Here is a 56148-nt window from a genome sequence, read left to right as displayed (position 1 = left end):
CGTATCGTTCATCATGACCGCCGGATTAACCGCCTGCATTTCGTCCTGAGTCAAGACCACGCGCAGACGTAAACAGGCTGGACCACCGCCGTTGGCCATGCTTTCACGCAGGTCAAACACGCGCAGTTCGTCAATCGGGTTATCCGCCTTCACCAGCTCGGTCAGGTAGCGCCATACGCCCTGATGATCCCGGGACTCCTGCGGCAGGACCAGCATCATGCTGCCGTCATCGCGGCTGAGCAGCTGGCTATTGAACAGATACGTTTCAACCGCGTCCTGCACGCTCACCGCCTCCGTTGGCACCTGGACGGGCGTGAAGCCGCGCACGCGCTCATGCAGCGTGGCGAGCAGCTTTTCCTGATGGGCAAACGCCTGCTCGTGGCAGAACAGTACCTGGCGGTTAGAAACGGCAATCACGTCGTTGTGGAACACGCCCTGGTCGATCACATGCGGGTTCTGCTGGGCAAAAATCACCTGGGAAGGATTCACCTGGTTCAGGCGGGCAACCGCCTGGCTGGCCGCCAGCGTCTGACGGGCAGGATAACGGGTTGGCGCGACGTGGCCCCCCTCTTCTCGCCCGTAAATAAACAGCTGCACACCCGGCTCGCCATAATCGCCCCCCAGGCGGTTATGGTTGGCCGCGCCTTCGTCGCCAAACATCGCCACCTGCGGCAGGGCCTGATGCACCGCGAAATGGGCGTCCTGGTTGAAAATAGCGCGCAGCACGCGCTCGGTGGTTTCCGCCTCGGTGGCGCGGTGAAACTTGTTATTCAGGTTCGCCACCGTCAGGTGGACTTTGCCATCCAGCGTATCGGCTGACGGCGCGACGGTGGCCGCGTTGGCGACCCACATCGAAGAGGCGGAGCTTGCCGCCGAGAGCAGGTGCGGCGTCTGCGTCCCCGCTTTTTCGACCACCTGCTCATCGGTGCCGCTAAAGCCGAGCTGACGCAGCACCGCCACGTTCGGACGCTCCTGCGGCGGGATCACCGCCTGCGGGAAACCGGCATCCGCCAGCGCTTTCATCTTAAGCAGCCCCTGCTTCGCCGCCAGCTTCGGGTTGGAAACCTGAAAACGGTGCTTCGTGGAGGCTTCATTACCAAAAGAGAGACCGGCGTAGTGGTGCGTCAGCCCCACCAGCCCGTCAAAGTTGACTTCACGCGCTTTCATGACGGTCCCCTCCGGTAAAGTCCAGCCCCGGATTAAGCGTTTCCGGCAGCGTCAGCGCCGGGGTTTCTAGGCTCGCCATCGGCCAGGCACAGTAATCAGCGGCATACCACGCGCTGGCGCGATGGTTCCCCGACGCGCCCACGCCGCCGAACGGCGCGGTGCTCGCGGCCCCGGTCAGCGGTTTATTCCAGTTCACAATCCCGGCGCGCGCTTCCAGCAGCAGTTGGTCAAACTTCTCGCGATGCGGCGAAATCAGCCCGCTCGACAGACCGTAGCGGGTGTTATTGGCCATTGCGATGGCGTCGTCAAAATCGTCATAGCGCCAGACGCACAGCAGCGGGCCAAAGACCTCTTCATCCGGCACGTTGCTCGCGCCACTCATCTCAACGATGCCCGGCGTCAGGAGCGAGGCACCCGGCTGAACCTGTTTCGGCTCGAGCAGGGTTTTCGCGCCGCGCGCGACGTGGTCCTGCCAGGCCTTCAGCACGTTCAGCGCGGCCTGCTCGGAAATCAGCCCGCCGATAAACGGCTGCGGATCGGCATCCCACGCGGCTGGCACCAGACGCGCGCTCACCTCAACCAGACGTTTGAGGAACGCATCCCCCTGCGCGCCCCGTTTCACCAGCAGGCGGCGGGCGCAGGTGCAACGCTGTCCGGCGGTAATAAAGGCGGACTGAATCGTCAGGTGCACCGCGGCGTCGATATCGTCAGGGTCTTCCACAATCAGCGGGTTGTTGCCGCCCATCTCGAGAGCAAGGATTTTTTCCGGCTGCCCCGCCAGCTGGCGATGCAGCTGATAGCCCGTCCCGGCGCTGCCGGTAAACAGCAGGCCGTCGATATCGCTCAGCGCGCTCAGCGCCTGGCCGGTTTCGCGTCCGCCCTGCACCAGGTTCAGCACGCCCGGCGGCAGGCCAGCCTGTTCCCACAGCTTAACCACCGCCTCGCCGGTTAATGGGGTGAGCTCGCTCGGCTTGAAAATCACGGTATTGCCTGCCAGCAGCGCGGGCACAATGTGGCCATTCGGCAGATGCCCCGGGAAGTTGTACGGACCAAACACCGCCAGCACGCCGTGCGGACGGTGGCGCAGCGTGGCCGCGCCGTCCGGCATCTCGGTGTGCTGTTCGCCGGTGCGGGTGTGGTACGCCTTCACCGAAATGGCGACTTTGTTGATCATCGCTGTCACTTCGGTTGCCGCTTCCCAGCGCGGTTTACTGGTTTCAGACGCGATGATGCGCGTCAGTTCGGCCTTATTTGCCTCCAGCAGCCCGGCAAACTTTTCAACAAGCGCCTGGCGCACGGCGAAAGGCTGTTTTGCCCACGCCGGGAACGCGCGGCGAGCGGCATGGCAGGCTTGTTCCACCTGCGCGGCGCTGGCGTCATTCCCCTTCCAGAGCACCTCTTTTCCTACCGGATTGGTCTTTACGCGCTGTTCGCCTTCGCCCGTGACCCAGTCACCGTTAATCCATAATGTCATGCTGTTTTCTCCTCAGGGCAGAGACGCACCAGGCGAACCCTATCGCCGGCGTTACATTTCAGGGCATCCAGTTCTGCAGCCGTCAGCACCAGACGTTCACATTTCGGGTTGGTCCGCACCAGCATCGCACGGAAGTTGGCGTAATTTTCGTTCGCCACCAGGCATGCCGGCCAGTCGCCCGGCGCGGGCTGGCCTTCAGAGACCTCAACCAGCCGGCTTTTACGGATAGCGCGCACGCGGTCGATATCGCACTCAAGCGTGGGCCCACCGTCAAAGATGTCGACATAGTTGCGGTAGCGGAACCCTTCTTTCTCCAGCACCGCGCGGGCAGGCGCGGTTTGCGGATGCACTTCACCGATCACCGCCTGCGCTTCCGGGCTGAGGAAATGGGTATAGATAGGATGCTTCGGCATCAGTTCGGCAATAAAGGCTTTCTGACCCGTGCCGCAGAGATAGTCCGCCCGGCTAAACTCCATCGAGAAGAAGCGCTCGCCCAGGCTCTCCCAGAACGGTGAATAGCCGGTGTCGTCGATCACGCCGCGCATCTCCGCAACCACCTTTTCGTTAAAGCGATCGCGGAAGGCGGCCATAAACATAAAGCGCGATTTGGAAAGCAGGTAGCCGTTGCCCTCCTTGCGCCACGCCGGGTCGAGGAACAGCGTGCAAAGCTCGCTGGCGCCCGTGTGGTCATTGCAGAGGAACAGCGTCGGCAGCGCGTTATAGACGTTCAGCTCTTTCGAGGCATGAACCATGGTGCCGACGCGGTAGTTGTACCACGGGTCGTTAAGCCCGACGGCCACTTCGATGGCGCAGATCCCGGCCACGGTCCCCGTGTCGGTGTCTTCCAGCACGAACACATACCCCTGTTCGCTTTTTGGCAACGTCCCCTGCCAGGTTTGAAGGGCGCGCTCAATGCGCGCCGACAGCGTTTTTTCATCGGCAGGAAGCGAGGTCAGCCCGCCTCCCGTCTTACCGGCAAGCTGCATGAGCCCGGCGAGATCGCCGCGCTCAACGGGACGGATGACCATCATGATGACACCCCGGATTTCACCTTTTCACACGCCAGCGCAAAGCGGTCCAGACCGGTTTGCACCTCTTCCTCGCTGACAATCAGCGCGGGAGCAAAACGCACGACGTTGGCACCGGCAATCAGCACCATCACACCCACTTTTGCCGCTTCCTGTGAAATAAGTTTAGCTTTTCCGGCAAACTCAGCGGTGAGCTCGCAGCCGATTAACAGCCCCAGGCCACGAATTTCTTTAAACAGGCCAACCTTGCCGTTGATGGCATTCAGGCGCTCAACAAACCAGTCGTGGCGCTGCTTAACGCCCTTCAGCACCTCAGGGGTATTAATGATGTCGAGCACCTGTCCGGCGACGGCGGTGGCCAGCGGGTTGCCGCCGTAGGTGGTGCCGTGGGTGCCGACGGTCATCACGCTGGCGAATTTATCGGTAGTCAGCGTTGCGCCAATCGGGAAGCCGCCGCCCAGCGCTTTGGCGGTCGACAGCACGTCCGGCGTGACGCCGTAGTGCATATAGGCATACAGCTCGCCGGTGCGGCCCACGCCGGTCTGCACTTCGTCGAAAATCAGCACCGCGTTATGACGATCGCACAGCTCGCGCAGCCCCTGCAGGAATTCCTTTTGCGCCGGAAGCACGCCACCCTCACCCTGCATCGGCTCGACGATCACCGTACAGGTGGTGTCGTTAATCAGCTCGCTGGCAGACTGCAGATCGTTATAAATACCGTGACGGATATCCGGCGGCAGCGGTGCGAAATCCTGCGAGTAGGAAGGCTGGCCACCCGCGCTAACGGTAAAGAGCGTCCGTCCGTGGAAGGCATTTTTAAACGCCACGATACCGCTCTTGTGGGTTCCAAACTTATCGTGCGCATATTTGCGCGCCAGCTTCAGCGCCGCTTCATTGGCTTCCGCCCCCGAGTTACAGAAAAAGACTTTTTCGGCAAACGTCGCGTCGATCAGTTTTTTGGCCAGGCGCAGCGCAGGCTCGTTGGTAAAGCCGTTGCCGGTATGCCAGAACTTCGCCGCCTGGTCATTGAGCGCCTGACGCAGCGCCGGGTGCGCATGCCCCAGCGCGTTCACCGCAATCCCACCGGCAAAGTCGATATACTCTTTACCCTGTTGATCCCACAGGCGCGAGCCTTCCCCACGAACCGGAATAAAAGCCGCCGGAGCGTAAACCGGCATCATCCATTCATCGAAATTTTCACGCGTAATTGACAGAGACATAGCGACCTCATCCGGTAAATAAAAGGTTATTTGAATGTTAAATAATTGAGTGTTTGCACTGTGAATGTAGATTGCAGCCTTCGTGCCAGCCAGCGATAAAAATGCATAAACGGGTTGAGAGAACAGAATATCAATAAGTTACAACATGGATTTATTCACTGTTAGTGCATAAAAAGTGAATATTTTTACGACAAGCGGCGCTTTGCCGCATGAAAATCAGAAAGAGTATGCACAGGCCAAATATAATTCTGGAATTGTGATCGCTCGCGAAATTTATCGGCCATTTACGCCCTGTTTGGGGGCGAAGCGCGTCAGAATGGTGCAAATATTGCACCACCGGCATTATCTGTTGCAGTTATTGGTCGAAGCCGGTAACAGTTGACGCAAATTCTGCTACCATCCTTGCACTATTCACCTTGCACTGGCAGCGACTATGAAATTTGTCTCTTTTAATATCAACGGCCTGCGTGCCCGCCCTCATCAGCTTGAAGCTATCGTTGAGCAACATCAGCCAGATGTGATCGGCCTGCAGGAGACAAAGGTTCACGACGACATGTTCCCCCTCGAAGAGGTGGCGAAACTCGGCTACAACGTCTTTTATCACGGCCAGAAAGGTCACTATGGCGTCGCGCTGCTGACCAAAGCGCCACCGGTTTCCGTGCGTCGCGGCTTCCCGGGCGACGGTGAAGAAGCACAGCGTCGCATTATCATGGCGGAAGTCCCTTCTGCGATCGGCAATATCACGGTCATCAACGGCTATTTCCCGCAGGGTGAGAGCCGTGACCATGAAACCAAATTCCCGGCTAAAGCGAAGTTTTATCAGGATCTGCAGGACTACCTGACCACCGAACTCAAAAAAGAGAATCCGGTGCTGATCATGGGCGACATGAATATCAGCCCGACGGATCTCGATATCGGTATTGGCGAAGAGAACCGCAAACGCTGGCTGCGCACCGGCAAATGCTCCTTCCTGCCGGAAGAGCGTGAGTGGATGGAGCGCCTGCTGGGCTGGGGCCTGGTGGATACCTTCCGCAATGCCAACCCGGAAACGCAGGATCGCTTCTCCTGGTTTGACTATCGCTCTAAAGGCTTTGACGACAACCGCGGCCTGCGTATCGATCTTCTGCTGGCCAGTTCCCCGCTGGCCGAGCGCTGCATCGAAACCGGGATCGACTACGACATCCGCAGCATGGAAAAACCGTCTGACCACGCGCCAGTGTGGGCTAAATTCAAGCTGTAATGACGCGTGAACCTTTCAAAAACACTCTTCCTGTGCGCCCTTCTGGGCGCCTTTATTCTGGCGTTTATCATGCTTCCGCCGGGAACCCTCTCCCTGGAAGGGATTAAAACGCACCAGCAGGCATTACTCTCCTATGTCGACCACGCGCCGCTGCGCAGCGCGCTGATCTTCTTTGCGGTCTATGTGGCGGTCTCCGCCCTCTCGATCCCCGGCGCGGCGATCCTGACCCTGCTGGGCGGGACGTTGTTTAGCCTGTGGGAAGGCACCGTGCTGGTCTCGTTTGCCTCCACGCTTGGGGCCACGCTGGCGATGCTCGCCAGCCGCTATCTTTTGCGCGACTGGGTGCAACGGCGGTTTGCCAGGCAGATGGGTACGGTGAATACCGGCATGGCGCGCGACGGCGCGAACTTTCTTTTTGCCCTGCGCCTGATGCCGCTGTTCCCGTTTTTCCTGGTGAATTTGCTGATGGGGCTGACCCGCATGGGAGTATTTCGCTACTGGTGGGTCAGCCAGCTCGCCATGCTGCCCGCCACGATTATCTTTCTGAACGCCGGGCGCGAGCTGGGAAAAGTGACCTCGCTGCGCGATATTTTGTCGCCGGGCATGCTATTCGCCTTTACACTACTGGGGTTATTGCCGCTGGTCACCCGCCGGCTGTTTTCCCGTTATCTCCCGTCTGCTAAAAAGTGAGGCATTATGCGCCGTGTGCGTTTTTGCGCGTTTCTGACCGGGCTGCTGCTGGCGGCCCCTCTGTATGCCGCCGACGGCTGGCAGGCTATTCAGCAACAGGCCAAAGGCCAGACCGTCTGGTTTAACGCCTGGGGCGGCGATCCGGCGGTCAACCGCTATCTGGAGTGGGTCAGCGGCGAGATGCAAACGCACTATGCCATTACCCTTAAAATTGTCCCGCTGGCGGATGCTGCCGACGCGGTAAAACGTATTCAGACCGAAGCCGCCGCGGGGCGTAAGACCAACGGCTCCGTCGACCTGCTGTGGGTTAACGGCGAGAACTTCCGCACGCTGAAAGAGGCAAACCTGCTGGAGACCGGATGGGCGCAGACGTTGCCCAACTGGCGCTATGTTGATACCCGCAAGCCCGTCACGGAGGATTTTGCTATTCCCACAGACGGCGCGGAATCGCCGTGGGGCGGCGCGCAGCTGACCTTTATCGCCCGCAAAGCCAGCATGCCGACGCCGCCTGTGGATCCTCAGGCGCTGCTGGCTTACGCGCAGCAGCATCCGGGCAAGATCAGCTATCCTCGCCCGCCCGATTTTACCGGCACGGCATTTCTTGAGCAGCTGCTGATGACGCTAACCGCTCACCCGGAGGCGCTGCAAAAGGCCCCCGATAGCACCTTTGCCGAGGTCACGGCCCCGCTCTGGGATTATCTGGACACGCTTCACCCGCTGCTGTGGCGCGAAGGGAAAGATTTTCCCCCTTCTCCTGCACGGATGGATGCCCTGCTTGCCAGCGGCAGCCTGAATCTGTCGCTGACCTTTAACCCGGCCCATGCGCAGCAGAAAGTGGCGAGCGGCGAACTGCCCGCCGACAGCTATAGCTTTGGTTTTCAGGGCGGGATGCTCGGCAACGTCCATTTTGTGGCGATTCCGGCCAACGCCAGCGCGAGCGCGGGGGCGAAAATGGTCGCCAATTTCCTGCTGTCGCCGCAGGCGCAGATCCGCAAAGCTGACCCGGCCATCTGGGGCGATCCGAGCGTGCTGGATGCGAAAACGCTGCCCGAAGAAGAAGCCAGACAGCTGCTGGCCCACACGACTCAGGGGCTGCCGAAGGTGCTTGCAGAGCCGCAGTCCGCCTGGGTGAACGCGCTGGAGCAGGAATGGCTGCGTCGTTACGGCACCCGCTGAGCGGGCTCGTCTGGCTGGCGATGGCGGTGATTTATCTGCCGATCCTGCCCGCCGGCACCATGCTGCTTGCCCCGGCGTTTTCGCTGACAAACTGGCAGCGGCTGCTGAACGATCCGCAGCTCCCGCAGGCGGCCGTCGCCACGCTGGTCTCAACGCTCATCGCCACGCTGGGGGCGTTGTTCATTGCTCTTCTCCTCGTCAGCCTTCTCTGGCCCGGGAAACGCTGGCGACGTCTCACAACCCGCCTGCCGTGGCTGCTGGCGATCCCCCATGTGGCGTTCGCCACCGGCGCGCTACTGCTGTTTGCCGAGGGCGGACTGTTTTATCAGGTCTGCACCGTCTGTTCGCCGCCGTTTGACCGCTACGGCGTCGGGCTGGGGCTGACGCTCGCGGTCAAAGAGAGCGCGTTTGTCCTGTGGGCGATTTATGCCGTACTGCCGGAAAAACGGCTCGCGCAGCAGAAGAACGTCCTGCATACGCTCGGCTACGGGCGATTTCAGACGCTGAGCTGGCTGATTCTGCCAGCTATCGCGCCCGTCCTCGGAGCAGTCATGCTGGCGGTGCTGGCATGGTCGCTGTCGGTCGTGGACGTGGCGATCGTTCTCGGGCCCGGCAACCCGCCTACCCTGGCCGTGCTGGCCTGGCAGTGGTTAAGCCAGGGCGACGCGCAGCAGCAGGCAAAAGGGACGCTGCTGTGCCTGCTTCTCCTTCTGCTGCTGGCCGCGCTTGCCGCCCTGGGATATGGCCTCTGGAAGGCATGGGTTCGCACGTTTGCGGATTTCACCGGAACGCGTCCCCGGTCTCAGCTCGCCCTGCCTGAGCGGGCACTGAGCGGGTTCCTGCCCGCGTGCGGCGTGCTGTGCGCCGCGGTACTGCTGATGCTGGCGCAACGGGATGACGTTGGCCCGGTGGGGAGAAGCCTCTCCTTCGGTCTGCTTTCAAGCCTGATCGGCCTGGTCGTCGGGTTACTCTGGCTGGAGTGGGGCCCGCAGCGCGGCGCGCTGTGGGTGTGGTTACCGCTCGCCCTTCCGGCCCTCCCGCTTGTTACCGGCCAGTATGCGATTGCGTTGCACCTGGGCGTCGACGGGCACTACGCCGCCGTGCTCTGGAGCCACCTCCTGTGGGTATTGCCGTGGATGCTGCTGGTGCTGCAACCCGCCTGGCGCCGGATCGATCCCCGGCTTATTCTCACCGCCAGAACCCTCGGCTGGCGACGGACAAAAATCTTTTTACTGCTGAAATGCCCGCTGCTGGTGCGCCCTGCGCTACTGGCCTTTGCCACCGGCTTTTCCGTCAGCATGGCGCAATACATGCCGACGCTGTGGCTGGGCGCGGGGCGTTTCGCCACGCTGACCACCGAAACCGTCGCGCTCAGCAGCGGGGGCAGCATCCCGATTCTCGCTAACCGGGCGCTGGGATTACTGCTGGTCACGGGCACGGTGTTTGGTCTTGCCGCCCTGCTATCCCGGCTCGTGGGCCGCTACCGACAAGGGTTACGTTAATGCTGAAGGTAAAAAATCTCACCATCGAACCGCTTTTCCGCGAGGTCAGTTTTTGCGTGCCCCGCGGGGAGATCGTCACCCTGATGGGGCCGTCCGGCAGCGGAAAGTCGACCCTTTTTGCCTGGATGGTCGGCGCGCTGTCAGACGATTTCCAGGCGCGGGGCGAACTGTGGCTCGACGCGCGTCGCTGCGACGCGCTTCCCGTGGAGTCCCGCGGGCTGGGTATTCTCTTTCAGGACGCGCTGCTGTTCGATCAGTTCAGCGTCGGGCAAAATTTGCTGCTGGCGCTGCCCGAGCGCATCGCCGGACGCGCGCGTCGGGAGGCGGTCACGCAGGCGCTGGATTCCGCCGGGCTGAGCGGCCATTACGCCAGCGATCCGGCCACCCTCTCCGGCGGGGAGCGTGCCCGGGTCAGCCTGCTGCGGGCCCTGCTCGCGGAGCCGCAGGCGCTGCTGCTGGATGAACCGTTCAGCCGCCTCGATAAAGCGTTACGGGCCACGTTTCGGGCATGGGTATTTGACGCCGTCCGCGCGCGCAATATTCCGGCGGTGCTGGTCACGCACGATGAGGACGATATTCCACCCGGCGGCGAGCTGATTGAGATTTCTCGCTGGAAATAATGTACTAACGCAATGTTTTCCGATTCGGGAGAGACGACAATGCCCCCCTCTTTTACTGACGTCAGGTTATTCGATGAAACGTGTTTCTCAACTGACCGCGCTGGCCCTGCTCTGCGGCCTCGCTTCTTTTTCCTCGCTGGCGGCTGATATGCCCAACGCCATCACGCTGTCTCAGCTTCAGGCACAGCACGGCACGCCTGTCGACACACGCGCCAGCGCCTTCTATAACGGCTGGCCGCAGACGCTTAGCGGCCCCTCCGGGCATGAACCCGCCGCGCTCAACCTTGCTGCCGCCTGGCTCAGCGCCATGAGCGACGAGCAGATTGCGCTGTGGGCAAAACAGCATCAGCTTACCCCTGCGACGACCATCGCCCTGTACGGCGACGAGAACGATAACCAGGCGGTGAAAGCCCGCCTGGAGAAAGCCGGGTACCGCCACGTTTCGCTGCTCAGCGATGCTCTGCAGACGCCCGAGCGCCTTCAGCGCCTGCCTCACTTTGAACAGCTGGTTTACCCGCAGTGGATCCACCGGCTCCAGCAGGGTAAACCCGTGGCTGCCGCACCGGCGGGCGACTGGAAAGTGATTGAGGCCGCCTGGGGTGCACCGAAGTTTTACCTGCTGAACCACATTCCCGGCGCGGGCTATATCGACACCAACGAGGTGGAAAGCGAACCGCTGTGGAATAAAGTCTCCGACGACAAGCTGAGAGCGATGCTGGCGAAGCACGGGATCCGTCACGATACTACCGTCATTTTGTATGGCCGCGACGTCTACGCCGCCGCGCGCGTGGCGCAGATTATGCTGTATGCGGGCGTGAAGGATGTGCGTATTCTCGACGGCGGCTGGAAGGCGTGGTCAGATGCAGGCCTGCCGGTTGAGCGCGGTACGCCCGGTAAAGTGACGCCCGCCCCCGATTTCGGCGCGCCGATCCCCGGTCAGCCGCAGCTGATGGTGGATATGGAACAGGCGCGCGGCATGCTGCACCGTCAGGATGCCTCTCTGGTCAGCATACGCTCGTGGCCGGAGTTCATCGGCGAAACCAGCGGCTACAGCTACATCAAGCCAAAAGGTGAAATTGCCGGTGCCCGCTGGGGTCACGCGGGCAGCGATGCCACCCACATGGAGGATTTCCATAACCCGGATGGCACCATGCGCAGCGCTGACGACATCGCCGCCAAGTGGAAGCGCTGGAATATTCTGCCGGAACAGCACGTCGCGTTTTACTGCGGCACCGGCTGGCGGGCGTCTGAAACCTTTATGTACGCCCGGGCGATGGGCTGGAAGAATATCGCCGTCTATGACGGCGGCTGGTACGAATGGAGTAGTCATCCGCAGAACCCGGTGACGACCGGTGAGCGCGGGCCTGAAAGCGCGCGCTAAGGGTTAAGTGACTTCAGCGTCACGTAGCCGCTCCAGATGCGCGTTGTGGTGGTCAGCCAGCACAGCGCGCCGAATACCCACGCGAAGAGCGTAAAGTGCGCAGGAAAAAGGCAGCACAGCACAAACAGCATGATGGTCTCCGTCCCTTCCGTTAACCCGCCGATGTAATAAAACGACTTGTGCGCATAGCCGGGGTTGTCGATGTCGTGCTTCGCGGCCAGGGCCGCAAACGCCAGAAAACTGCTGCCGGTCCCGATAAACGCGAACAGCAGCCAGGCGGCTGCCAGCGCATTTTCCGTCGGTGCTGCCAGCGCAAAGCCAAACGGCACCAGGGCGTAGAACAGAAAGTCGAGCGCGATATCGAGAAATCCCCCCGCATCGGTCAGGCCTCTGCGGCGCGCCAGCGCCCCGTCCAGACCGTCCAGCAGGCGGTTAAGCACGATGGCGACCAGCGCCGCCGGATACCAGCCAAGGACCAGAAACGGCAGCGCCAGCACGCCGATGGCAAACCCGGCCAGGGTTAATCCGTCGGGCGTGATGCCCGGCCTGTCCAGCACGGAGACCAGACGATTCAGAGCCGGTTTTATCCGCGGGTGAAGATGGCGATCAAGCATGGGGCATCTCGTTAAAGGTGGCGCATAGCCCCTGCGCCGGAATATCCAGCGCGGCGTTAAAGCGGGCAGAGAGATTCTGAAAGGCAATGAGCGCCGTCATCTCGGTGATGGCATCTTCCGTAAAGTGGCGCTTCAGCGCCGTTCTGATGGCCTCATCCGCCCGGGGCGGCGTGGCGGTCACCGCCTCGGCGTAGGCAAGCGCCGCGCGCTCCTGCTCCGTGAACAAGGCGGATTCCTGCCAGTCGCTCACGGCCTGCACCTTTTCCAGCGCACCGCAGCGCTCGGCCAGCCGCAGGCTGTTGGCATCAATACAGAAAGCGCAGTGGCAGAGCTGGGACACCCGCGTCATGAGCAGCGAACGCAGCACGGGTGACAGGCGCGCGTGACGACGCTCCAGAAAACCGACGAACAGCGCCACCAGCCAGAACAGACGCGGCATGCGCCCCCACCAGCGCGTGGGATTCAGCACGGCGCCAAAATGTTTTTTCTGCATCACGGCAATGGGTTTAAGGCTGGCGGGAAGGGATTCGATAGGGGCAACCCAGGCGGTAGTCTCTTTCACCTGATTCTCCTGATTACTGGACTCTGAGAAAGGGCACGATAATATGTCTTTTTTCGCTATCAATTATTGACGACCATGCTGAAAACACTCGATGTCGTTGCCGCCATCATCGAAAAAGACGACAAAATTTTACTGGCGCAGCGCCCTGCCCACGCCGACCAGCCGGGCATGTGGGAATTTGCAGGCGGCAAAGTCGAGGCGGGTGAAACCCAGCCCGAGGCGCTTATCCGCGAGCTGCGTGAAGAGTTAGGTATTGAAGCCCGCCCTGCGCAATACGTGGCAAGCCACCAGCGCGAAGTCTCGCAGCGCTTAATCAACCTGCACGCCTGGCACGTTCCTGCGTTTAGCGGTGCGCTCACGGCGCACTACCACAGCGCGCTGGCGTGGTGTACGCCTGAAGAGGCGTTTGGCTATACCTTAGCCCCCGCGGATATTCCCCTGCTGGAGGCGTTTATTGTTTTACGCGACGCCAGACCAGCGGGTTCGTGCTGATGGCGCGCTCGTCGCGCTGGCACTGCAGCAGCACGCCCTCCGCCTTCACGACGGCCCCTTCAGAATAGTTTTGATCCTGATAAATGCAGCACTGGTTACACGGCTGCGCACGCTGGCCGCTGGAGGTAAACACTTCCGGCGGCACATTCACTTCCACATCCGGGCGAATGCGGTCAGCCTGCGCGCCTGCGGTAAAGATCGCACATAACGCGGTAAGTACATAACGGTTCATAGACACATCTTCCTGTTGTTCCCTTGATAATGACTATAACGGTAAACCGGCGCGGAACCTTTAATTTATCTCGTCATCGCTTTTGGTTATGACGCAGCACCTGTCATTAATTTCCCTTTCGTCCTGAATTTCTGCTTGCCACACAAAGCGGTACGGGTGGTATAGTCAAAAAAACAACACAAAACGCATAAGTCATATACAAACATTATTATAAGAGGTTCTTATATCTATGGATCAGACACGCTCTCTGGAAAGTTTCCTTGCCCATGTTCAGCAGCGCGACCCGCACCAAAGCGAGTTCGCCCAGGCCGTACGTGAAGTGATGACCACCCTGTGGCCCTTCCTTGAACAAAACCCGCGCTATCGCCAGATGTCGTTGCTCGAACGCCTGGTCGAGCCAGAGCGCGTGATCCAGTTCCGCGTGACCTGGGTGGACGATCGCAATCAGGTGCAGGTTAACCGCGCGTGGCGCGTCCAGTTTAACTCCGCCATCGGCCCGTTTAAGGGCGGCATGCGTTTCCATCCGTCCGTGAACCTGTCGATTCTGAAATTCCTCGGCTTCGAGCAGACCTTTAAAAACGCACTGACCACGCTGCCCATGGGCGGCGGAAAAGGCGGCAGCGATTTCGACCCGAAAGGCAAAAGCGAAGGTGAAGTGATGCGTTTCTGCCAGGCGCTGATGACCGAACTCTACCGTCACCTCGGCCCGGACACCGACGTGCCTGCCGGTGATATCGGCGTGGGCGGACGTGAAGTGGGCTTTATGGCCGGGATGATGAAAAAGCTTTCCAACAACAGCGCCTGCGTCTTTACCGGCAAAGGGCTGTCGTTTGGCGGGAGCCTGATCCGCCCGGAAGCGACCGGGTACGGCCTGGTTTACTTCACAGAGGCCATGCTCAAGCGTCACGGCTTAGGCTTCGAAGGCATGCGCGTAGCCGTTTCCGGCTCCGGTAACGTGGCGCAGTACGCGATTGAGAAAGCGATGCAGTTTGGCGCTCGCGTGGTGACCGCCTCTGACTCCAGCGGAACGGTGGTGGATGAAGCGGGCTTCACGGCAGAGAAGCTGGCGCGCCTGTGTGAAATCAAAGCCAGCCGCGATGGACGCGTAGCGGATTACGCCCGGGAGTTTGGCCTGACCTACCTCGAAGGTAAACAGCCGTGGGGCGTGCCGGTGGATATCGCCCTGCCGTGCGCCACGCAGAACGAGCTGGATGCTGAAGCCGCGCGCACGTTGATTAGCAACGGCGTAAAAGCGGTCGCCGAAGGGGCAAACATGCCGACCACCATCGACGCGACGGATCTGTTCCTGGAGGCAGGCGTGCTGTTTGCACCGGGCAAGGCCGCCAACGCGGGCGGCGTGGCAACCTCCGGCCTCGAGATGGCGCAAAACGCCGCGCGTCTCGGCTGGAAGGCGGAGAAAGTGGATGCGCGCCTGCACCATATCATGCTGGATATTCACCACGCCTGCGTGGAGTACGGCGGTGAAGCATCGCAAACCAACTACGTGCGCGGGGCGAATATCGCCGGGTTCGTGAAGGTAGCGGATGCGATGATTGGGCAGGGTGTGATTTAAGTTTCGCGGCGTTCTCGCCCTGTAGGCCCGGTAAGCGTTAGCGCCACCGGGCTTTTTTCAGGCCGCAGAGCTGTCTTTCGCCGGGTGGCGGCTTCGCCTGACCCGGCCTACGGGTTAAGAAGCGGCCGCGCTCTTTTTCTTTTTAAACGGTTTCTTCGCCCCACCACCGGGTGCAACCATCCCTCTGAACGTTTTCACCGGCGTGCTGCGCGCCTGATCGATCAGCTGGTAAAGCGTCCCCACCAGCGGCTGCATAAAGTCCTGATAGCGGCACTGCTTCTCGCTGATCTGCGTCAGCACCGATTCCCAGTGCGCGGTCATGTCCGGCCTGGCGGCCAGCTCCGGCAGGGAATGAATCAGCGCGCGGCCCGGCTCGGTCGAATGGATATAGCGCCCCTTTTTCTCAAGAAAACCGCGCTTAAAGAGCAGCTCGATGATCCCCGCGCGGGTTGCCTCCGTACCCAGACCGTCGGTGGCGCGCAGGATCTTCTTCAGATCTTTATCCTGCACGAACCGGGCGATCCCGGTCATCGCGGAAAGCAGCGTCGCATCGGTAAAATGGCGCGGCGGCTGGGTCTGGCGTTCCACCACTTCCCCTTTTTCACACAGCAGCTCATCGTCTTTGGCGACCACGGGCAGCGGCGTGCCGTCATTCTCCTCGTCACGTTCTTTGTTCCCCAGCAGCGTCCGCCAGCCTGCTTCTGCGAGGAAACGGGCTTTCGCAATGAATTTCCCTTTCGCGATTTCCAGTTCGATCACGCATTTGCGGAACACCGCGTCCGGACAGAACTGCATCAGGTACTGGCGGGCGATCAGGTTATAGACCTTCGCTTCGTTGTCGGTCAGGTTGACGCTGCTGGCGCGCGCCGTCGGGATAATCGCGTGGTGGGCGTCCACCTTTTTATCATCCCAGCAGCGGTTATGGGTGTCCGGGTTCACCACCGGCTGCGGCAGCAGATCCGGCGCGTGCACGCCTATGGCGTTCATCACCGAATGACGACCGGCAAAATGCTCTTCCGGCAGGTAGCGGCTATCCGAACGCGGATAGGTGATCAGCTTGTGGGTTTCATAGAGCTTCTGGCAGATATCCAGCACGTTCTGCGCGCTGAGGCCAAAGCGTTTCGCGGCCTCAATCTGCAGGGCCGACAGCGAGAACGGCAGCGGCGCGGGTTCTGATTCCCGTTTATCGTTATAGCTGGTGACGATAGCGGGCTGTCCGGTAATGCGGTTAACCACATGATCCGCCAGCGGACGGTGCAGCAAACGCCCCTCTTCATCCTGATATGACTCGCAGGCATCGCTCGGCTGCCAGACGGCGGTAAAGCGCTCGTCTTTAGGCGTGACGATATGCGCTTTCACTTCAAAGAAATCTTTGGCGACGAAGTTCTCAATCTCTTCATCACGACGCACGACCAGCCCCAGCACCGGCGTCTGCACGCGCCCCACGGAGAGCACGCCCTGATAGCCCGCGTTGCGCCCGAGGATGGTGTAGGCGCGGGTCATGTTGATACCGTACAGCCAGTCCGCGCGCGCGCGGGCCAGCGCCGAGACGCACAGCGGAATAAATTCGCTGTTGGCGCGCAGGCGCGAGATCGCACGCTCCACCGCCTGCGGGTTGAGGTCGTTGATCAGGCAGCGCTGCACCTGCTGACGCTTTTCCGGCGCCAATTCAAGATAGTCCAGCACCTCATCCACCAGCAGCTGTCCTTCCCTGTCCGGGTCACCCGCGTGCACGATTTCTTCGGCTTCATGCAGGAAGCGCTTGATCACGTTGAGCTGTTTGGTCACCGAAGGTCGGGGCTGCAGGCGCCATTTTTCCGGCACGATGGGCAGATCGTTTAAATTCCAGCGGGCGTAGCGGCTGTCATAGACATCCGGCTGCGCCTGCTCAAGCAGGTGACCGATACACCAGGTGACCACCTGCCCGTTACCGCATTCGATAAAGCCGTCGCCTTTGCGATGCGGCTTAGGCAGCACATCGGCAATGGCACGGGCCAGGCTCGGCTTTTCGGCAATAAACAACCGCATCGAATTAACGGATCTCAATCATCGGTCGGCCACCGCGCGCGGTCACCAGCTCGCCGATCGCCGTCAGGGTAATGCCGAACTCGGCGGCCGTTGCCTGAACCTCGGCTTCGGATTCCGGCGTGACCGCCAGCAGCAGGCCGCCGGAGGTTTGCGGATCGCACAGCAGGTTGCGCCATTCTTCTGGCATTTCGCCCATCAGGTGACCATAGCTGGCGAAGTTACGCTGGGTACCGCCCGGGACCGCGCCCTGAGCAATATACTCTTCCACGCCCGGCAGCTTCGGCACGTCCTGATACCAGACCTGCGCCTGCACGCCCGCGCCCTGACACACTTCGGAGAGGTGCCCCAGCAGACCAAAACCGGTCACGTCGGTCATCGCCTTCACGCCGTCGATATTGGCGAACGCCGCACCCGCGAGGTTCATCTGGCACATGACTTCGGTTGCCAGCCCTTTGTGCTCCGGTTTGAGCAGGGATTTTTTCTCGGCGGTGGTCAGCACGCCAATGCCCAGCGGCTTGGTGAGGAACAGCTTGCAGCCCGCCTGCGCGGTACTGTTGCGCTTCACGCGCTCGGTCGGGACCACGCCGGTAACGGCCAGGCCGAAGATCGGCTCCGGCGCATCGATAGAGTGACCACCGGCCAGCGCAATCCCCGCCTGCTGGCAGGCAAAACGGCCGCCATCAATCACTTCACGGGCTACTTCCGGCGGGATGGTGTTGATCGGCCAGCCCAGAATAGCGATCGCCATAATCGGTTTGCCGCCCATGGCGAAGATATCGCTGATGGCATTGGTGGCCGCAATACGCCCGAAATCGAACGGGTTGTCGACAATCGGCATAAAGAAGTCGGTGGTGCTGATAATGCTGGTGCCGTTACCCAGGTCATAAACCGCTGCATCGTCACGCGTTTCGTTACCGACAAGCAGGTTCGGGTCGACAAACTTCGCCTGTTCGCTGTGCAGGATGGTCTCCAGCACTTTAGGGGAAATTTTACAACCGCAACCGGCTCCGTGGCTGTACTGCGTTAAACGAATGGTTTGCTCGCTCATGGACGTCTCCTGTCATCTCAATCGCGCTATGGTAGCGCTCATTCCATAAAGAGGTAAGTATGACTGTCTGAATTCTGCGGCAGATGCTCAGAATCCAGACAGTTTAGCGCGCGCTATCAGAAACGGCTGACGAAAGGCGTGGTGTCCGGCACGCTGATGGTGCTGGAGGCTTTAAGCTGCGGAGTACCGAGATAGAGGAAACCGACAATTTTGTCATGCTCACCGCAGCCAAAACCGTCCCGGACCGCCGGGCTTTCGGTCAGCGCACCGGTGCGCCAGATGCCGTTGAAGCCTTGCGCGACGGCGGCCATCTGCATCGCCATCACCGCACAGCCCGCAGACATTTCCTGTTCCCAGACCGGGACTTTATGATCCGCCTGGCATTTTGCCACGACAGCGATGATCATCGGGGCGCGGAACGGGGCATTACGCGCCTTCTCGATTCCTTTCTCATCCTGCCCTGCGGCCACCGCCCCCTGCTCCAGCAGTTTACTGAAACGATCGCGACCTTCGCCTTCAATCACAAAGAAGTGCCACGGCTGCAGCGTGCCATGATCGGGGGCACGCATGCCGGCACGCAGAATGTTCTCCAGCTGCTCGCCTGCCGGGGCAGGTTCGGCCAGACGGGAAGCGCTACGGCGGTTAACAAGCAGTTCGAGTGCGTCCATTGGTTAACTCCTTTCTTGAAATTTACTCACAAAATTAACACGACGGCAGATTTTGTTACAGCCTGGCAGGCGATTCCTGCTGACAAGTGGCGGTTGGGTCATTACGATAACCCAACATTACCGTCCAGTGGCGACGGAAACAGTCATTTTCTGGTTAGGGAGAATACATGCGAACCCTTTGGCGAATTATTGCCGGTTTCTTTAAATGGACGTGGCGACTGCTCAACTTCGTCCGCAACCTGGTGATGAATATCTTCTTCATCCTGCTGGTTCTGGTTTGCGCGGGCATCTGGATGCATATCAGCAACGCAAATCAGGCGCAGCATTCGACTCGCGGGGCCCTGTTACTCGATATCACCGGCGTCATCGTTGATAAACCGTCAGCCAGCAACCGTCTGGGTGTGATCAGTCGCCAGCTGTTTGGCGCCACGTCCGACCGCCTGCAGGAAAACTCCCTGTTCGATATCGTCGATGCCATCCGGCAGGCGAAAGATGACCGCAATATCACCGGCATCGTGCTGGATCTGAAAGATTTTGCCGGCGGCGATCAGCCCTCTATGCAGTACATCGGTAAAGCGCTGCGCGAATTCCGCGACAGCGGCAAGCCGGTCATTGCCGTGGGCGACAGCTACAGCCAGGGGCAATATTATCTGGCGAGCTTCGCCAATAAAATCTGGCTCTCCCCGCAGGGTACGGTCGATCTGCACGGCTTTGCCACCAACGGCCTGTACTATAAATCGCTGCTCGATAAGCTGAAGGTCACCACCCACGTCTTCCGCGTCGGCACGTATAAATCCGCCGTGGAGCCGTTTATCCGCGACGATATGTCCCCTGCCGCCCGCGAAGCGGACAGCCGCTGGATTGGCGAGCTGTGGCAGAACTATCTGGGCACCGTTGCCGCGAACCGTCAGATTACGCCTGAGCAGGTGTTCCCTGGCGCGCAGGGCGTGCTCGAAGGCCTGCGTAAGGTTGACGGCGATACCGCGAAATACGCGCTCGATAACAAACTGGTTGATGCCCTGGGCACCAGCGCCGAGATTGAAAAATCCCTGAGCAAACAGTTTGGCTGGAGCAAAGAGGACAAAAATTACAGCGCCATCAGCATGTATGATTACTCGACGAAGAAACCGGATGAGAACGGGGACAGCGTCGCGGTGGTCTTTGCTAACGGTGCGATCATGGACGGTCAGGAGACCCCGGGGAACGTGGGCGGCGATACCACCGCGTCACAAATCCGCGATGCACGCCTGGATCCGAAAGTGAAGGCGATTGTTCTGCGGGTCAACAGCCCAGGCGGTAGCGTCAGCGCCTCCGAAGTAATCCGCGCTGAACTGGCCGCGGCCCGCGCCGCCGGTAAGCCTGTCGTCGTCTCAATGGGCGGAATGGCCGCCTCCGGGGGGTACTGGATCTCCACGCCAGCCAACTACATCGTGGCGAACCCAAGCACGCTCACCGGCTCGATTGGCATCTTCGGGGTGATCAACACCGTAGAAAACAGCCTGGATTCTCTGGGCGTGCATACTGACGGCGTAGCGACTTCTCCGCTCGCGGATGTCGCGGTGACCAAATCCCTGCCGCCGGAAGTCTCTGAGATGATGCAGCTCAGCATTGAGAACGGCTATAAACGCTTTATCACCCTGGTCGCCGACTCGCGCAAAAAGACGCCTGAGCAGATCGATCAGATTGCGCAGGGCCACGTCTGGACCGGTCAGGATGCGAAGAGCAACGGACTGGTGGACAGCCTGGGCGACTTCGATGACGCGGTGAAGAAAGCCGCCGAACTGGCGAAGCTGAAGCAGTGGCATATCGAGTATTACCAGGACGAACCGTCGTTCTTCGATATGGTCATGGACAGCATGTCCGGCTCGGTACGCGCCATGCTGCCGGAGGCGCTGCAGGCTTACCTGCCTGCGCCGGTCGCCACGGCGGCAAAAGCGATGAAGGAAGAAAGCGATAAGCTTGCGGCCTTTAACGATCCACAGAGTCGTTACGCGTTTTGCCTGACCTGCGCGAACGTCCGTTAAAAACCGTCCCCTCTTCCTACGAAGAGGGGATTTTTTTCTTTTGAAGAACAAGAACTCACTACCATGCAGAAGAAATCGATTTATGTAGCCTACACTGGCGGTACCATCGGTATGCAGCGCTCTGAAAACGGCTATATCCCCGTCTCCGGCCACCTGCAGCGTCAGCTTGCGCTGATGCCCGAATTCCACCGTCCGGAAATGCCTGACTTCACCATCCACGAATACGAGCCGCTGATGGACTCCTCCGACATGACGCCGGAAGACTGGCAGCACATCGCGGATGACATTAAAGCCCATTACGACCAGTACGACGGCTTCGTGATCCTGCACGGTACCGACACCATGGCATTTACCGCCTCGGCGCTCTCCTTCATGCTGGAGAACCTGAGCAAGCCGGTTATCGTCACCGGATCGCAAATTCCGCTGGCGGAGCTGCGCTCTGACGGGCAGATCAACCTGCTGAACTCCCTGTACGTGGCGGCGAATTACCCGATTAACGAAGTGTCGTTGTTCTTTAACAACCGTCTGTATCGCGGGAACCGCACCACCAAAGCCCACGCTGACGGCTTTGACGCCTTTGCCTCACCCAACCTGCAGCCGCTGCTGGAGGCCGGGATTCATATCCGTCGTCTGGGAACCCCTCCTGCGCCGAACACCGCGGGCGAGCTGATTGTGCATCCGATTACTCCGCAACCGATTGGCGTGGTGACCATTTATCCGGGTATCTCTGCGGACGTGGTGCGTAACTTCCTGCGCCAGCCGGTGAAAGCGCTTATCCTGCGCTCCTATGGCGTGGGCAATGCGCCGCAAAACGGCGAGTTTCTGAAAGAGCTTCAGGAAGCCAGCGAGCGCGGAATTGTGGTGGTAAACCTGACCCAGTGTATGTCCGGTAAAGTGAATATGGGCGGCTATGCCACCGGCAACGCGCTGGCGCATGCGGGCGTGATCAGCGGTTTCGATATGACCGTTGAGGCAACGCTGACTAAACTTCACTATTTATTGAGTCAGGATCTGGACATTCAGTCCATTCGCAGCGCGATGATGCAAAACCTGCGCGGCGAACTGACACCTGACGAATAAGGAGGTCTCATGAAGCAACGCGCCCTGCTCCTGGTCGATTTGCAAAATGATTTCTGCGCGGGCGGTGCGCTGGCCGTCGCCGAAGGTGACAGCACCGTTGACGTGGCCAACACGCTGATTGACTGGTGCAAAGCCCGTGGTGAAGCAGTTGTCGCAAGCCAGGACTGGCACCCGGCAAATCACGGCAGCTTTGCCAGCCAGCACAATGTCGAGCCCTTCACCCACGGTGAACTCGACGGGCTGGCGCAAACTTTTTGGCCGGATCACTGCGTACAGCAAACGGAAGGCGCGGAGTTACATCCGCTCCTGAACCAGAACGCCATCGACGCGGTGTTCCATAAAGGTGAAAACCCGGCTATCGACAGCTATAGCGCGTTTTTTGATAACGGGCATCGCCAGAAAACGGCGCTGGACGCCTGGTTACGTCACCATGAAATCACCGAGCTGATTGTACTGGGGCTGGCAACGGACTACTGCGTGAAGTTCACCGTGCTGGATGCGCTTCAGCTTGGCTACACCGTCAGCGTCATCACCGACGGCTGCCGCGGGGTGAACATTCATCCGCAGGACAGCGCTCAGGCGTTTATGGATATGGCTGCGGAAGGCGCGACGCTGTATACGCTCGAAGACTGGCTGGAAACGCAGGCGTAGTCTTTTAAGCCGGGTGGCGGCTGCGCCTTACCCGGCCGACTTCTTTGGTTTTGTAGGCCGGGTAAGCGTCAGCGCCACCCGGCAAAACTCCCCCTCCGATCCCCATAAAGTGAACTCCCTCGCAACCTCAGCGAAGCGGCAATGCTATTCTCTTCAGGCTGTTTTTTCGCCACGCCTTTTCCGTGGCGTGGTTAATTTTATTAAGTCAAAGAGGAACTTGTATGAAACGTTTGCCCTTGCTGGCAGCACTACCCTTGCTTTGCGCGTCAGTTGCCTCCGCCAGTTCCCTGATGTCCGTGGGCTACTTTAACGGGGGTGGCGACGTCACCGCCGGACCGGGTGGCGATATCAATAAGCTGGACGTTCGCCAGATCACCCACCTGAACTACTCGTTTGGTCTGGTCTATAACGACGAAAAAGACGAAACCAACGCCGCGCTGAAAGATCCGGCGAAGCTGCATCAAATCTGGCTATCGCCAAAAGTGGCGTCCGACCTGGCCTTGATCCCCACCCTGCGTAAGCAAAACCCAAATCTTAAGGTCCTGCTCTCCGTCGGCGGCTGGGGCGCGCGTGGCTTCTCTGGCGCAGCGGCAACCCAAGAGAGCCGCGCAGTGTTCATCCGCTCCGCGCAGGAGATTGTTGAAAAATATGGTCTGGACGGGATCGACCTCGATTGGGAGTATCCGGTCAACGGCGCCTGGGGCCTGGTGGCTAGCCAGCCTGCCGACCGGGATAACTTTACCGCCCTGCTGAAGGAGATGCGCGACGCGTTCGGGCATAAAAAGCTGGTGACCATTGCGGTAGGCGCGAATGCGGAAAGTCCGAAAAGCTGGGTGGATGTGAAAGCCATTGCGCCCCTGCTCGATTACATCAACCTGATGACCTACGACATGGCGTACGGCACGCAGTATTTCAATGCCAACCTGTACGACTCCAGCGCCTGGCCGACGGTGGCCGCCGCGGACAAATACAGCGTCGATTTTGTGGTGAACAACTATCTGGCCGCCGGGCTGAAGCCACAGCAGATGAATCTCGGGATTGGTTTCTATGGCCGCGTACCGAAACGCGCCGTGGAGCCGGGCATTGACTGGACGAAACCCAATGCGCAAAAAAATCCGGCCACTCAGCCCTACTTCGGGCCGCAGGAGATCGGGTTGTTCAAGTCGCTCGGCTATGACCTGACCAAAGATACCTACGTGAAGTACAACGATATCGTCAAAAAGCTGCTGAACGATCCGCAGAAACGCTTTACTGAACACTGGGACGACCAGGCAAAGGTGCCGTGGCTTTCGGTGAAGGGTGCCGATGGCAACGCGCTGTTTGCGATTTCGTATGAGAACCCGCGATCCGTGGCGATCAAAGCGGACTACATCAAAGAGAAAGGTCTCGCCGGGGCGATGTTCTGGGAGTACGGCGCGGATGATGAAAACCAGTTAGCGAAGCAGCTGGCGGCGTCGCTCGGGATCCCACACTAAGGTGTAGTGTGCCGGGTGGCACTCACGCTTACCCGGCCTACAGGGAGAGCCTTATTTGAAAGTCGCAATCGGCTTCGGGGTGATACCAAAGTCCTCTTTCAGCTCACGCTTGCTCTTCATCACCATCTGGCCACGGGTGTCGATCGTCATGTGCTGCGCGTCGGTGTTGTTGCGCGCCTGCCACAGCATCACCAGCTGCAGGCTGTTCTCTTTCTGCTCCGGGGTCAGCGCGACGCCATCGGGCCATTTTCCCAGCTCTACGGCGGTGACCAGACGCTGATAAATCTCCGGCGTCATACCGCTAATCATGTCTTCAATATTCACAATCCCGCCCTTTTAAAGGAATAATTTGCTGAATCGTTTTTTCAACCCTTGATCTGGTCGCCGTTTTCGTCGTCAGTGAAGCTCATTGAGGCTGAATTCACGCAGAAACGCTCGCCCGTTGGCTGAGGGCCATCTGGGAAGACGTGTCCAAGGTGCGCATCGCAGTTGCCGCAGCGAATTTCGGTGCGCACCATACCGTGCGACGAGTCGGTCAGATAGCGGATAGCCTCATCGCTCACCGGCTCGTAAAAGCTCGGCCAGCCGCAGCCCGAATCAAATTTCGTTTGGGAATTGAACAGCGGAGCATCACAGACCAGGCAGTGGTAGACGCCGTCTCGCTTGTTGTGCAGTAAACGCCCGGTGAACGGCGGTTCCGTCCCGTGGTTTTGCGTCACGTAAAACTGCATTTCTGTGAGGTTTTTTTTCAAATCGTCGGGGTTACGTTGGTTCGACATATGCTTACATCTCGCTGTAGAAACAGACATCTTTTACCCCGCATTCTAACAAAACATTAACACCCTTGCGTGCACTTTTGATCTAAACTTATGTGTCGCGAAAAGGCGGTCAGGCAATTGTGATCATATTCACATTTTTATCCTGCGAGGACTTTAAAATTCCGGGCGCAGCCCCCATGTGGTTGCAAGCTCAAAGGGAAAGTGAGGCGAGTCAGTCGCACAAACGTTAGTCACAGGATTGATTTGTCGCAATGATTGACACGATTCCGCTTGACGCTGCGTAAGGTTTTTGTAATTTTACAGGCAACCTTTTATTCACTAACAAATAGCTGGTGGAATATATGACTATCAAAGTAGGTATCAACGGTTTTGGCCGTATCGGCCGTATTGTTTTCCGTGCTGCTCAGAAACGTTCTGACATCGAAATCGTTGGTATCAACGATCTCCTGGACGCTGAATACATGGCGTACATGCTGAAGTACGACTCAACTCACGGTCGTTTCGACGGCACCGTTGAAGTGAAAGACGGCCACCTGGTTGTAAATGGCAAAACCATCCGCGTTACTGCTGAGAAAGACCCAGCTAACCTGAAATGGAACGAAATTGGTGTTGACGTTGTTGCTGAAGCAACCGGTATCTTCCTGACCGACGAAACTGCACGTAAACACATCACTGCGGGTGCGAAGAAAGTTGTTCTGACGGGTCCTTCCAAAGACAACACCCCAATGTTCGTTCGTGGTGCAAACTTCGAAACTTACGCTGGCCAGGACATCGTTTCCAACGCATCCTGCACCACCAACTGCCTGGCACCGCTGGCTAAAGTTATCAACGACAACTTCGGCATCATCGAAGGTCTGATGACTACCGTTCACGCAACCACCGCTACTCAGAAAACCGTTGATGGCCCGTCTCACAAAGACTGGCGCGGCGGCCGTGGCGCGGCTCAGAACATCATCCCATCCTCTACCGGTGCGGCTAAAGCTGTAGGTAAAGTACTGCCAGAACTGAATGGCAAACTGACTGGTATGGCGTTCCGCGTTCCAACTCCTAACGTATCCGTTGTTGACCTGACCGTTCGTCTGGAAAAAGCTGCTTCTTATGAAGAAATTAAGAAAGCAATTAAAGCTGCTTCCGAAGGCCCAATGAAAGGCGTTCTGGGTTACACCGAAGACGACGTTGTTTCTACCGATTTCAACGGCGAAGTGTGCACTTCCGTGTTCGATGCTAAAGCAGGTATCGCACTGAACGACAACTTCGTTAAACTGGTATCCTGGTACGACAACGAAACCGGCTACTCTAACAAAGTACTGGACCTGATCGCTCACATCTCCAAATAAGTTGAGATGAGTGTTTGATCCAAAAAGGCGACTTCGGTCGCCTTTTTTATTTATAAGACAGAGGATTGCTTAATGATTAATAAAATTTTTGCACTTCCGGTAGTCGAACAACTTACCCCTGTGCTCTCCCGCCGCCAGATTGACGGTGCTGACGTTATCGTCGTTGACCATCCACGCGTTAAGGCCTCCGTGGCGCTGAACGGCGCCCACCTGCTCTCCTGGAAGCCGGAGGGTGAAGTTGAGGGATTGTGGCTCAGTGATGCGACCTCCTTCAAAAAAGGGGCTGCAATCCGTGGTGGCGTACCGATCTGCTGGCCGTGGTTTGGCCCGTCCACACAGCCGGGTTTGCCTTCTCACGGTTTTGCCCGTAACCAGCAGTGGACCCTGAAAGCGCATAACGAAGACGACAGCGGCGCCGTGCTGACCTTTGAGCTGCAGGCTAATGACGAAACGCGCGCCCTGTGGCCGCACGATTTCACCCTGTACGCCCGCTTTAAGCTGGGTAAAACCTGTGAAATCGAACTGGAAGCCCACGGCGAGTTCGAAACCACCTCCGCCCTGCACACCTATTTCAACGTGGGTGACATCAGCGCTGTGAAGGTGAGCGGTCTTGGCGATACCTTTATCGATAAAGTCGACAACGCGAAAGAAGGCAAACTCAGCGACGGCGTTCAGGCGTTTCCTGACCGTACCGACCGCGTCTATCTGCATCCGGAAGCATGCAGCATGATCCACGACGGTGCCCTGAACCGCGGCATTGAGGTAGTACATCACCATCACAGCAACGTGGTGGGCTGGAACCCGGGCCCTGCACTGTCTGTCAGCATGGCCGACGTGCCTGACGACGGTTATAAAACGTTTGTCTGCGTGGAAACGGCCTGCGTGACTGCCCCGCAGAAAGCGAGTGAAGAAAAGCCATCTCGTTTAGGTCAGACGATCCGCATTATTAAGCGATAATCTCGCTGCACCACACTAAAGCAAACGGGGCGCAAGCGCCCCGTTTTGATGCACCAATTGCACAATATAAGTGCGCAATCAGAACTTGTAGGTCACACCGACAGAAAAGATGCCTGCCCAGGACTTATCGACCATCGGGCTGTCTTTCACTTCATCGCTCAGACGCTCATAACGGCCAGTACCGTACACGCTCCAGTCGCCAAGGAAGTTATAGCTCGCGGTCAGCTCCAGGTACGGATCCCAGCCGTCATCTGCGCTGTAGCTCTTCAGACCGCTACGACGGGACTCGTTTTTAGAGACGCCATAATAGTAGTCATTGTAGTTCTCGCTGTTGTACTGCACACCAATACCCGGCGTCAGGGTCAGACCACCGTTGGTGTAACGGTACAGCCACGCCAGATCCCAGATAAAGCCGTTGCTGTTATCCAGCGTATCGCCTGCCAGGGCCGTACGCAGGAAGCCATACTGGGTGTTATGCACATAAGAGAGGCCGGCCATCATCGAGCTTTTACGCTTGTCGAGCTGGCGAAGCGCGTGGCTGTCGCTGTCACCCGGCTTGAAGTGCGTAGGATCGTAGTACGCCATGATGGAAAGCTTATCGGCCGTATCGTTCCACAGATAGTAGCCGCCGCCGAGCCCACGGAACCAGACGTTATCGCCTTCATAGGTGATAACCGGCACAGGATAAACATCACGGTCATACTGTTTGTACGGGCTGTTAATGACGCCAACACCCGCGCCAACCGTCCACTGACTTTCCGCCTGTGCGGTGCTTACTGCGGTCGCGGCAAGGATGCCTAATGCCAGAAGTTTGAGTTTGGTCACAATCCATTCTTTCCTGTAGTCAAATAATCAGCGGGTGAAGTGTAACCGCCATTCCCGTACATCCCAAAATTTTTTGCCTGCTAATCAGTCTGATTAACCCATTATTTTTAACTTATCAGATGACAACCGGCTTTCATTTACATGACCGCTGAATGAAAAATGTGCTTTTGCCTTATTACCAGAGTGGAAATTTTTGGATGAGTTATTGATATGTCATTGAAAGTAGATTTTATGGGCATGCAAGTTTTGCAAATGCCATCTACGCTTTAATTTAAGAAGAGTTTTCCTGAACACCCTGCGGTTCTTAGCGTCTGACCTGGCACACAGGTTGCTGCTCTGGCAGTGAGGTGCGAGAGATTCTCTTCCGGGAGCCTCCACTACTCATACGAACGGCTCTTATCCTGTGCTAAAAAACGAAAGGACGGCATGCCATGAATATATTCGATCACTATCGCCAGCGCTATGAAGCTGCCAAGGACGAAGAGTTCACACTGCAGGAGTTTCTTACCATCTGTCGGCAAGATCGCAGTGCCTATGCCAATGCGGCAGAACGGCTATTGATGGCTATTGGTGAGCCAAACATGGTTGACACTGCCCTGGAACCCCGGCTTTCCCGTCTCTTTTCGAATCGGGTGGTCGCCCGATACCCGGCGTTTGAAGAGTTCTATGGCATGGAAGATGCCATAGAGCAGATTGTCTCCTACCTGAAGCATGCCGCTCAGGGTCTGGAAGAGAAGAAACAGATCCTCTATTTACTCGGCCCCGTGGGCGGCGGTAAATCCTCGCTGGCGGAACGCCTGAAGTCGCTGATGCAGCGCGTGCCTATCTATGTCCTGAGCGCCAATGGCGAGCGCAGCCCGGTGAACGACCATCCGCTGTGCTTGTTCAATCCGCAGGAAGATGCGCAGATTCTGGATAAAGAGTACGGCATCCCGCGTCGCTACCTCGGCACCATCATGTCGCCGTGGGCGGCAAAACGCCTACATGAGTTTGGTGGCGACATCACCAAATTCCGCGTGGTGAAAGTCTGGCCGTCGATCCTGGAACAGATCGCCATCGCCAAAACGGAACCCGGTGATGAGAACAACCAGGATATTTCGGCGCTGGTCGGTAAGGTCGACATCCGCAAGCTGGAAAACTTCGCGCAAAACGACCCGGATGCCTACGGTTACTCTGGCGCGCTGTGCCGGGCTAACCAGGGGATTATGGAATTCGTCGAGATGTTTAAAGCGCCCATCAAGGTGCTGCATCCGCTGCTGACGGCCACTCAGGAAGGAAACTACAACGGGACGGAAGGTATCTCCGCCCTGCCGTTTAACGGGATCATTCTTGCCCACTCGAACGAATCTGAATGGGTGACCTTCCGTAACAACAAAAACAACGAGGCCTTCCTTGACCGCGTGTACATCGTCAAGGTGCCTTACTGCCTGCGGATCTCCGAAGAGATCAAAATTTACGAGAAACTGCTTAACCACAGTGAGCTGGTGCATGCCCCCTGCGCGCCCGGCACGCTGGAAACGCTGTCACGCTTCTCCATCCTTTCACGTCTGAAAGAGCCGGAAAACTCCAGCATCTATTCGAAAATGCGCGTCTACGACGGTGAAAGCCTGAAGGATACCGATCCGAAAGCGAAGTCGTATCAGGAGTATCGCGACTATGCCGGGGTTGATGAGGGGATGAACGGTCTGTCCACGCGTTTCGCGTTTAAGATCCTCTCCCGCGTCTTTAACTTCGACCATGCGGAAGTGGCGGCCAACCCGGTTCATCTGTTCTACGTGCTGGAGCAGCAAATCGAGCGCGAGCAGTTCCCGCAGGAGCAGGCTGAACGCTACCTTGAGTTCCTGAAAGGTTACCTGATCCCGAAATACGCCGAGTTCATTGGCAAAGAGATCCAGACGGCCTACCTGGAATCCTATTCAGAATACGGGCAGAACATTTTTGACCGTTATGTCACCTACGCTGACTTCTGGATCCAGGATCAGGAGTACCGCGACCCGGATACCGGCCAGCTGTTTGACCGTGAATCCCTGAACGCGGAGCTGGAAAAAATCGAGAAGCCTGCCGGGATCAGCAACCCGAAAGACTTCCGTAATGAGATTGTGAACTTCGTCCTGCGCGCCAGAGCGCATAACAACGGGCGCAATCCGAACTGGACCAGCTACGAGAAACTGCGCACGGTCATTGAGAAGAAAATGTTCTCCAATACCGAAGAGCTGCTGCCGGTGATCTCGTTTAACGCCAAAACCTCAACCGATGAACAGAAAAAACACGACGATTTTGTCGACCGTATGATGGAAAAAGGCTACACCCGCAAACAGGTCCGCCTGCTCTGCGAATGGTACCTGCGCGTGCGTAAATCGTCTTAAAACAAGTGCCCGGCGGCGCTTAGCGCCTGCCGGGCCTACAAAATGCAAGTTGGCAAATGCAGTACGGGGGGTATATGACCTGGTTTATTGACCGGCGTCTTAACGGCAAAAACAAGAGCACGGTGAACCGCCAGCGCTTCTTGCGTCGTTATAAAGCGCAAATTAAACAGTCTATCTCCGAGGCCATCAACAAACGCTCGGTGACCGACGTCGACAGCGGCGAGTCTGTCTCCATCCCCACCGATGACATCAGCGAACCGATGTTTCATCAGGGGCGAGGCGGCCTGCGCCATCGCGTACACCCAGGTAATGACCACTTCGTTCAGAACGACAGAATTGAGCGCCCTCAGGGCGGCGGCGGTGGTTCAGGAAGCGGTCAGGGACAGGCCAGCCAGGACGGTGAAGGCCAAGACGAATTTGTTTTCCAGATCTCAAAAGATGAATATCTCGACCTGCTGTTCGAAGACCTGGCGCTGCCGAATCTGAAAAAGAATCAGCATCGTCAGCTTAATGAATATAAAACCCACCGCGCGGGCTATACCGCCAACGGCGTGCCCGCCAACATCAGCGTCGTGCGTTCGTTGCAGAACTCGCTGGCGCGACGCACGGCCATGACGGCAGGCAAACGTCGCGAACTGCGCGAGCTGGAGAGCAGCCTGAAGGTGGTGGAAAATACGGAACCGGCGCAACTGCTGGAAGAGGAGCGCCTGCGTAAAGAGATTGCAGAGCTGAGGGCGAAGATCGAACGGGTCCCGTTTATCGACACCTTTGACCTGCGCTACAAGAACTACGAAAAACGCCCTGAGCCCTCCAGCCAGGCGGTGATGTTCTGTCTGATGGACGTGTCCGGCTCGATGGACCAGGCCACCAAGGATATGGCAAAGCGCTTCTATATTCTGCTCTATCTGTTCCTGAGCAGAACCTATAAGAACGTCGAGGTGGTCTATATCCGTCACCATACCCAGGCAAAAGAAGTGGATGAACATGAGTTCTTCTACTCGCAGGAAACCGGGGGCACCATCGTCTCGAGCGCGCTGAAGCTGATGGATGAAGTGGTCAAAGAGCGCTACGACCCGGCACAGTGGAACATTTATGCCGCTCAGGCGTCGGATGGCGATAACTGGGCCGACGACTCGCCGCTGTGTCACGAGATTCTGGCGAAGAAAATTCTGCCGGTGGTGCGTTACTACAGCTATATCGAAATCACCCGTCGTGCGCACCAGACCCTGTGGCGGGAGTATGAGCATCTGCAGTCGATGTTCGATAATTTTGCCATGCAGCATATCCGTGACCAGGATGACATTTATCCGGTGTTCAGAGAGCTGTTCCACAAGCAGTCTGCTACCAGCAACGCATAATCCCACAGCCAGCGAACCCGCTGGCTGTTTTCTTTCGACCCCGTTCATCCCGTGCTAATCTAGACCCCTGCATACTGGATTATCACCGGGAAAATCGTTATGACTGACGACGTTATTGGCACAGGAACCCACCAGCAGCTCATTACCTTACTCACCGAGCAGGGCGCGCGTTTTCGCGTCATGGAGCACGAGGCGGTCGGGAAATGTGAAGCGGTAAGTGAAATTCGCGGAACCGACCTGCGGCAAGGCGCTAAAGCCCTGGTCTGCAAGGTGAAGGGAAACGGCGTAAAGAAACATGTTCTGGCGATCCTCGCCGCCGACCTGCAGGCTGACCTGAGCCAGCTTGCCAGCCATTTTGGCGGGCTAAAGGCCTCCCTCGCCAGCCCTGCCGAAGTCGATGCCCTGACCGCCTGCGTTTTCGGCGCTATCCCGCCCTTTAGCTTCCATCCTGACCTGGCGCTGGTTGCCGACCCGCTGCTGTTCGAGCGCTTTGACGAAATCGCGTTTAACGCCGGCCTGCTGGAGAAATCCGTGATTATGGATACCCAGGATTACCTGCGCATCGCCCGTCCTGAGCTTGTCACCTTCCATAAAGCGTAACTGCGATGGCTGACGCCCCTGTCAGCCTTTTCTTTCCAGGAACAGCACGGAGGCAACAAGAATAACGGCAATAGCGAAAAACGATGAGGAGATAATCAGCGTTTCCACAAACATGTGATCGTTCATGATGGCGACCCTTTAGCGATATCTGCTTTCGTTTTAATCCGCGTAAATGACAAGGTTATGACAACGATAAAATGTTTTTAACACTGTTCTCTGCCGCGTTTGCGCGTACAGTAAACAGGACCATTATTCTGGCAAGGATTCCCTATGTTTGACCCTACTCTGCTCATTCTTCTGGCACTCGCCGCGCTCGGCTTTATCAGCCATAACACCACCGTCGCCATCTCGATTCTGGTGCTGATTATTGTGCGCGTGACCCCGTTAAATACCTTTTTCCCGTGGATAGAAAAACAAGGCCTCACCATCGGGATCATCATCTTAACCATCGGGGTAATGGCGCCCATCGCCAGCGGCACGCTTCCCGCCTCAACGCTGCTGCATTCGTTTGTAAACTGGAAATCGCTGGTGGCGATCGCGGTGGGGATTTTTGTGTCATGGCTGGGCGGACGCGGCGTCACGCTGATGAGCAGCCAGCCCTCGCTGGTGGCGGGCCTGCTGGTGGGCACCGTGCTGGGCGTGGCGCTCTTTCGCGGCGTGCCGGTCGGCCCGCTGATTGCGGCAGGCCTTGTCTCGCTGTTTATTGGGAAGTCGTAGTCAGGCTGGCCATATAACGCGCCGGCGTCTGGCCCAGTCCCTTCCTGAACATGGTGATAAACGCGGTGGTCGAGTCATAGCCCAGTGACTGGGCCACCTGCTGCACCGATTTCCCGCTTATTAAATGCTGTAACGCCACAATCAGCTGCAGCTGGTGACGCCAGCGGCGGAAGCTTAGACCGGTCTCTTTCACCACCAGCCGCGCCAGATTGCGCTCGCTCATGGCGAAGTGGCTCGCCCACTGCGTTAGCGTCTGCCAGGCGGCGGGCTCTTCCGCCATCTTCTCGCTCATCAGCCTGATTTTGGGATGGGGCGACACCGGCAGCTGCAGATGCTCCTGTCGCTGGAGCGGCAGCTCGTCAAACAGGACGTCCACCAGACGCGAGGTGGCCGCGAGCTGCAGCTGTTCACGTGATTTTTCCGCGAGCGATAAAATCAGCTCCCGCACCAGGGGGGAGATTTTCAGGGTACAGCAGCGCTCGGGCAGGCTGGCAGCCCCCGGCTCAATGAACAAAAAGCAGAGCTGCGCGCCCGGCGTGGCCCTGTTGCTGTGCGGCATCTGTCTAGGGATCCAGACGGCATACTGGGGCGGCACCATCAGCATGGCATTTTCCACTTCACAGGTGATTGCGCCGCCGAGGGCCAGAATCAGCTGCCCCTTACGGTGGTGATGAAGCGGAATATATTGTTCCTCCGCCACTACCTGAATGCGAAATGCGACGGCTGCATCGTACTGGCTATCCGGATCGTAGCCTTCCAGTCCCAGACCAATCATCAGTTTGTCCGATATGAGCGATAAACTGTCATTTTAGCCTGATTTCAACCGCTGAGAAAATCGGTATTGTGTGCGCTCGCTTGAACGTATGAGAACATAATGACTACTGCTATTCGCACCTCAGGAAAACACGGCGCGCTGTTGATTGCAGGCATCCTGATGATTGCCACCACGCTTCGCGTCACCTTTACTGGCGCAGCGCCGCTGCTCGATACCATTCGTCTTGATTATGGCTTAAGCACGGCGCAAACCGGTCTGCTGACCACCCTGCCCCTGCTGGCTTTCGCCCTTGTCTCGCCGCTCGCCGCAGGCGTTGCCCGGCGTATCGGCATGGAGCGCAGCCTGTTTATCGCCCTGCTGCTCATTTGCGCCGGGATTGCCGTTCGCTCGCTGCCTTCCGCCGCTTTGCTTTTCATCGGAACGGCGATCGTCGGCTGCGGTATTGCGCTCGGGAACGTGCTGTTACCGGGATTGATTAAGCGTGATTTTCCGGGCCAGGTGGCGAAGCTCACCGGCGCCTATTCCCTGACGATGGGCGTCTCGGCGGCGTTTGGCTCAGCGATGATCGTTCCCCTTGCACAGGGGAGCGCGGGCTGGCATGGCGCGCTGCTGATGCTGATGGCGTTTCCGCTGGTCGCACTGCTGCTCTGGCTGCCGCAGTGGCGTCAGAAACACGTCGCAACGGTAACGGGCGCAGGCGCGCTGCAAAACCGCGCGCTCTGGCGCTCGGCCCTCGCCTGGCAGGTGACGCTCTTTTTAGGAATTAACTCGCTGATCTACTACGTCATCATCGGCTGGCTGCCGGCGATATTGCTGAGCCACGGCTACAGCGAAGCGCAGGCCGGTTCGGTACACGGTCTGTTGCAGCTGGCCACGGCCGTGCCGGGACTCGCCGTTCCGCTGATCCTCCACCGCCTGAAAGATCAGCGAGCGATCGCAGGCTTAGTGGCCCTGATGTGCGCGATAAGCGCGGCAGGATTATGGTTTATGCCCGGAATGGCGGTGATGTGGACGCTGATGTTTGGCTTTGGCACAGGGGCAACAATGATCCTCGGCCTGACGTTCATCGGCCTGCGCGCCAGCTCTGCGCACCAGGCGGCGGCGCTCTCCGGAATGGCACAGTCGATTGGCTACCTGCTTGCCGCCTGCGGCCCGCCGCTGATGGGGAAAATTCACGATACCGCAGGAGACTGGCAAATCCCGCTTCTGGGCTGTGCGCTGGCCGCTGTGATAATGGCTATCTGCGGTGTGTTAGCCGGGCGAGACCGGGAGATCGCGCCCCGTTAAATCCTTAGGCAGACCACCGGGTCTGCCTTTTTTACCCGCGCGCTGCGCGCAGCATCGCCTGCACCAGCACGACCGGGCGTCCTTCCAGCGCGGCACGTTCATGCTGGAATAAGGTGATCACGAAGAACGGGTGCGTCACCAGCTCCGCGGCACGAATTTCACCCCGATCGTCCCAGCCCGTCACATGCATATCACCGCTTTCCAGCGCCTGCGCAAACGCCGGCGACACGCCATAGTTACAGTGATACCCCTCTTCAATTTCGGGCTTGCCGTACGCTTTGGCGATCAGCGTATTATTGCGCAGCTCAATGGCATCCGTTTTTTCCACCAGCGAGCAGGTCAGCGGCGCAATCACCATGGTGCCTTCGGTATCCGTCTCAGCGTGTGCCGCATCAGCCCAGCCCAGCATGTTTCGGGCATACTCAATCAGCGCATGCTGGAACCCGCCGCAGGTGCCCAGGAACGGGATGCCGTTCTCACGGGCGTAGCGCGCGGCAATAAAAGCGGCCGCCGTGTTTTTATAGGGGCTGGCAGGAACCAGCCAGATGGCATCGTAGCCCACCAGATCTTCAGCGCTTGTTAGCTCCGTCGTGGCCAGCCAGTCGTAATCGGCGGTGAGGTCAAGCACTGCAGCGGCGTCGTCAATGGCCAGCGGGATAGCCTGATGCGCAATAACATTGGGATTGTAATCGCCAACCAGCGCAATGCGCAGCGTTGTTTTAACCGGGAGGTGTTCCATGAAAGGTTCCTTATGCCAGAGTATTATCAGATAACATAAGGAACCTCAGACTACCGATCTTTTGCAATTATCACAATACCTTAAATTGGGAGGGTGGAATCATGATTCAGTGCAAACGGGTATACGAACAGGCAAGCCCTGACGACGGCTATCGGGTACTGGTGGACAGGCTGTGGCCGCGCGGGCTGAAGAAAACGGATCTCGCGTATGACGAATGGTGTAAAGCGCTCACGCCTTCGAATGAATTACGCAAGGCTTTTCACAGCGACACGATTGATTTCGCCGCCTTCAGTCAGGCCTATCGGGAAGAGCTGGCGCAGCAGGCTGACGAGGGCGTGCGTCTGGCGACGCTGGCGCGCAGGCAGACCGTCACCCTGCTCTTTGCTGCCAAAAACACGGAGCAAAATCACGCTCTGGTCTTAGCCGACTGGCTGCGCCATCTGTGATCAGCCGATCGTCAGTTCATCCAGAATTTGCGGCGCTTCATCCGGGGTGAGCGGCATCAGATGTTCGGCGCGGACAAAGGCAAAGCCGTGCTGGTTGTCAAAGGCGTAGACGTCACCCGTCACCAGCCAAAGCGCGCGATCTGCGGTGACCGGTAATTGCGTCATCACGCCGTTGACCGGGTTAACAAAACGCAGGCCAGGCTGGCAAAGGCCAAACAGCTCAACAGATTTACCAATATTGCGACGGCCTGACGCCGTGCGGGCGCCAACGATCATCGCCATGCTGCCCGGTTTTAGCTGAAACATACTTCTCTCACGATAACGAACGCCAGGAACTGGCTAAGAATAATCTTAAAGAGAAGTGTATCGCAGGCAATATTACTTTGTCACCTGGCGGGTTGCGGATGGTCGCGACGATAGAGCGTCCATTCATCAATCACTTCGCCGCCCGGTAATTTGCACTCGGTACGCACGCCCTGCGGGCTTTGAACCGGGACCTGTTCCCCGCCTTTCTCCAGACAGTAGACGGAAGCTGGGTTCGCCATACCGATAACGTGCGGCGGTTTCGGTGCATCAGGTGGCGTGGTTGTGGCGGTGCAGGCGGCCAGGGGAAGCGCCAGCGCCAGAAGCAGAAATCTCATCTCATTGATCCTTTTGACGTCATCAGAGTCTAAGGGTAACGGGTCATCGCCACGTTCTCCATGATTTCTCCATTTTAACTGCACTTTTCAGCACTATAGTGTGGCATGTTCTCGATATGACCAGAGAACATCATTCCGTAATCAAGATGTCTTTGCCCCGGTCTCAACAACGGGGCTTTTTTTCTCGCCTGCTGCCCGCCCCCTGCATATATTAAATTTTCTGTATTCATGTTTTACTATGTCTGAAGCCTAAAAAATCAGCATAACATGCAGATGCAGACGTCTTCTGCCTGGGAGTCATTCTACGTCATGTCGGATCTTATCCTCGCTCGCGTTTCAGAAACCCTTGCCACCGAGCAATCCCTTGAAAGCCTCGTTCGCCAGCTGCTGGAGATGCTGGAGATTGTCACCGACATGGAGTCGACCTACCTGACGAAGGTGGATATCGAAGCGCGGCTGCAGCACATTCTCTACGCCCGCAACAGCAAGCAGATGACGATCCCGGAGGGGCTGAGCGTCCCATGGGATGAGACGCTGTGCAAGCGCGCGCTGGATAGTGACACGATATTCAGCAATGACGTGCCCGAGCGTTGGCCCGAGTGTGAAGCTGCGAAAGCACTTGGTATTACCACCTACATGAGTATTCCTGTCCATCTTGCGGATGGTTCACTTTACGGAACGCTCTGTGCCACCAGCACGGCCAGAAAGCCGCTGAGCGAGCGCGGTGAACAGGTCCTGAAGCTCTTCGCCGGGCTGATCGCCCAGTCCATTCAGAAAGAGTCGCTGGTCACCCAGCTTCGCGAAGCCAATGCGGCCCTCATCGCGCACTCCTATACGGATGCCCTTACCGGTTTACCCAACCGTCGCGCCATTTTTGAAGATCTGACCACCCTCTTTTCTCTGGCCCGGCACCTGAAGCGTAACGCCATCATCGCGTTTATCGATCTGGATGATTTCAAGCTGATTAACGATCGTTACGGCCACGAGGCTGGCGACCAGTTCCTGATAGAAGTGGGCAAGCGTTTGACCGAAGAGAAACAGCAGGACGATATTATCGGTCGTCTGGGCGGGGATGAATTTCTGGTCGCGTCGCTGAGCCAGCCCCACCAGGACGGGGATAACGCGCAGCTTACGCTGCTCAAAACGCGCCTCAGCGCCTGCATCGCCGGCGAATACTGGCTCGGCAGCGTTCATATTATTTATCCGGGCGCCAGCTTCGGCGTGATCGAAGTGGACCCTGCCGCAACCGATCCTGACAGCGCGTTACGCGCTGCGGATGTCGCGATGTATCAGGATAAGAAAGGAAAAAGCAAATCACGCTTTCTCACCATTGATTAACCCCGTACACTCTACGGCGTTACAGAAACCGAAACAGGTGATGGTATGAGAATAGGGATCCTCTTCCCGGTCGTTATATTTATAACGGCGGTGGTATTTTTAGCGTGGTTTTTTGTCGGCGGTTACGCGGCGCCGGGGGCATAAATGCGGAAGACAACCGTCATTATGCTGATCGTTGCCATCGCGGCGTTTGCCGGCACGCAGCTTGGCTGGTGGTAAACGCCAGTACGTAAAAAGGCCGCCATCTGGCAGCCTTTTTCAACGCTTTCAGACCTTAGCTTTTGATCTTTCTGTAGATAAACAGAACAACCAGCGCACCGATCACCGCGACGGCGAAACTGCCGAAGTTAAAGCCATCGACCTTGCCAAAACCGAACAGCGTACTGATCCAGCCGCCGACTACCGCGCCGACAATACCCAGTATTACGGTGACGATAAACCCACCGCCATCTTTGCCCGGCATGATCCACTTCGCCAGAATACCCGCAATAAGCCCAAAGATAATCCAGGATAAAATTCCCATAACTTTCCTCTCTGTATGGTTTTTGTCATTAAATCAACGACACAAAAAAGAATAGCACAGGATTCCAGAAAGGAAATTTGTGATAAGCATCACAATGAGAGAGTGGGGAATTATTCATCAAAAAAATGTACGGGCCACAGAAACTGTGGGGTTGCATCTTTTGTTGAGAAAGATTATCTTTCTCAACACTGAATGGTTGAGAGAAACACTCAGGTATTCAGTACGACATTGCTCACATTGCTTCCAGTATTTCTTGCCCACTCCTGAGTGGGCTTTTTTTTTGCTCATACCCCAACAAACGCGTACCGGTTACGTCCCGCGCGTTTCGCCTGATAGAGCGCCTGGTCTGCGGCAATAACGATATTTTGCTGGCTGCCTGCAATGTCGACGGCACGGGCGGTGGAAATTCCGACGCTTACCGTCACCCGGCCGAAGGGGCTAAAGGCATGCGCGATTTGCAGCGAGAACACATTGCGAATAATCGTCTGGGCCAGACGAAGTGCCTCCTGAATATCCGCATCCGGCAATATCAGCGCAAACTCCTCTCCGCCGTAGCGCGCCACAAGCTGATTATCACGGGTAAGGCTCTCCCTGAGGCTGTTTCCGAGCATTGCCAGACACCGGTCCCCTTCAGGATGACCATAGTTATCGTTGTATTTTTTGAAGTAGTCCACGTCCACGATCAGTACCGAAATCGGCGCGTCATGCGCGGCGCACGTAGCAATTTCCGAGAGGATTTTTTCATCAAAGACGCGGCGGTTGTACAGCCCGGTCAACGCATCTTCTGAAGCGATAATCTTCAGCGCTTTGTTATCCCGTGTTTTTCGGGACAGGTCGGAATACAGGAAGTACGACGCCACGATGAGTATCGCCGTAAACACGAAAATGAGTACCGCCAGCTGAATCGCCTGCTTGCGCCAGGGTGCAAGAGCTTCATCAATGCTGACGGCCACTGTGGTGACCAGTCCGTAGCGTCGGTTTTTCTCATAGGCATAGATGCGCTCGATTTTATCAAACCGTGAGATGGAGCTGGCTATCCCCGTATTTTGTACTTTGAGATATTTCCTGAAGAGCGGTGAATCAGAAACAATCGTGCCGATATAGGTATTTTTAAAGGGATAACGGACCAGCAGCACGCCTGATTGCGTCGTTAAGCCGATGACGCCCGAGTGGCCGATATTAATCTGCCCGTAGAGTGCCAGAAAATTTTCAATACCGAGCGTCACCACCACGACACCGTTAAATGCCCCGGACTGAGTTTCAAGGCGCCGACTGAGGGTGATAACCCATTTGCCATTGGTTCTGCTTACCACCGGCTCCCCAATAAAGACCTGCTGAGTTTTATTTTCCTTGTGATAGATAAAAAACTCTCTGTCCGAGCCTTTGCGTGGCCCCGTGAAACTTTCATGCAGCGCGGTGAAGATATCGCCCTGAGCGTTGTAAACAACCACATTATTAATCTGGGTAAGAAGGTTATCCTGATTATGGATCATGTGCTGAATATTGGTCGCCTGCTGCGGGGTCATGCCATAAATTTCGATTATGTCGGAAACGGTAGTAATTAACATTTCACTCTGGCGCATGATCCCTTCAGTATAAACATCCAGGGTGTGGCTGAGGTTAGCGACGCTGGTATTAATTTGCTGGATTGACTGCTGTCTGGACGTGGCAATTTGGACGGCAAGCGCCAGCGAGATGATCAATGAGACAATGATGACGGTAATGGTTGTTGTGTAAAAAGTATTTTTCACATGCACGAGCTTTTCCACCTTATCACGCCTGATATCCCTGGCTGACAACTCTTGTCACTGTAACAAAGCTCAGGATAAGAGGAAAATGAATTGCACTTAAGCATACAACAGAAGCTCGTCTTTATTTTGTGTTTCACCGCCAGGCAACCCGCTCTATTCCTGATTTTTTTACAGCGCCTGACGTTTTACAGCATCACGGCCTCCCTGGGCTTAGATAAAATGACTTTAATAAAATCGATATAGGAGACGGGTTTACCAAAATAATACCCCTGCAACAGGGTAATTTCATTACGGTTGAGGTACTCCAGCTGCTCTTTCGTTTCTACACCTTCGGCCACGATACGCAATGAGAGTTTTTTCGCCAGGTCAATAACGCAGTCCAGCAGGATCGTTGAGTCCTTCTCCTCAGAAACCCGGTTAACAAAGCTTTTATCAATTTTAATATAATCTATGGCAAGCGCATTAAGACATGACAGCCCGGAATACCCCGTCCCAAAATCATCCAGTGCAATGACAAAACCGGCGTTATGGAGCGCGTTGAGGTTTTCCACCAGATGAGGATTATCGATCAACGGTTCACGTTCGGTCACCTCGAGAACCAGCTTCACGGCTTTACCCTGAAACCCCTTGCCGAAGAGACGACAGTCACCGAGGAAAGAAGGGGCATCAATGTGTCTGGCGCTGATGTTCACCCCGATATGGAACCCATCCGGTAGCTTCGGCAACAGCGGCTTAAGCTGTGTGACCACTTTCGCCATCAAGCCTTTGGTCAGCGGAATAATCAACCCGCTACGTTCAGCAATCGGAATAAAGACATCCGGCGGGATAAACCCAGACTTTGGATGCTTCCACCTTGCCAGGACTTCAACCCCGTATAACCCGCCGGTGTCCCCGTTCACGATCGGCTGGTAATAAGGCACGATCTCTCCCTGCAAAATGGCCTTACGCAAATCGTCTTCAAAGGTGGTGCTTTTTCCCTTGTATCGGCGGATCAAAATGCCCACCGCGAGGGATAGCGCGAGAATCAGCAGTATCAGGCTCCAGCCCTGGTGCAGTAGCCGCGTCAGGCTAAAAAAGGCAGGCGGTTGCCAGGCCAGACTAAAGGGGAATTGCGAAGATGCCGTAAGTGAACCCGTCCACGAGGCCGCTTTCCATCCGGTCACGTCACCGTTGCGCGTAAACATGCTTTCGCCGACAACCAACCCCAGGTCAACGCTGTTTGATGCGTTTGCGATGACGTCCTGCAAATGCGCATCACTGACGCTGACGATGATGCGCCCGCCTGCGATGGGCATCTGGAAGACAAGTACCGGGATGCCGTTCACCAGTCGATTACCGGGGAGCAGCATTAATTCTTTTTCAGGTAGCGTCTCCGGATGAACAATCAATACGCCATTCCCCGGAAGGGATGTACAGATGATTTGCCCCTGCTGCTGGATCATGATGGCGCGCAGATGCGGTTTTAGCGCAGCTTCTGTCCCCAGCGCCATCTGCCCGCTGCTGGTACACCCCTGCTCCGCAACGCGCTTCGCCGTGCTGGCCGCACTGACGGCTTCCGACAAAATGCTTTCTATTTTCTGGGTGCTTACCGTGGCGGTGTGAACGTTATTCATTTTCGCCATCTGCCATAACTGCCAGTTAATAATCAGTATGCCGATCAGAAAAAGAAACAGGGCACTGAGAATAGGGATCATCACGTTGCGCACGATGTTTTCCTTAATAGAAAAAACAAGCATGGATGTTCTGGTAGAAGAGCCTGTGCTAACCCGGTATTGCTTATAACAATGAAAATAGCTTAGCTGAGAATTATCTTAAAAAACTGATGCTTTCGTATGAGTTCACCCGCCCGAATTTGCTCACCCGGCGTGACTATCAGGGTTGTGCCTTGCCCAGGCTGTGTTAAGATTTATGAATTCAGGGAGCGGACAGGATAACCGGAAAATGAAAAAGCGTATTGCCGTTGCGATCGTTTCAACGCTTCTGGTCATCCTGTCTCTTTATGCGGTCAATGCGGTTATCCTTGGTCAGCAAAAAACCAAACAGCTTGAAATATCCCGAACCCTTTTACATTATTCCGAAGACCTGTCCCAAAACGTGGCGCTGGGCCTTAAAAGCATAACGACGCAGGGGTGTGATAAAACCAGCCTTGATAGCTACAGACAAATAAAGCTTAACAACCTCTATTTCGGGGATATCGGTTTTATTGAAAAAGGAAACATTGTCTGTACCGCTTTTTGGGGTAAACTCGCGACGCCCGTTCCACTTCCTGCGGAACTGCATAAAACGCCGAGAGGTTTTCTCCTCGCGCAGTTTTCTAGAAAAGATTTTTTCACGGGCAATGCGGCCATTTATAATAATATTATTATCTTCACCTCCCGCTATGCTTACGATAAATTCACCCCGGTGACCGCAAGCTATTCTCTGAGTGCCACCACAAAGGACTTTGGCCGGATCTTTTTTTCGGCTGCCCCCGACCTGCGAGCGCGGAGCTGGCTGCACTCCACGTTGTTCACCCTGACCATTACACAGTGCAGCGCCGTGTGGGATTTATGCGTGATTGTAAAACATCACGATGCGGGACTGGCCTCGCTACCCCCGTTTATCTTGACGTTTCTCGCGATCATTCTCTACTTTATCTGGGTCGCGATAACGTTATTTGTCTTCCGTATCCATGAAGACCGTTTTTCGCTGGAACGTACGCTAATCAAAGCCGTGATAACAAATACCTTCAGCGTTAACTATCAGCCCATTATTCGCATTCGCGATCAAAAAATCGTGGGTGTGGAAGTTCTGTCGCGATGGCGCGATCAAAAACACGGAGACGTCTCGCCGGAGCTGTTTATCCCATTAATTAAGAAAATCGGGCTGTATAAAAGATATTATGGCAATGTTATCGGTAAATCTCTCTCAGAAATTGCCCCGCTGGCGATTAAGCATCAGCTGATCGTTTCAATCAACGTTGGGCGGAAAGAAATTGAAGACGGACAGTTTATTAACATTTTGCGTCGCGAGTGCTTAGTCAACAACCTTCCCCTTTCCCTGATGAAGGTCGAGCTTTCTGAGAAAGCCGTTTCCGCGGCGGATATCCTTGAGGGATTCTGCCAGGAACTAAAATCGCTTGGCGTTAAAATTTCAATCGATGATTTCGGCGTGCAAAATTCAAATCTGGCGCGGCTGTCGCAGCTTGAATATGATGAAATCAAAATTGACAAATCGCTGGTGGATGGCATCAGCGAAGATTATAAGCAAAACATCTTTGTTATCTTCAGCGATGCCCTCGCGAAGTTGAATAAAACCGTTGTTTTCGAGGGCGTGGAAAATGAAACTCAGTATCGCTTTATTGCGGACAGATATCCCGACGCGCTGATCCAGGGATGGTATTTTTCAAAAGCACTCACCCTGAGCGAGCTGGCGAAGCGACTCACCGGCGTCGCCCCCTAACCTGAAGCCTGTCCTGCTCGTTTTTTTACACTCGGACGTTTCCATTTTTTCCGCCAAAACATATAGTCGTCATATTCAGACGGTAGATTCCCCTGAAGCACATTCTTATTTTGGTTAAAAACGTGAAATTATCCTTAGTTTTTCCAGCAGTACTCTTTCTTCTGATCGTTATTTTCGCGCTGTTTGTCGATAAACCCGCTTCGCCTATTCTGCGGAAAAAATGCATGTGGTCCGATAGCGTGATGCTGAGCTGCATCGCAAAGCATCAGCATAAACAGTTTCTAAGGCAGGCTATTCATTTCCCCACTGATTGAGGAAGTTCGCAACATCATCAATGCGACCCGCACGGATCCCGGCTTCTTTGGCCATCTCCTGCTGGGCTTCCTCGCTGATCTCCTCATTATTCGCTAAGCGGGTGAGCAGCAGCTGGAAATAGTGTGCCAGCGCGTCGCGCTCTGATTCCGCGACTTGCTCTGCGGCCTCCGTCGCGTACTCATCGGCAATATCATAATATTTCAGGGGGATATCGTTGTGCATAACAGTCTCGTCTCTGGTCAATAAAGGTAACGTCACGAGTATATCGGACGCATTATCTCAACCAAAGCATTGCTTCAGATGAGTAACGCAAGCAGCGCAGCGAGCGCGGGAATGGCCTGCACGTACAAAATTTTACGGCTGGCGGTGGCTGCGCCAAAAAGCCCGGCGATCAGCACGCAGGTCAGGAAGAAGATGGCCACCTGAATCCCGTTTTCGCCGAGCCAGAGGCTCCGCAGCAGGCCCGCCGCCAGGAACCCGTTATACAGCCCCTGATTCGCCGCCAGCACGCGGGTGTCGCGTGCAAAATCAGGACGCAGATTAAAGGCCTTGTGCCCTGTTTTGGTATTCCACAGGAACATTTCCAGCACAAGAATGTAGAGATGAATAAGTGCAACGACAGTGATAAGGACAGTGGCTAACATCGGGTTGTCTCCCGCGGGCAGAGGCAAAAAAAACGGGAACCCTCGGGCCCCCGCTCTTGTTTAACCCAGAATCTGGATTACATGTTCGCGATAATCGCGTCGCCAAACTCTGAGCATTTCAGCAGCTTAGCGCCTTCCATCAGACGTTCGAAGTCATAGGTGACGGTTTTCGCGTTGATTGCGCCTTCCATACCTTTAACGATCAGGTCTGCGGCTTCGAACCATTCCATATGACGCAGCATCATCTCTGCGGACAGGATGATAGAGCCCGGGTTCACTTTGTCCTGGCCTGCGTATTTAGGTGCAGTACCGTGGGTAGCTTCGAACAGGGCGCACTCGTCACCGATGTTCGCGCCAGGGGCGATACCGATACCGCCAACCTGAGCTGCCAGGGCGTCAGAGATGTAGTCACCGTTCAGGTTCATACAGGCAATCACGTCGTATTCCGCTGGACGCAGCAGGATCTGCTGCAGGAACGCATCGGCGATCACATCTTTAATGATGATCTCTTTGCCGGTGTTCGGGTTTTTGATCTTCTGCCATGGGCCGCCGTCGATCAGCTCACCGCCGAACTCTTCTTTCGCCAACTGGTAGCCCCAGTCTTTGAACGCGCCTTCGGTGAACTTCATGATGTTGCCTTTGTGAACCAGGGTCACAGAGTCACGGTCGTTGGTGATCGCATATTCGATGGCCGCGCGCACCAGACGCTTGGTCCCTTCTTCGGAGCACGGCTTAATGCCAATACCGCAATGCTCAGGGAAGCGAATTTTCTTCACGCCCATCTCTTCGCGCAGGAATTTAATCACTTTCTCTGCATCAGCAGAGTCCGCTTTCCATTCGATACCCGCGTAGATGTCTTCTGAGTTTTCGCGGAAGATGACCATGTCGGTCAGTTCTGGATGCTTAACCGGGCTTGGGGTGCCCTGATAGTAACGAACCGGACGCAGACAGACGTACAGGTCCAGCTCCTGACGCAGTGCCACGTTCAGGGAACGGATACCGCCGCCAACTGGCGTCGTCAGTGGGCCTTTGATAGCAACGCGGTAGTCGCGGATCAGGTCCAGCGTTTCTGCTGGCAGCCAGACGTCCTGGCCATAAACTTGCGTCGATTTCTCACCGGTGTAAATTTCCATCCAGGAAATTTTACGCTCGCCTTTGTAGGCTTTCTCAACAGCGGCATCAACCACTTTCAGCATTGCCGGGGTAACGTCTACACCGATACCATCACCTTCGATGAATGGAATGATCGGATTGTGAGGAACGTTAATCTTGCCGTTTTGCAGGGTGATCTTTTTACCTTCCGCCGGAACAACTACTTTGCTTTCCATTAACCTCTCCTTCGAGCGCTTCTGGTTGTTACTGATCTTATGTTAATAAATTGTAATGAGCCCTTCGATAGTACCTGATTGTCCGACGCCATGAAAGGTCTTCGTTATTAGGCTATAATGCGGCAATTGATAACGCCTGAAAATACCATGAAGAAAACTTCTTTTACAAAACACCGGGTTGAGCGATTCAGCTCGCGACAAGCCGCCAGACGACCGCAAGAAACCCAGCCAAGGCGGGTGATTCTGTTCAATAAACCCTACGATGTTTTGCCGCAGTTCACCGATGAAGCCGGACGCAGCACGCTTAAGGACTACATCCCGGTTCAGGGGGTCTACGCGGCCGGGCGTCTGGACCGCGACAGCGAAGGCCTGCTGGTCTTGACCAACGACGGCGCGCTGCAGGCGAAACTCACGCAGCCGGGGAAACGCACCGGCAAAATTTACTTCGTCCAGGTAGAAGGCGAGCCGGATGACGAGACGCTGGAAAAATTGCGCAAAGGCGTCACGCTCAACGACGGTCCCACCCTGCCGGCAGGTATTGAACGCGTGAATGAACCGGAGTGGCTGTGGCCGCGTAACCCGCCTATCCGCGAACGCAAATCGATTCCGACAAGCTGGCTTAAAATCACCCTTTATGAAGGCCGCAACCGCCAGGTTCGGCGCATGACCGCACACGTCGGCTTCCCCACCCTGCGCCTGATTCGTTACGCCATGGGTAACTACACCCTGGAAACGCTGGCAAACGGTGAATGGCGGGACGTAAGGAGTCACTATGTTTAAACCGCATGTCACGGTAGCCTGCGTGGTCCACGCCCGGGGGAAATTCCTTGTTGTCGAAGAGAGCATTAACGGCAAAGCGCTGTGGAATCAGCCTGCCGGGCACCTTGAAGCCAATGAAACCCTCCTGCAGGCGGCAAAACGCGAGCTGTGGGAAGAGACCGGTATTCACGCCGAGCCCCAGCACTTCATCCGTATGCACCAGTGGATTGCGCCCGACAGCACACCGTTCCTGCGTTTTTTATTTTCCGTTGAGCTTAGCGAAACGTGCGCCACTGAGCCGCAGGATGACGATATCGACCGCTGTCTGTGGGTCACCGCCGACGAGATCCTGAACGCGCCAAACCTGCGCTCGCCGCTGGTTGCGGAAAGCATCCGCTGCTGGCAGTCAGGCGCACGCCTGCCGCTGGATGTCATCGGCGCATTTAACTGGCCGTTTACAGAGGGTGCCAATGGTGGGGGGGCGTGATAGAATACGCCGCCTTGAAGTTCAATGTCGTGAGTATTCCATGTCAGATAACAGCCAGAAAAAAGTGATCGTCGGCATGTCCGGCGGTGTCGATTCCTCCGTTTCCGCCTACCTGTTACAGCAACAGGGCTATAAGGTGGAGGGCCTGTTCATGAAGAACTGGGAGGAAGATGACGGCGAGGAATACTGCACTGCCGCAGCGGATCTCGCCGATGCGCAGGCCGTGTGCGATAAGCTCGGCATTGAACTGCACACCGTTAACTTTGCCGCAGAATACTGGGACAACGTTTTTGAACTGTTCCTCGAAGAGTACAAAGCGGGCCGTACGCCGAACCCGGATATTCTGTGCAACAAAGAGATCAAATTTAAGGCCTTCCTGGAATTCGCCGCGGAAGATCTGGGCGCAGACTACATTGCGACCGGTCACTACGTGCGTCGCGCTGACGTGAATGGCAAAAGCCAGCTGCTGCGCGGTCTGGACGGCAACAAAGATCAAAGCTATTTCCTCTATACGCTGAGCCACGAGCAAATCGCCCAGAGCCTGTTCCCGGTCGGCGAGCTGGAAAAGCCGCAGGTGCGTAAAATCGCCGAAGAGCTGGACCTGATCACCGCGAAGAAAAAAGACTCTACGGGTATCTGCTTCATCGGCGAGCGCAAATTCCGCGATTTCCTCGGACGTTACCTGCCCGCACAGCCGGGTAAAATTGTCACCGTCGATGGTGAAGAGATTGGCCAGCATCAGGGGCTGATGTACCACACCTTAGGCCAGCGTAAAGGCCTGGGTATCGGCGGGACGAAAGAAGGTAGCGAAGATCCGTGGTACGTGGTCGACAAAGATGTCGAAAACAATATTCTGGTTGTTGCTCAGGGCCATGACCATCCGCGTCTGATGTCCGTTGGCCTGATCGCGCAGCAGCTGCACTGGGTCGATCGTGAGCCGCTGAAAGGCACGCTGCGCTGCACGGTGAAAACACGCTACCGTCAGACCGATATTCCTTGCACCGTTACCGCGCTTGATGACGACCGCATTGACGTGCGCTTCGACGAGCCGGTCGCCGCCGTCACCCCGGGTCAGTCCGCTGTCTTCTACAGCGGCGAAATCTGCCTGGGCGGCGGGATCATTGAACAGCGCCTGCCGCTGCCCGCTGTTTAACAGCGTTTGCACACATAAAGGAGACCGTGTGGCGAAGAACTACTATGACATCACCCTGGCGCTGGCGGGAATTTGCCAGTCAGCCCGTCTGGTGCAACAGCTGGCGCATCAGGGTCATTGCGACGCTGATGCCCTGCACGTTTCACTCAATAGCGTTATCGACCTCAACCCCGGTTCGACCCTGGGCGTGTTCGGTGGCAGTGAAACCAATCTTCGTCTCGGTCTTGAAACCCTGCTTGGCGTGCTTAACGCCAGCAGCCGTCAGGGGTTAAACGCAGAGCTGACCCGCTACACGTTGAGCCTGATGGTGCTGGAGCGTAAGCTGAGCGCAGCAAAAGGCGCGCTGAATACCCTGGGCGATCGCATTGCCGGGCTACAGCGTCAGCTTGACCATTTTGACCTGCAGTCCGACACGCTGCTGAGCGCCATGGCCGGCATTTATGTTGACGTCATCAGCCCGCTGGGCCCACGGATTCAGGTCACCGGCTCCCCTGCCGTGCTGCAAAGCCCGCAGGTACAGGCAAAAGTACGCGCCTCCCTGCTGGCAGGGATCCGTGCCGCCGTACTGTGGCACCAGGTTGGCGGTGGCCGCCTGCAGTTAATGTTTTCTCGTAATCGCCTGACCACTCAGGCAAAACAAATTCTTGCTCATTGTTAACCTCCCGGAGTTGCGAATTATGGAATTATCCTCACTGACCGCCGTATCCCCTGTCGATGGACGCTACGGCGATAAAGTCAGCGCGCTGCGCGGGATCTTCAGCGAATATGGTTTGCTGAAGTTCCGTGTTCAGGTTGAAGTACGCTGGCTGCAAAAGCTGGCCGCCCAGGCAGCAATCAAGGAAGTTCCTGCTTTTGACGAAAAGGCAAACGATTACCTTGATAAAATCGTTGCCGAGTTTAGCGAACAAGACGCCGCGCGCATTAAAACCATTGAGCGCACCACCAACCACGACGTGAAGGCGGTTGAGTACTTCCTGAAGGAGAAAGTGGAAAGCGTTCCTGCGCTGCACGCCGTGTCTGAGTTCATCCACTTCGCCTGTACGTCTGAAGACATCAACAACCTCTCTCATGCGCTGATGCTCTCCACCGCGCGCAAAGAGGTGGTGCTGCCTTACTGGCGTAAAATCATCGACGCGGTGAAAGCGCTGTCCGTGGAATACCGCGACATTCCGCTGCTCTCGCGTACCCACGGCCAGCCAGCCACCCCATCCACGATGGGTAAAGAGATGGCGAACGTCGCGTACCGTATGGAGCGCCAGTACCGTCAGCTGGAACAGGTTGAAATTCTGGGCAAAATCAACGGCGCGGTCGGTAACTATAACGCCCACATCGCCGCGTATCCGGAAGTGGACTGGCACCAGTTCAGCGAAGAGTTCGTGACCTCGCTGGGCATTCAGTGGAACCCGTACACCACCCAGATTGAGCCGCACGACTATATTGCGGAGCTGTTTGACTGCATCGCGCGCTTTAACACCATCCTGATCGATTTCGATCGTGACGTGTGGGGCTACATCGCCCTGAACCACTTCAAGCAGAAAACCATCGCCGGTGAAATCGGCTCTTCCACCATGCCGCACAAAGTGAACCCGATCGACTTCGAAAACTCCGAAGGTAACCTGGGTCTGGCGAACGCCGTGCTGCAGCATATGGCGAGCAAACTGCCGGTATCCCGCTGGCAGCGCGACCTGACCGACTCCACCGTACTGCGTAACCTGGGCGTGGGCATCGGCTACGCGCTGATCGCGTACCAGTCCACGCTGAAAGGCGTGAGCAAGCTGGAAGTGAACCGCGATCGTCTGCTGGACGAACTGGATCACAACTGGGAAGTGCTGGCGGAGCCGATTCAGACCGTGATGCGTCGTTACGGCATCGAAAAACCGTACGAGAAGCTGAAAGAGCTGACCCGCGGCAAACGCGTTGATGCCGAAGGTATGAAGCAGTTTATCGACGGCCTGGCGCTGCCGGAAGAAGAGAAAACCCGCCTGAAGGCGATGACTCCGGCGAACTACATTGGCCGCGCCATCACCATGGTTGACGAGCTGAAGTAATCCCTTCTCCCCCCTTTCCGCCCGGAAAGGGGGTTGCTTTTCCCCGGTTTACTCAATGTTTATCCCCACAGCAACATAATCAGCGTTAAACTATTCATACTATTTATTCTGGGAGAAAAGATGATGCGCGTACTGGTTGTTGAGGATAACGCATTGCTACGCCATCACCTGAAGGTTCAGCTTCAGGAGATGGGACATCAGGTGGACGATGCTGAAGATGCAAAAGAAGCCGATTATTATCTCAATGAACACCTGCCGGATATCGCCATTGTCGATTTAGGGTTGCCTGACGAAGACGGCCTGTCGTTGATTCGTCGCTGGCGCAGCCACGATGTTTCCCTGCCGGTTCTGGTGCTGACCGCCCGTGAAGGCTGGCAGGATAAAGTTGAAGTGCTCAGCGCGGGGGCAGATGATTACGTCACTAAGCCGTTCCATATTGAAGAGGTGGCGGCCCGCATGCAGGCGCTGCTCCGTCGCAACAGCGGGCTGGCGTCGCAGGTTATTTCCATCCCGCCTTTCCAGGTCGATCTCTCCCGCCGCGAGCTCTCAATTAACGATGAAGTCATCAAGCTGACCGCATTCGAATATACGATTATGGAAACGCTGATCCGCAACAGCGGCAAGGTGGTGAGTAAAGATTCTTTAATGCTTCAGCTCTACCCTGACGCTGAACTGCGCGAGAGCCATACCATTGACGTGCTGATGGGACGACTGCGTAAGAAAATTCAGGCCCAGTACCCGCAGGATGTGATTACCACCGTCCGCGGTCAGGGCTACCTGTTTGAATTACGCTAAATGAGACGGATTTTGCGTCATCTTCTGCCCCTCTCACTGCGGGTTCGTTTTTTACTGGCAACGGCTGCGGTGGTGCTGGTGCTGTCGCTCTCCTACGGCATGGTCGCCCTGGTGGGGTACAGCGTCAGCTTCGATAAAACGACCTTTCGTCTCTTACGCGGCGAAAGCAATCTGTTTTATACCCTGGCGAAATGGGAAGACAACCGAATCACCGTCGAAATGCCGGAAAACCTTAATCAGCAAAGCCCCACCCTCGCCATGATTTACAACGAAAAGGGAAAGCTGCTGTGGGCGCAACGCGACATTCCGTCGCTGGTCAAAAGCATTCGTCCGGAGTGGCTTAAAACCAACGGGTTTCACGAAATTGAAGCCGATCTCAACACCACCAGCTCGCTGATCCGTGAAGATCGTTCCCTGCAGCAAAAGCTGAACGAGATCCGCGCCGACGACGCCGAAACGGAGATGACGCACTCCGTTGCGATTAACCTCTATCCGGCGACGCTAAATATGCCGCAGCTGACCATCGTGGTGATCGACACCATTCCGGTCGAGCTGAAGCGTTCTTATATGGTCTGGAGCTGGTTCATCTACGTTCTGGCGGCAAATCTGCTGCTGGTGATCCCGCTGCTGTGGATAGCGGCGTGGTGGAGCCTGCGCCCCATTGAATCACTGGCGAAAGAGGTTCGCGAGCTGGAAGAACATCATCGCGAAAAGCTAAATCCGGAAACCACCCGCGAGCTCACCAGCCTGGTGCGAAACCTCAACCGCCTGCTGAAAAGCGAACGCGAACGCTATGATAAATACCGTACGACGCTTACCGATCTGACCCACAGCCTGAAAACCCCGCTTGCGGTGATGCAAAGCACCCTGCGTTCCATGCGCAGTTCGAAGCTGAGCGTCGACGATGCCGAGCCGGTGATGCTGGAGCAGATCAGCCGTATTTCCCAGCAAATTGGCTATTACCTCCACCGCGCCAGCATGCGTTCCGGCAGCGCCCTGCTGAGCCGCGAGCTGCATCCGGTCGCCCCGCTTCTGGATAACCTCACGTCCGCCCTCAACAAGGTTTATCAGCGTAAAGGGGTGAATATCAGCCTCGATATCTCGCCAGAGATAAGCTTTGTGGGTGAAAAAAATGACTTCATGGAAGTGATGGGTAACCTGCTGGATAACGCCTGCAAATACTGTCTGGAGTTCGTGGAAGTGTCGGCGCGCCAGACGGATAACGAACTGCATATCATCGTGGAGGATGATGGCCCGGGGATCCCGCGCAATAAACGTGATGTGGTGTTCGATCGCGGTCAGCGCGCCGATACGCTACGTCCTGGCCAGGGCGTTGGATTAGCCGTCGCCCGGGAGATTGTCGACCAGTATGACGGGAAAATCGAAACCAGCGAAAGTTTGCTGGGCGGCGCGCGAATGGAGGTCATTTTTGGTCGCCAGCAGCCCACATCGAACGATAGTTAACCCGTTATGTGAAAAATGCGAGGATCTCGCAGCCGGGGGGCTGAGCTTCCGTTATAATCCGAGTCAGTAAGAGCCTGCGGAATAAAAAAATATGGATTATCACTTAACGCTTAACTGGCCCGAGTTTATTGAACGTTACTGGCAAAAACGCCCGGTCGTTCTGAAACGCGGGTTCAGCAATTTTGTCGACCCTATCTCGCCTGACGAGCTGGCCGGTCTGGCCATGGAAAACGAAGTCGACAGCCGCCTGGTCAGCCACCAGGACGGGAAATGGCAGGTTAGCCACGGTCCTTTCGAAAGCTACGATCATCTCGGTGAAAACAACTGGTCGCTGCTGGTACAGGCGGTCAACCACTGGCACGAGCCGACGGCCGCCTTAATGCGTCCGTTCCGCGCCCTGCCCGACTGGCGCATGGACGATCTGATGATCTCCTTCTCCGTACCGGGCGGCGGCGTAGGCCCGCATCTGGACCAGTACGATGTGTTCATCATTCAGGGTACGGGCCGCCGCCGCTGGCGCGTGGGCGAAAAAGTGCCGATGAAGCAGCACTGCCCGCATCCGGACCTGCTTCAGGTTGATCCCTTTGAAGGGATTATCGACGAAGAGCTGGAGCCGGGTGATATTCTCTACATCCCGCCGGGATTCCCTCATGAAGGCTACTCCCTGGAGAATTCCCTCAACTACTCCGTCGGGTTCCGCGCGCCAAGCGGCCGCGAGATGATCAGCGGATTTGCCGACTATGTTCTGCAGCGCGAGCTGGGCAGCTATCGTTACAGCGATCCCGACGTGCCTGCGCGTGAGCACCCGGCAGACATCCTGCCTGCGGAGCTGGATAAGCTGCGCGGCATGATGCTGGATCTGATCAACGAGCCGGAACATTTCCGTCAGTGGTTTGGCGAGTTCATCAGCCAGTCCCGCCACGAGCTGGACGTTGCGCCTCCGGAGCCGCCGTATCAGGCGGACGAGATTTACGATGCGCTTCAGCAAGGCGACAAGCTGACGCGCCTGGGCGGGTTGCGCGTGCTGCGCATTGGTGAGGACGTGTTCGTCAACGGCGAGAAGCTGGACTCTCCGCACCGACCGGCGCTGGAAGCGATTGCCAGCCATCTGGTGCTGACTGCGGATACCTTTGGCGATGCGCTGGAAGACCCGTCCTTCCTCGCGATGCTGGCCGCGCTGGTCAACAGCGGGTACTGGTTCTTTGAGGACTAAGTCGTGATATTTGCCGGGTGGCGGCTTCGCCTTACCCGGCCTACATTCGGATCGTAGGCCCGGTAAGCGTAGCGCCACCGGGCGTTTTTATCGCCGCTCCCCCGCGGCAAAATCCTCAATCTCTCCTGCCCAATTTACCGGATACAACCCTTCAGCCACGTCCCGATGAAACGTTGAGTACGGCCAGTCGCTGACTTTACCCACATAGCCGTGCTTCAGCGGATTGACATAAATGTAATCCACATGCCGCCGGTAGTCCTCTTCGTTGCGGATAGTGTGCTCCCAGAATCGTGGCTGCCAGATATAGCGCATGTCGATGCTGCGGCTGAATGTCTTTTTGATATCCCGCCAGCGGGCGGAAAAATCACTGTCCCCGTCCGGTAGGGTCCAGATACAGTGCATATGTTCAGGCAAAATAACCCACGCGTTGATGGTGAAGGGCTTCGCACGCTTAACCGTTGAGGTGGCGGAACGCAGGCTATCGATATGGCGGGTAAGCAAATCGCTCTGACGGTTTTGCAGGTTGACGGTGAAGAACCAGGTTCCACCGGGGACGTAATGGCGACGGTAGTTTGACATGGGCACTCCTTGCCTCATTGCCGGGTGGCGGCTTTGCCTTACCCGGCCTACATTCGGATCGTAGGCCCGGTAAGCGCAGCGCCACCGGGCATTCTTTAGCGTTTAGCGGTCAACTCAGCTATCCGCACTATCACCTTCACCGCCTTTTCCATCCCTTCCAGCGTCACAAACTCATGTTTACCGTGATAGTTATAGCCACCGGTAAACAGGTTCGGGCACGGTAGTCCCATAAACGACAGCTGAGAACCGTCGGTACCGCCGCGAATCGGTTTTAATATCGGTTCAATATCGCAGTCGCGCATCGCCTGCTGGGCGATATCGAGAATATGCAGATGGGCCATCACCTTCTCGCGCATATTGTAATAGCTGTCTTCGATGATGAGCTCGATATAGCAGTCAGGATGCAGGCCCTTGCCCACCTTCTTGGCGATCTCCATCATCTTGCGCTTGCGCGCCTCAAAGGCTTTACGGTCAAAATCGCGGATGATGTAGTGCATCTGCGCGCTGTCCACGGTGCCTTTGATGCTGGTCAGGTGGTAGAAACCTTCATACCCTTCGGTCTGTTCGGGGCTCTCTTCCGCCGGGACTTCCGCGTGAATTCGCGACGCCAGCGACAGCGCGTTGACCATGACGCCTTTGGCAGAGCCTGGGTGAACGTTGTTGCCGACAATTTTGATCGTGACTGACGCGGCATTGAAGTTTTCATACTCCAGCTCACCGACGCCGCCACCGTCGACGGTGTAGGCCCACTGGGCGTTAAAGGCGTCCACGTCGAAGTGCTTCGCGCCCTTGCCGACCTCTTCATCCGGCGTAAAGGCCACGCGGATATCGCCGTGCGGAATATCGTTGCCCTTCAGCACCGCCAGCGCCGTCATGATCTCCGCGATGCCCGCTTTGTCATCCGCCCCCAGCAGCGTTTTACCATCGGTGGTGATCAGCGTCTGACCGAGCAGCTGGTGCAGCACCGGGAACATCACGGGCGAGAGCACTTCATCACCGATCCCCAGCGCAATGTCGCCGCCGCGGTAGTTTTCAACAATCTGCGGGTTCACATGTTTACCGCTAAAATCCGGAGAGGTGTCGACATGGGAGATAAAGCCAATCGCCGGGATATCCCCGTCGACATTCGCCGGCAGCGTTCCCATCACAGTGCCTTTCTCGCTTAACGTGACGTTGACCAGCCCCATGGCGTCAAGCTGCTCTTTAAGCAGGTTTAATAGCTTCCACTGGCCTTCGGTGCTTGGCACCTGGCGAACACCCGGCTTAGATTGGGTATCCAGCGAAACGTACTGTAAAAAACGCTCAAGTAATTTATCCATGCAGTCACCCTCACTTTTTGTGACAACATTATCAATAAGCATCAAAACGCAAATATTGCGTCAGGTCACTTTTATCCCGCAAACGAGAATATTTAATGAGATGGTCACTCCCTCCTTCCCGGTACTATGCTGAGGACAGGCTTTCATTCGGAGAACTATCATGGAAAACATTGCGCTCATTGGTATCGATCTGGGTAAAAACTCTTTCCATATTCATTG

Annotated in this window: 58 protein-coding genes (1 of these 58 only partly in view); 31 read left to right on the top strand and 27 right to left on the bottom strand. The window is 56.7% G+C overall.

What is annotated here, in order from left to right:
* The 4 genes in view from astB to LLF79_RS13270 are tightly spaced (each overlapping or abutting the next) and all read right to left on the bottom strand, a layout consistent with a single transcriptional unit that may run on beyond the window.
* Positions 1-1167: the 5' portion of an N-succinylarginine dihydrolase gene (gene astB, locus LLF79_RS13285; protein ID WP_021241067.1), read on the bottom strand. Its footprint begins 159 nt before the window's first position; the window shows 1167 of its 1326 coding nt (coding positions 1-1167); the start codon lies at positions 1165-1167; its stop codon lies beyond the left edge, outside the window.
* Complete coding sequence (gene astD, locus LLF79_RS13280) at positions 1154-2641, bottom strand: succinylglutamate-semialdehyde dehydrogenase (protein ID WP_021241066.1); 1488 nt, start codon at positions 2639-2641, stop codon at positions 1154-1156. The genes astB and astD overlap by 14 nt, the downstream gene beginning before the upstream one ends.
* The gene (astA, locus tag LLF79_RS13275) at positions 2638-3672 is read right to left on the bottom strand and encodes an arginine N-succinyltransferase (protein ID WP_044596784.1); all 1035 of its coding nucleotides are present in this window, start codon (positions 3670-3672) and stop codon (positions 2638-2640) included. Before astA ends, astD begins: the two co-directional genes overlap by 4 nt.
* Positions 3669-4889 (bottom strand): aspartate aminotransferase family protein, encoded by a 1221-nt coding sequence (locus LLF79_RS13270; RefSeq protein ID WP_227879618.1) that lies wholly within the window; start codon positions 4887-4889, stop codon positions 3669-3671. Before LLF79_RS13270 ends, astA begins: the two co-directional genes overlap by 4 nt.
* A gap of 433 nt (positions 4890-5322) precedes the next feature.
* Here LLF79_RS13270 and xthA point away from each other — a divergent pair, with 433 nt between their 5' ends.
* The 6 genes from xthA (at position 5323) to LLF79_RS13240 (ending at position 11498) form a co-directional block, all read left to right on the top strand.
* Positions 5323-6129 carry an exodeoxyribonuclease III gene (gene xthA / locus LLF79_RS13265; protein WP_008500688.1) on the top strand — a complete coding sequence of 269 codons (807 nt, stop codon included), beginning with the start codon at positions 5323-5325 and terminating at the stop codon, positions 6127-6129.
* A 6-nt stretch (positions 6130-6135) separates the two neighbouring features.
* On the top strand, positions 6136-6819 hold the full coding sequence (locus tag LLF79_RS13260; protein ID WP_069598143.1) for a TVP38/TMEM64 family protein: 684 nt from the start codon (positions 6136-6138) through the stop codon (positions 6817-6819).
* Positions 6820-6834: 15 nt separating this feature from the next.
* Positions 6835-7995, top strand: a complete 1161-nt coding sequence (locus tag LLF79_RS13255; protein ID WP_375542345.1) for an ABC transporter substrate-binding protein — start codon at positions 6835-6837, stop codon at positions 7993-7995.
* Positions 7968-9497 (top strand): thiamine ABC transporter permease, encoded by a 1530-nt coding sequence (locus tag LLF79_RS13250; RefSeq protein ID WP_227879616.1) that lies wholly within the window; start codon positions 7968-7970, stop codon positions 9495-9497. The genes LLF79_RS13255 and LLF79_RS13250 overlap by 28 nt, the downstream gene beginning before the upstream one ends.
* Complete coding sequence (locus tag LLF79_RS13245; protein ID WP_227879615.1) at positions 9497-10117, top strand: ATP-binding cassette domain-containing protein; 621 nt, start codon at positions 9497-9499, stop codon at positions 10115-10117. Before LLF79_RS13250 ends, LLF79_RS13245 begins: the two co-directional genes overlap by 1 nt.
* A 73-nt stretch (positions 10118-10190) precedes the next feature.
* Complete coding sequence (locus LLF79_RS13240; RefSeq protein ID WP_227879614.1) at positions 10191-11498, top strand: sulfurtransferase; 1308 nt, start codon at positions 10191-10193, stop codon at positions 11496-11498.
* On the opposite strand, the gene LLF79_RS13235 is transcribed toward LLF79_RS13240, so the two are convergent.
* Together LLF79_RS13235 and LLF79_RS13230 are read right to left on the bottom strand one after the other, a co-directional pair.
* Positions 11495-12112 (bottom strand): CDP-alcohol phosphatidyltransferase family protein, encoded by a 618-nt coding sequence (locus tag LLF79_RS13235; RefSeq protein WP_227879613.1) that lies wholly within the window; start codon positions 12110-12112, stop codon positions 11495-11497. The genes LLF79_RS13240 and LLF79_RS13235 overlap by 4 nt on opposite strands.
* On the bottom strand, positions 12105-12674 hold the full coding sequence (locus LLF79_RS13230; RefSeq protein WP_227879612.1) for a carboxymuconolactone decarboxylase family protein: 570 nt from the start codon (positions 12672-12674) through the stop codon (positions 12105-12107). Before LLF79_RS13230 ends, LLF79_RS13235 begins: the two co-directional genes overlap by 8 nt.
* 75 nt (positions 12675-12749) lie before the next feature.
* Here LLF79_RS13230 and LLF79_RS13225 point away from each other — a divergent pair, with 75 nt between their 5' ends.
* Complete coding sequence (locus LLF79_RS13225) at positions 12750-13166, top strand: pyrimidine (deoxy)nucleoside triphosphate diphosphatase (protein ID WP_023327152.1); 417 nt, start codon at positions 12750-12752, stop codon at positions 13164-13166.
* On the opposite strand, the gene LLF79_RS13220 is transcribed toward LLF79_RS13225, so the two are convergent.
* Complete coding sequence (locus LLF79_RS13220; protein WP_200448154.1) at positions 13126-13398, bottom strand: YnjH family protein; 273 nt, start codon at positions 13396-13398, stop codon at positions 13126-13128. The genes LLF79_RS13225 and LLF79_RS13220 overlap by 41 nt on opposite strands.
* Positions 13399-13627: 229 nt before the next feature.
* On the opposite strand from LLF79_RS13220, the gene gdhA reads away from it, so the two are divergent.
* Entirely contained in the window at positions 13628-14971 is a 1344-nt protein-coding gene (gdhA, locus tag LLF79_RS13215) for an NADP-specific glutamate dehydrogenase (protein WP_008500700.1), read from the top strand.
* Positions 14972-15085: 114 nt separating this feature from the next.
* On the opposite strand, the gene LLF79_RS13210 is transcribed toward gdhA, so the two are convergent.
* The 3 genes from LLF79_RS13210 to LLF79_RS13200 all read right to left on the bottom strand — a co-directional run bounded on the left by LLF79_RS13210 (position 15086) and on the right by LLF79_RS13200 (position 18715).
* Complete coding sequence (locus LLF79_RS13210) at positions 15086-16999, bottom strand: DNA topoisomerase III (RefSeq protein WP_032674572.1); 1914 nt, start codon at positions 16997-16999, stop codon at positions 15086-15088.
* Between the two features lie 4 nt (positions 17000-17003).
* Positions 17004-18047 (bottom strand): selenide, water dikinase SelD, encoded by a 1044-nt coding sequence (gene selD / locus LLF79_RS13205; protein ID WP_008500702.1) that lies wholly within the window; start codon positions 18045-18047, stop codon positions 17004-17006.
* Between the two features lie 116 nt (positions 18048-18163).
* A complete protein-coding gene (locus LLF79_RS13200) occupies positions 18164-18715 on the bottom strand; it encodes an NAD(P)H nitroreductase (RefSeq protein WP_021241054.1) in 552 nt (183 codons plus the stop codon).
* Between the two features lie 167 nt (positions 18716-18882).
* Between LLF79_RS13200 and sppA the strand changes: the two genes are divergently transcribed.
* The 4 genes from sppA to LLF79_RS13180 all read left to right on the top strand — a co-directional run bounded on the left by sppA (position 18883) and on the right by LLF79_RS13180 (position 23945).
* Entirely contained in the window at positions 18883-20739 is a 1857-nt protein-coding gene (gene sppA, locus LLF79_RS13195; RefSeq protein ID WP_227879611.1) for a signal peptide peptidase SppA, read from the top strand.
* Positions 20740-20802: 63 nt separating this feature from the next.
* Positions 20803-21819, top strand: a complete 1017-nt coding sequence (ansA, locus tag LLF79_RS13190) for an asparaginase (RefSeq protein WP_008500705.1) — start codon at positions 20803-20805, stop codon at positions 21817-21819.
* 9 nt (positions 21820-21828) lie between these two features.
* On the top strand, positions 21829-22470 hold the full coding sequence (gene pncA, locus LLF79_RS13185; protein ID WP_039023803.1) for a bifunctional nicotinamidase/pyrazinamidase: 642 nt from the start codon (positions 21829-21831) through the stop codon (positions 22468-22470).
* A gap of 221 nt (positions 22471-22691) precedes the next feature.
* Positions 22692-23945, top strand: coding sequence for a glycoside hydrolase family 18 protein (locus LLF79_RS13180; protein WP_039023802.1), 1254 nt, complete (start codon positions 22692-22694; stop codon positions 23943-23945).
* Between the two features lie 51 nt (positions 23946-23996).
* On the opposite strand, the gene LLF79_RS13175 is transcribed toward LLF79_RS13180, so the two are convergent.
* Both LLF79_RS13175 and msrB read right to left on the bottom strand, forming a co-directional pair.
* Positions 23997-24269: a YeaC family protein gene (locus LLF79_RS13175; protein WP_023327144.1), complete on the bottom strand. Its 273-nt coding sequence runs from the start codon at positions 24267-24269 to the stop codon at positions 23997-23999.
* Between the two features lie 41 nt (positions 24270-24310).
* Positions 24311-24724: a peptide-methionine (R)-S-oxide reductase MsrB gene (gene msrB / locus LLF79_RS13170; RefSeq protein WP_008500710.1), complete on the bottom strand. Its 414-nt coding sequence runs from the start codon at positions 24722-24724 to the stop codon at positions 24311-24313.
* A 341-nt stretch (positions 24725-25065) separates the two neighbouring features.
* On the opposite strand from msrB, the gene gapA reads away from it, so the two are divergent.
* Both gapA and LLF79_RS13160 read left to right on the top strand, forming a co-directional pair.
* Entirely contained in the window at positions 25066-26061 is a 996-nt protein-coding gene (gene gapA / locus LLF79_RS13165) for a glyceraldehyde-3-phosphate dehydrogenase (RefSeq protein ID WP_006809136.1), read from the top strand.
* 72 nt (positions 26062-26133) lie between these two features.
* Positions 26134-27018: a D-hexose-6-phosphate mutarotase gene (locus LLF79_RS13160; RefSeq protein WP_039023801.1), complete on the top strand. Its 885-nt coding sequence runs from the start codon at positions 26134-26136 to the stop codon at positions 27016-27018.
* Positions 27019-27096: 78 nt separating this feature from the next.
* On the opposite strand, the gene LLF79_RS13155 is transcribed toward LLF79_RS13160, so the two are convergent.
* Positions 27097-27843, bottom strand: coding sequence for a MipA/OmpV family protein (locus tag LLF79_RS13155; RefSeq protein WP_021241048.1), 747 nt, complete (start codon positions 27841-27843; stop codon positions 27097-27099).
* 431 nt (positions 27844-28274) lie between these two features.
* Between LLF79_RS13155 and yeaG the strand changes: the two genes are divergently transcribed.
* From yeaG to LLF79_RS13140, 3 genes are all read left to right on the top strand, one after another.
* Positions 28275-30209 carry a protein kinase YeaG gene (gene yeaG, locus LLF79_RS13150; protein ID WP_008500713.1) on the top strand — a complete coding sequence of 645 codons (1935 nt, stop codon included), beginning with the start codon at positions 28275-28277 and terminating at the stop codon, positions 30207-30209.
* Between the two features lie 74 nt (positions 30210-30283).
* Positions 30284-31567: a YeaH/YhbH family protein gene (locus LLF79_RS13145; RefSeq protein ID WP_023292702.1), complete on the top strand. Its 1284-nt coding sequence runs from the start codon at positions 30284-30286 to the stop codon at positions 31565-31567.
* Between the two features lie 99 nt (positions 31568-31666).
* Entirely contained in the window at positions 31667-32167 is a 501-nt protein-coding gene (locus LLF79_RS13140; RefSeq protein ID WP_008500735.1) for a YbaK/prolyl-tRNA synthetase associated domain-containing protein, read from the top strand.
* 21 nt (positions 32168-32188) lie between these two features.
* Here the strand turns inward: LLF79_RS13140 and yoaI are convergent, their stop codons facing one another.
* Entirely contained in the window at positions 32189-32293 is a 105-nt protein-coding gene (gene yoaI / locus LLF79_RS13135) for a small membrane protein YoaI (RefSeq protein ID WP_010430055.1), read from the bottom strand.
* A 144-nt stretch (positions 32294-32437) separates the two neighbouring features.
* Here yoaI and LLF79_RS13130 point away from each other — a divergent pair, with 144 nt between their 5' ends.
* Positions 32438-32884 (top strand): DUF441 domain-containing protein, encoded by a 447-nt coding sequence (locus tag LLF79_RS13130; protein ID WP_008500737.1) that lies wholly within the window; start codon positions 32438-32440, stop codon positions 32882-32884.
* Here LLF79_RS13130 and LLF79_RS13125 read toward each other — a convergent pair.
* Complete coding sequence (locus LLF79_RS13125) at positions 32868-33659, bottom strand: helix-turn-helix domain-containing protein (RefSeq protein WP_274620948.1); 792 nt, start codon at positions 33657-33659, stop codon at positions 32868-32870. The genes LLF79_RS13130 and LLF79_RS13125 overlap by 17 nt on opposite strands.
* 99 nt (positions 33660-33758) lie before the next feature.
* Between LLF79_RS13125 and LLF79_RS13120 the strand changes: the two genes are divergently transcribed.
* Entirely contained in the window at positions 33759-34946 is a 1188-nt protein-coding gene (locus LLF79_RS13120) for a CynX/NimT family MFS transporter (RefSeq protein WP_021241045.1), read from the top strand.
* 31 nt (positions 34947-34977) lie between these two features.
* Here LLF79_RS13120 and LLF79_RS13115 read toward each other — a convergent pair whose 3' ends face one another.
* Positions 34978-35685 carry a CTP synthase gene (locus LLF79_RS13115; protein ID WP_227879610.1) on the bottom strand — a complete coding sequence of 236 codons (708 nt, stop codon included), beginning with the start codon at positions 35683-35685 and terminating at the stop codon, positions 34978-34980.
* A 101-nt stretch (positions 35686-35786) separates the two neighbouring features.
* Between LLF79_RS13115 and LLF79_RS13110 the strand changes: the two genes are divergently transcribed.
* Positions 35787-36131 (top strand): DUF488 domain-containing protein, encoded by a 345-nt coding sequence (locus tag LLF79_RS13110; protein WP_023327138.1) that lies wholly within the window; start codon positions 35787-35789, stop codon positions 36129-36131.
* On the opposite strand, the gene LLF79_RS13105 is transcribed toward LLF79_RS13110, so the two are convergent.
* Together LLF79_RS13105 and LLF79_RS13100 are read right to left on the bottom strand one after the other, a co-directional pair.
* The gene (locus LLF79_RS13105) at positions 36132-36437 is read right to left on the bottom strand and encodes a hypothetical protein (RefSeq protein WP_008500742.1); all 306 of its coding nucleotides are present in this window, start codon (positions 36435-36437) and stop codon (positions 36132-36134) included. It lies immediately after the preceding gene.
* 80 nt (positions 36438-36517) lie between these two features.
* Positions 36518-36772, bottom strand: a complete 255-nt coding sequence (locus LLF79_RS13100; RefSeq protein WP_039023798.1) for a DUF333 domain-containing protein — start codon at positions 36770-36772, stop codon at positions 36518-36520.
* Positions 36773-37081: 309 nt separating this feature from the next.
* Between LLF79_RS13100 and LLF79_RS13095 the strand changes: the two genes are divergently transcribed.
* Complete coding sequence (locus LLF79_RS13095; RefSeq protein WP_031274981.1) at positions 37082-38110, top strand: sensor domain-containing diguanylate cyclase; 1029 nt, start codon at positions 37082-37084, stop codon at positions 38108-38110.
* Between the two features lie 45 nt (positions 38111-38155).
* Complete coding sequence (locus LLF79_RS13090) at positions 38156-38254, top strand: YoaK family small membrane protein (protein ID WP_014883431.1); 99 nt, start codon at positions 38156-38158, stop codon at positions 38252-38254.
* Here LLF79_RS13090 and LLF79_RS26930 read toward each other — a convergent pair.
* The 4 genes from LLF79_RS26930 to LLF79_RS13075 form a co-directional block, all read right to left on the bottom strand.
* Positions 38233-38355: a hypothetical protein gene (locus LLF79_RS26930; protein WP_008500745.1), complete on the bottom strand. Its 123-nt coding sequence runs from the start codon at positions 38353-38355 to the stop codon at positions 38233-38235. The genes LLF79_RS13090 and LLF79_RS26930 overlap by 22 nt on opposite strands.
* Before the next feature lie 29 nt (positions 38356-38384).
* Complete coding sequence (locus LLF79_RS13085; RefSeq protein WP_008500746.1) at positions 38385-38633, bottom strand: GlsB/YeaQ/YmgE family stress response membrane protein; 249 nt, start codon at positions 38631-38633, stop codon at positions 38385-38387.
* A 284-nt stretch (positions 38634-38917) separates the two neighbouring features.
* Positions 38918-40402, bottom strand: coding sequence for a diguanylate cyclase (locus LLF79_RS13080; RefSeq protein WP_375542344.1), 1485 nt, complete (start codon positions 40400-40402; stop codon positions 38918-38920).
* Positions 40403-40569: 167 nt separating this feature from the next.
* Positions 40570-42090: a cyclic diguanylate phosphodiesterase gene (locus tag LLF79_RS13075; RefSeq protein WP_227879609.1), complete on the bottom strand. Its 1521-nt coding sequence runs from the start codon at positions 42088-42090 to the stop codon at positions 40570-40572.
* A gap of 235 nt (positions 42091-42325) precedes the next feature.
* On the opposite strand from LLF79_RS13075, the gene LLF79_RS13070 reads away from it, so the two are divergent.
* Positions 42326-43825, top strand: a complete 1500-nt coding sequence (locus LLF79_RS13070) for a cyclic diguanylate phosphodiesterase (protein WP_227879608.1) — start codon at positions 42326-42328, stop codon at positions 43823-43825.
* A gap of 291 nt (positions 43826-44116) precedes the next feature.
* Here LLF79_RS13070 and LLF79_RS13065 read toward each other — a convergent pair whose 3' ends face one another.
* From LLF79_RS13065 to icd, 3 genes are all read right to left on the bottom strand, one after another.
* Positions 44117-44362, bottom strand: coding sequence for a DUF2543 family protein (locus LLF79_RS13065; RefSeq protein ID WP_021241036.1), 246 nt, complete (start codon positions 44360-44362; stop codon positions 44117-44119).
* Between the two features lie 74 nt (positions 44363-44436).
* The gene (locus tag LLF79_RS13060) at positions 44437-44784 is read right to left on the bottom strand and encodes a DUF1304 domain-containing protein (RefSeq protein WP_227879607.1); all 348 of its coding nucleotides are present in this window, start codon (positions 44782-44784) and stop codon (positions 44437-44439) included.
* A 77-nt stretch (positions 44785-44861) separates the two neighbouring features.
* Positions 44862-46112, bottom strand: a complete 1251-nt coding sequence (icd, locus tag LLF79_RS13055) for an NADP-dependent isocitrate dehydrogenase (protein WP_008500752.1) — start codon at positions 46110-46112, stop codon at positions 44862-44864.
* A gap of 117 nt (positions 46113-46229) precedes the next feature.
* Between icd and rluE the strand changes: the two genes are divergently transcribed.
* From rluE to LLF79_RS13015, 8 genes are all read left to right on the top strand, one after another.
* Complete coding sequence (rluE, locus tag LLF79_RS13050; protein WP_227879606.1) at positions 46230-46892, top strand: 23S rRNA pseudouridine(2457) synthase RluE; 663 nt, start codon at positions 46230-46232, stop codon at positions 46890-46892.
* Positions 46885-47358: an NUDIX hydrolase gene (locus LLF79_RS13045; protein WP_039266148.1), complete on the top strand. Its 474-nt coding sequence runs from the start codon at positions 46885-46887 to the stop codon at positions 47356-47358. Before rluE ends, LLF79_RS13045 begins: the two co-directional genes overlap by 8 nt.
* Positions 47359-47398: 40 nt before the next feature.
* Positions 47399-48511 (top strand): tRNA 2-thiouridine(34) synthase MnmA, encoded by a 1113-nt coding sequence (mnmA, locus tag LLF79_RS13040; RefSeq protein WP_021241033.1) that lies wholly within the window; start codon positions 47399-47401, stop codon positions 48509-48511.
* Positions 48512-48539: 28 nt separating this feature from the next.
* Positions 48540-49169: a high frequency lysogenization protein HflD gene (gene hflD / locus LLF79_RS13035; protein WP_008500756.1), complete on the top strand. Its 630-nt coding sequence runs from the start codon at positions 48540-48542 to the stop codon at positions 49167-49169.
* 19 nt (positions 49170-49188) lie between these two features.
* On the top strand, positions 49189-50559 hold the full coding sequence (purB, locus tag LLF79_RS13030) for an adenylosuccinate lyase (RefSeq protein ID WP_008500757.1): 1371 nt from the start codon (positions 49189-49191) through the stop codon (positions 50557-50559).
* Positions 50560-50682: 123 nt separating this feature from the next.
* Positions 50683-51354: a two-component system response regulator PhoP gene (gene phoP, locus LLF79_RS13025; protein WP_025911763.1), complete on the top strand. Its 672-nt coding sequence runs from the start codon at positions 50683-50685 to the stop codon at positions 51352-51354.
* Complete coding sequence (phoQ, locus tag LLF79_RS13020) at positions 51355-52818, top strand: two-component system sensor histidine kinase PhoQ (RefSeq protein ID WP_227879605.1); 1464 nt, start codon at positions 51355-51357, stop codon at positions 52816-52818.
* Positions 52819-52909: 91 nt separating this feature from the next.
* Positions 52910-54031 (top strand): cupin domain-containing protein, encoded by a 1122-nt coding sequence (locus LLF79_RS13015; protein WP_025911765.1) that lies wholly within the window; start codon positions 52910-52912, stop codon positions 54029-54031.
* A gap of 87 nt (positions 54032-54118) precedes the next feature.
* On the opposite strand, the gene LLF79_RS13010 is transcribed toward LLF79_RS13015, so the two are convergent.
* A complete protein-coding gene (locus tag LLF79_RS13010; RefSeq protein WP_227879604.1) occupies positions 54119-54610 on the bottom strand; it encodes a transposase in 492 nt (163 codons plus the stop codon).
* 95 nt (positions 54611-54705) lie between these two features.
* Positions 54706-55929, bottom strand: coding sequence for a peptidase T (pepT, locus tag LLF79_RS13005; protein WP_227879603.1), 1224 nt, complete (start codon positions 55927-55929; stop codon positions 54706-54708).
* Between the last annotated feature and the right edge of the window lie 219 nt (positions 55930-56148).

Source organism: Enterobacter cloacae complex sp. 2021EL-01169, from assembly GCF_020733125.1.
GTDB classification, from domain to species: Bacteria; Pseudomonadota; Gammaproteobacteria; order Enterobacterales; family Enterobacteriaceae; genus Enterobacter; species Enterobacter roggenkampii.
Note: the sequence above shows the minus strand (reverse complement) of the source record. Positions and strands in the feature narration are given on the sequence as shown.

Bases quoted from the DNA above. Each gene is read 5' to 3' on its own strand.
- astD (WP_021241066.1), bottom strand. From the start codon at position 2,641: ATGACATTATGGATTAACGGTGACTGGGTCACGGGCGAAGGCGAACAG.
- astA (WP_044596784.1), bottom strand. From the start codon at position 3,672: ATGATGGTCATCCGTCCCGTTGAGCGCGGCGATCTCGCCGGGCTCATG.
- LLF79_RS13270 (WP_227879618.1), bottom strand. From the start codon at position 4,889: ATGTCTCTGTCAATTACGCGTGAAAATTTCGATGAATGGATGATGCCG.
- xthA (WP_008500688.1), top strand. From the start codon at position 5,323: ATGAAATTTGTCTCTTTTAATATCAACGGCCTGCGTGCCCGCCCTCAT.
- LLF79_RS13250 (WP_227879616.1), top strand. From the start codon at position 7,968: ATGGCTGCGTCGTTACGGCACCCGCTGAGCGGGCTCGTCTGGCTGGCG.
- LLF79_RS13245 (WP_227879615.1), top strand. From the start codon at position 9,497: ATGCTGAAGGTAAAAAATCTCACCATCGAACCGCTTTTCCGCGAGGTC.
- LLF79_RS13240 (WP_227879614.1), top strand. From the start codon at position 10,191: ATGAAACGTGTTTCTCAACTGACCGCGCTGGCCCTGCTCTGCGGCCTC.
- LLF79_RS13235 (WP_227879613.1), bottom strand. From the start codon at position 12,112: ATGCTTGATCGCCATCTTCACCCGCGGATAAAACCGGCTCTGAATCGT.
- LLF79_RS13225 (WP_023327152.1), top strand. From the start codon at position 12,750: ATGCTGAAAACACTCGATGTCGTTGCCGCCATCATCGAAAAAGACGAC.
- LLF79_RS13220 (WP_200448154.1), bottom strand. From the start codon at position 13,398: ATGAACCGTTATGTACTTACCGCGTTATGTGCGATCTTTACCGCAGGC.
- gdhA (WP_008500700.1), top strand. From the start codon at position 13,628: ATGGATCAGACACGCTCTCTGGAAAGTTTCCTTGCCCATGTTCAGCAG.
- LLF79_RS13210 (WP_032674572.1), bottom strand. From the start codon at position 16,999: ATGCGGTTGTTTATTGCCGAAAAGCCGAGCCTGGCCCGTGCCATTGCC.
- selD (WP_008500702.1), bottom strand. From the start codon at position 18,047: ATGAGCGAGCAAACCATTCGTTTAACGCAGTACAGCCACGGAGCCGGT.
- LLF79_RS13200 (WP_021241054.1), bottom strand. From the start codon at position 18,715: ATGGACGCACTCGAACTGCTTGTTAACCGCCGTAGCGCTTCCCGTCTG.
- sppA (WP_227879611.1), top strand. From the start codon at position 18,883: ATGCGAACCCTTTGGCGAATTATTGCCGGTTTCTTTAAATGGACGTGG.
- ansA (WP_008500705.1), top strand. From the start codon at position 20,803: ATGCAGAAGAAATCGATTTATGTAGCCTACACTGGCGGTACCATCGGT.
- pncA (WP_039023803.1), top strand. From the start codon at position 21,829: ATGAAGCAACGCGCCCTGCTCCTGGTCGATTTGCAAAATGATTTCTGC.
- LLF79_RS13180 (WP_039023802.1), top strand. From the start codon at position 22,692: ATGAAACGTTTGCCCTTGCTGGCAGCACTACCCTTGCTTTGCGCGTCA.
- msrB (WP_008500710.1), bottom strand. From the start codon at position 24,724: ATGTCGAACCAACGTAACCCCGACGATTTGAAAAAAAACCTCACAGAA.
- gapA (WP_006809136.1), top strand. From the start codon at position 25,066: ATGACTATCAAAGTAGGTATCAACGGTTTTGGCCGTATCGGCCGTATT.
- LLF79_RS13160 (WP_039023801.1), top strand. From the start codon at position 26,134: ATGATTAATAAAATTTTTGCACTTCCGGTAGTCGAACAACTTACCCCT.
- yeaG (WP_008500713.1), top strand. From the start codon at position 28,275: ATGAATATATTCGATCACTATCGCCAGCGCTATGAAGCTGCCAAGGAC.
- LLF79_RS13145 (WP_023292702.1), top strand. From the start codon at position 30,284: ATGACCTGGTTTATTGACCGGCGTCTTAACGGCAAAAACAAGAGCACG.
- LLF79_RS13140 (WP_008500735.1), top strand. From the start codon at position 31,667: ATGACTGACGACGTTATTGGCACAGGAACCCACCAGCAGCTCATTACC.
- yoaI (WP_010430055.1), bottom strand. From the start codon at position 32,293: ATGAACGATCACATGTTTGTGGAAACGCTGATTATCTCCTCATCGTTT.
- LLF79_RS13130 (WP_008500737.1), top strand. From the start codon at position 32,438: ATGTTTGACCCTACTCTGCTCATTCTTCTGGCACTCGCCGCGCTCGGC.
- LLF79_RS13125 (WP_274620948.1), bottom strand. From the start codon at position 33,659: ATGATTGGTCTGGGACTGGAAGGCTACGATCCGGATAGCCAGTACGAT.
- LLF79_RS13120 (WP_021241045.1), top strand. From the start codon at position 33,759: ATGACTACTGCTATTCGCACCTCAGGAAAACACGGCGCGCTGTTGATT.
- LLF79_RS13115 (WP_227879610.1), bottom strand. From the start codon at position 35,685: ATGGAACACCTCCCGGTTAAAACAACGCTGCGCATTGCGCTGGTTGGC.
- LLF79_RS13110 (WP_023327138.1), top strand. From the start codon at position 35,787: ATGATTCAGTGCAAACGGGTATACGAACAGGCAAGCCCTGACGACGGC.
- LLF79_RS13105 (WP_008500742.1), bottom strand. From the start codon at position 36,437: ATGTTTCAGCTAAAACCGGGCAGCATGGCGATGATCGTTGGCGCCCGC.
- LLF79_RS13100 (WP_039023798.1), bottom strand. From the start codon at position 36,772: ATGAGATTTCTGCTTCTGGCGCTGGCGCTTCCCCTGGCCGCCTGCACC.
- LLF79_RS13095 (WP_031274981.1), top strand. From the start codon at position 37,082: ATGTCGGATCTTATCCTCGCTCGCGTTTCAGAAACCCTTGCCACCGAG.
- LLF79_RS13090 (WP_014883431.1), top strand. From the start codon at position 38,156: ATGAGAATAGGGATCCTCTTCCCGGTCGTTATATTTATAACGGCGGTG.
- LLF79_RS26930 (WP_008500745.1), bottom strand. From the start codon at position 38,355: ATGGCGGCCTTTTTACGTACTGGCGTTTACCACCAGCCAAGCTGCGTG.
- LLF79_RS13085 (WP_008500746.1), bottom strand. From the start codon at position 38,633: ATGGGAATTTTATCCTGGATTATCTTTGGGCTTATTGCGGGTATTCTG.
- LLF79_RS13070 (WP_227879608.1), top strand. From the start codon at position 42,326: ATGAAAAAGCGTATTGCCGTTGCGATCGTTTCAACGCTTCTGGTCATC.
- LLF79_RS13065 (WP_021241036.1), bottom strand. From the start codon at position 44,362: ATGCACAACGATATCCCCCTGAAATATTATGATATTGCCGATGAGTAC.
- LLF79_RS13060 (WP_227879607.1), bottom strand. From the start codon at position 44,784: ATGTTAGCCACTGTCCTTATCACTGTCGTTGCACTTATTCATCTCTAC.
- icd (WP_008500752.1), bottom strand. From the start codon at position 46,112: ATGGAAAGCAAAGTAGTTGTTCCGGCGGAAGGTAAAAAGATCACCCTG.
- rluE (WP_227879606.1), top strand. From the start codon at position 46,230: ATGCGGCAATTGATAACGCCTGAAAATACCATGAAGAAAACTTCTTTT.
- LLF79_RS13045 (WP_039266148.1), top strand. From the start codon at position 46,885: ATGTTTAAACCGCATGTCACGGTAGCCTGCGTGGTCCACGCCCGGGGG.
- mnmA (WP_021241033.1), top strand. From the start codon at position 47,399: ATGTCAGATAACAGCCAGAAAAAAGTGATCGTCGGCATGTCCGGCGGT.
- purB (WP_008500757.1), top strand. From the start codon at position 49,189: ATGGAATTATCCTCACTGACCGCCGTATCCCCTGTCGATGGACGCTAC.
- phoP (WP_025911763.1), top strand. From the start codon at position 50,683: ATGCGCGTACTGGTTGTTGAGGATAACGCATTGCTACGCCATCACCTG.
- phoQ (WP_227879605.1), top strand. From the start codon at position 51,355: ATGAGACGGATTTTGCGTCATCTTCTGCCCCTCTCACTGCGGGTTCGT.
- LLF79_RS13015 (WP_025911765.1), top strand. From the start codon at position 52,910: ATGGATTATCACTTAACGCTTAACTGGCCCGAGTTTATTGAACGTTAC.
- LLF79_RS13010 (WP_227879604.1), bottom strand. From the start codon at position 54,610: ATGTCAAACTACCGTCGCCATTACGTCCCCGGTGGAACCTGGTTCTTC.
- pepT (WP_227879603.1), bottom strand. From the start codon at position 55,929: ATGGATAAATTACTTGAGCGTTTTTTACAGTACGTTTCGCTGGATACC.